This is a genomic window from Actinacidiphila sp. bgisy160, assembly GCF_057707815.1.
Map to the genome: position 1 here is coordinate 54,751 of NZ_JBYIQW010000023.1, position 52,027 is coordinate 106,777.

Below are 52,027 nucleotides of genomic sequence, written 5' to 3' on the forward strand. Positions count from 1 at the left end.
CGCCGAAGGGGAGCCGCCGCTGCACCTGTACGGCTGCTACCACGTCAGCCAGCAGAACACCTTCACCGGGCGGCTCACCCCCGCCATGCTGCGCGAGGTCCTGGCGGCGGCCGGCGAGCGGGCCGGGCTGCCCGTGACCGGCTGAGACTCAGCCGGCGGCGCGCACGATCGCGCCGGCGACCACGGGCAGCGAGGCCGGGTGGTCCATCAGGAACAGGTTGGGCTCGATGAGCTCCAGCTCCATCACGCGCGGTGTGCCGTCCTCGGCGTCGACCAGGTCCACCCGCGCGTAGAGCAGCTCCGGCCGGCCCGGCACGGCGGCCAGCGCCCGCTCCGCGGCGGCCAGTTCGGCCTCGGTCGGACTCCAGGGCCGCACGCCGGGGTGGGCGACCTTGCGCTGGTCGTAGCGGGTGTCCGGGAACAGCACGGCGTTCTTGGCGATCGCGTGCAGGAAGCGTCCGCCGAGGAAGACCAGGGCGCGCTCGCCGGTGGTGTCGATCCGCGGCATGTAGGGCTGGACCATCGCGGTGATGCCCTCGTGGTGCATCCGCGCCACGTGCGCCCGCGCCTCCTCGTGCTGCCCGGGGCGGTAGCGCGCGGCGTAGCGGGCGCCCGCGCCCGCCGCGGGCTTGACCACGAACTCGTGGCCGCCGGGCAGCCCGTCGACGCCGCCGCCCGGCGGCAGGTAGCGGGTGGCGACCGCGGGCACGCCCAGGGAGGCCAGCTCGCCCAGGTAGCGCTTGTCGGAGTTCCAGCGCACGATCGCGGGCGGGTTGAGCAGGGTGGTGGCGGCACCGCAGCGGTCGGCCCAGGCCAGGAACTCCGCGGTGCGCAAGGTGTAGTCCCAGGTCGACCGTATGAGCGCCAGGTCGAATCCGGCCCAGTCGGCCTCCGGGTCGTCCCAGTTCACGACCACGGCCTCGGCGCCCTCGGCGGCGACGGCGTCGCGCAGCAGGGGCAGGTCGCGGTCGACGGTGCCCTCCGGGAGGTGCGCGGTCGTCACCAGGGCGATCCTCGGCTGCGGCACGGGGGGCTCCTCGGGGTCGGGCGGAGATCTTGCCGTCCCGCAGGCTACCCGGGCGGAATCGCCGGTGGTCACACGGCCTCCGGGGGTGCCCGCGGCGGCCGTGCACAATGGCGGCATGCCCAAGTCCCGCCCCGGCCGCCGTTCCGCCCCGCGCCCCCACACCCGCCCCGTGCCGCACTCCCCCGGCGCGCCGTGCCCCTGCGGTCTGCCCGCCACGTACGGCGACTGCTGCGGCCGGTACCACGCCGGCCATGCCGCCGCCCCGACCGCCGAGGCCCTGATGCGCTCCCGCTACAGCGCCTACGTTGTGCACGACGCGGCATACGTGCTGCGCACCTGGCACCCGGAGACCCGGCCGGCGGAGCTGGACCTCGACCACCACGTGCGCTGGGAAGGGCTGGAGATCCTCGCCACGACCGACGGCAGCGCCTTCCACAGCGACGGCACCGTCGCCTTCCGCGCGCACTACAGCGTGCACGGCGAGCACGACGTGATGGAGGAGAACAGCCGCTTCATCCGCCACGACGGGGCCTGGGTCTACGTGGCCCCCCTGCCCTGAGCGCCGCGCCGCACCCCGCGGGGCAGGGCGGCGGGGAACGGAAGCGGCGACGACAACGTGGAGCACGAAGGCACCCGCCCCGCCCGCGCCGGGATCTGTCGCGGTGGAGCTCTTCGGACCCGTGGTGAGCACCGTGGTGAACGCGGTCGGCTTCCTGCCGTCGGCGCCCGGATCCGCACGCCGGGGGGCGGGGCCCGGCATCCATACCGAAGACGGCGGGCCGCCCCGCGTGACCGACGCGGTGGCGCTGGGCCCGGCGGCTGCTCGGTCGCTCGCGCCAACCTCACTCACAAGCCGGCCGCCGCCAAGTCTCGCGGGTTCTCCGGCACCGAGTCCGGGACCCACGGCTGCACCCTGCGGAACGAAGCGCGAGGGCATCGAGGCCCCGAACCCGCGGACCGCCGCGACCGACGGGCTCGGGGGACTTCCGGAGGGCGGCACGGCACCCGGCACGGCCTTCGCCTGCCGGTCCGCCGTCCGCTCCGCGCGGGGGTCCACCGCTGCGGGCGACCCCGCGGCACCGAACCGGCCCGACGGCGCCGGCCCGACGGCGCCGGCCCGACGGCGCCGGCCCGACGGCGCCGGCCCGTAAGCCCGCACCACGGGCAAAACCCCACCACGACCGCGTCGTAGGGGCGGCGTCACCCCTGCGGGGAGCCCCCGGCGCCGAGGCCGCCCGGCCGCACCAGGCCCGTCTCGTAGGCGAGGACGACCGCCTGTGCCCGGTCGCGCAGCGCCAGCTTCGCGAAGATGCGGGCCACGTGCGACTTCACCGTCGCCTCGCTCAGTGTCAGTTCCGCGGCCAGTTCGAGGTTGGACAGGCCGCGGCCGAGCAGCGTGAGGACCTCCAGCTCGCGCGGGGTCAGGGCGGCGAGGTCGGCGTGGACCGAAGGCCCGAGCTGTGCGGACGCCGCCCCCGAGGCGAAGCGTTCCACCAGCCTCCGCGTGATCGACGGCGCCAGCAGGGCGTCCCCGGTGTCGACCAGCCGTACCGCCGCGGCCAGGTGCTCGGGGGTGACGTCCTTGAGCAGGAAGCCGCTCGCCCCGGCCGACAGCGCCGTGTAGACGTAGCGGTCGAGGTCGAAGGTGGTCAGGATGAGCACCCGGCACTGCGGGGTCCGCTCCAGGATGCGGCGGGTGGCCTCCAGGCCGTCCATGGCCGGCATGCGGATGTCCATCAGCACGACGTCCGGCCGCAGCCGGCGTGCCTCGGCGACCGCCTCCGCGCCGTCCGCCGCCTCGCCGACCACCGTGATGCCGCGCGCGGTGAGGATGAGCCGGAAGCCGGTCCTGATGAGGGTCTGGTCGTCGGCGATGAGCACACGCGGGGCCGTCCCGTCCGCCGCCGTCACGGCCGGTCCAGCGGGATGCGCGCCCTGACCCGGTAACCCCCGCCGAGGCGGCGCCGGGCGTCCAGGTCTCCTCCGTACACCGCGACCCGTTCGCGCAGGCCCAGCAGCCCGCGCCCGGTGCCCTCGCGGCGGCGCGGCGCGGTGCGGGCCGGCGCGGGCCGCACGGTCCCGGCTCCGTTCAGCACGCTGGGGCCGGAGTTGAGCACCTCCACGCGCAGCGCGCGTTCCGCGTACCGCACCGTCACCTCCGCCTCTCCGCCGTCGCCGTGCCGGAGCGCGTTGGTCAGCGCCTCCTGGATGATGCGGTACGCCGTCACGTCGATGCCCTGCGGCAGCGGGCGCGGCTCGCCCGAGACGCGCACCTCGACCGGCAGCCCGGCGAAGGAGACCCGGTCGACGAGCGCCCCGAGCCGGTCGAGGCCGGGCTGCGGGGCCAGCGCCGCGACGCCGCCGTCACCGGCCGCGAACGGACCGCGCCCCGCTCCCGCTCCCTCGTCGTCCTCGTCGTCCACGCCGCCCGGGGACGGCGCCAGGAGTCCCAGCAGGTGCCGCAGGTCGGTCATGGCGCCGCGCCCCGCGTCCTCGACCGCCCGGAGCGCCGCCGCGGCCTCGTCCGGCATGGTGCCCAGCACCTCACGGGCCGCCCCGGCCTGGACCACCATGAGGCTGACGTTGTGACTGACGATGTCGTGCAACTCCCTTGCGATGCGGTCCCGTTCGGCGGCCACCGCAGCACGCGCGGCGCTCTCCCGCTCCCGTTCCAGCAGCCAGCCGCGCTCCCCCACGGCCGCCTGCCAGCGGCGCCGGACCCGCACCAGGGCCACCGCCAGGCACGCGGCGGCCGCGCACGCCACCCCCAGTGCCACGACCAGCACGTCCGACCCCCCATTCGCCACAGGATCACCTTCGCAGACGTCCACCCCGAGCGCATCAGCCCCTGGATGCAGGGTTCCTGCATCCCCAGGATGAGATGCCGCCCATGTGCCATCCGAGGAGGGATGTCCGGACCGCGCCGGGCCCCTAGCGTCCTGTGCATGGTCACTGAGGACAGCAGTGGGAAGGCCGTCGTTCGACTCGACGGCGTGCACAAGGAATACGGCGAGACGACGGCCCTGAACGGCGTGACGCTGGAGATCCACGCGGGGGAGGCGGTCGCGGTGATGGGCCCCTCGGGGTGCGGCAAGTCCACCCTTCTCAACATGATCGCCGGCCTGGACCGGCCGACGGCCGGCACGGTGCTGGTGCACGGGGAGGACGTGGGGCGGCTCAGCGAGAAGGGCCTCGCGCTGTACCGGCGACGCCGCATCGGCATGATCTTCCAGTTCTTCAACCTCGTCGACGACCTGTCCGCGCTGGACAACGTCGCGCTCGCCGCCCAGCTGACCGGCACCCCGGCCCGTCCGGCCCGGCGCCGCGCCATGGAGCTCTTCGAGGAACTGGGCATCGCGAACCGCGCCAACGCCTATCCGGCCGTGCTGAGCGGCGGCGAACGGCAACGCGTCGCCGTGGCCCGCGCGTTGATGAACAGGCCCGCCCTGCTGCTCGCCGACGAGCCGACCGGCGCCCTGGACAGCCGCGCGGGCGAGCAGGTGATGGACCTGCTCCTCGACCTCAACCAGATCGGCCAGACGCTCGTCCTGGTGACGCACGACGAGCACCTGGCGCGCCGCTGCGCCAGCCGCCTGGTCACCCTCGCCGACGGCCGGGTGACCGGGCAGCACACCCTGGAGCCGTCCGCATGAGGGCGGTGTGGCGGGCCGCGCGGGCGGCCGTACGGCGGCGCAGGCTCCAGACCCTGGTCATCGCGCTGGTCACGCTGACCTCGACGGGAGCGATCGTGGTCGCGCTCGGCCTGGTCGACGCGGCCTCCTCGCCGTTCGACAAGGCCTTCGGCAAGCAGCAAGGGCCCCATGTCGTTGCCGCCTTCGACCGGTCGGTGGTCTCGGACGCGCAACTGGCCGAGGCCGCACGGCAACCGGGTGTCGAGGCGGCCGCCGGACCGTACCCGCAGGCCACGGTCGACCTGCCGCGGGACACCGCGAAGTACGGGGTCTTCGGCGAGGTCACGGTCGTCGGACGCGCGGAGCCGGAAGGGGCGGTGGACCGGCTCGACCTGTGGGCGGGCCGCTGGGCGACCGCGCCCGGCGAGGTGGTCCTCAACCGGCAGTCGGACTGGACCGCCGACGACCTGGGCAAGCGGATCCCGGTCCCCTCCGGGCCCACGCTCACCATCGTGGGCTTCGCCTTCGACCTGAGCCGCACCGCGGACGCCTGGGTGGCGCCCTCCCAGATCGACGCGCTGCACCCCGCCACCACGCAGATGCTCTTTCGCTTCTCCGACGCGTCGTCGGACACCGGGCTCCGCGAGCAGCTGGGGGCGGTGACCGCGCGGCTCCCGCAGGGCGCGCTCACCGGTTCCCAGTCGTACCTCACGCTCAAGCACCGGATCGGAGGGGCGGCGCGGGCGTACGCGCCGTACCTGATGGCCTTCGGCATCCTCGGCATCGTGGTCTCCGTGCTGATCGTCGCCAACGTGGTGAGCGGTGCCGTGATCTCCGGCTTCCGGCACATCGGCATCCTCAAGGCCCTGGGGTTCACACCGGGACAGGTGCTCGCCGTGTACCTGGTGATGGTGACCGCGCCCGCGGTCGTCGGCTGCGCCGCCGGCGTCGTGGCCGGGAACCTCCTGGCGGCGCCGTTCCTGCGCTTCACGTTCACCGGGCCCGACGCGGGCGTGTTCCACGACAGCGTCGGCATCGCGCCGTGGGTGAACGTGCTCGCCCTGCTCGGTATGCCGGCCGTCTGCGTCCTCGCCGCGCTCGCGCCCTCGCTGCGCGCGCGCCGGCTCTCCGCGGCGCGGGCGATCAGCGCGGGCACCGCGCCGCGGGCCGGGCGCGCGCTGGGCGTGCAACGCCGCCTGGCCGGCAGCCGGCTGCCGCGCTCGGTGAGCCTCGGCCTGGGGCTGCCCTTCGCCCGGCCCGGCCGCAGCGTTCTCACGGTGGCCGCGGTGGTCCTGGGCGTGACCACCGTGACGTTCGCTTCCGGCCTGGCCGCGACGATGACCCGGTTCGGCGACGCGGGCCGGGACGCGTTCCAGGTCACGGTGTACGCGAGCAACGTGCGGCACGGCGAGCTCGTCGAGCCGGAACACGACGACCCGCAACTCCAGTCCCTTCTGGGCTCTTTGCCGGGCGTCGCCGGGATCACGGCCCGGGGGGACGTGGAGGTGACGGTCGCCGGCTCCACGCGCAAGGCCATGCTCGAGGGCCGCCGCGGCGACGGGCCCGAGCTGGACAGCGTCCTCACCGAGGGCCGCTGGATACGCCGGGCCGGCGAGGTCGTCGCGGGGACGGCCTGGCTCCGGCAGTCGGGCCTGAGCGTCGGTGACGACGTACGGCTGCGGAAGGGCGACCGGAGCGAGGAGGTGACCGTGGTCGGCGCGTTCATGGAGAGCAACGGCCAACTGCTCGTCGCCGACTGGCCGACGTTCACGGCGCTCGCCCCCGAGGAGGATCCCATCGCCTACCACGTCAAGCTCCGCGACGGCACCGACCCGGCCGCCTACGCCCGCGCCGCCGCGGCCGCCGACCCGGGCGTCAGCCCGGCGATCACGGGCCCGAACACCATCACCCAGACCGTGGTCGGCTCCGCCTCGGTGCTCACCGCCATGCTGGCCCTCGTCGCGTCCCTCGGCGTCTTCAACACTGTCGTCCTCAACACCCGCGACCGGCGCCGCGACCTGGGCATGCTCAAGTCCATCGGCATGACCCCGCGCCAGGTCACGGTGATGACGACGAGCTCGATGGCGGCCCTCGGCGCCCTCGGCTCCGCGCTCGGCGTCCCCCTGGGCATCTGGGGCTACCGGCAGGTCGTCCCGCGCATGGCGGACGCGGTCGACCTCACCCTGCCCCCGTACATGACGGACGTCTGGCACCCGCCGGCCCTGTCCGCCCTCGCCCTGACGGGCATCGCCATCGCGGTCCTCGGCGCCTACCTGCCCGCCCGACGCGCGGCCCGCCTGACGATCGCGCAGGTGCTCCACAACGAGTGACGGCGCGGACGGGGGACGCCGCGGGCCGCACGTCGTGAGCCCCTGCCCCGTCCGCGCGGCAGGGGCGGACACCCGGCCCGCATCACCCCGTGGAGCAGGGTGCCCCGCGCGGCTCGCCGCGGCCGAGGACGCCATGGCCGTGCACCGCCGCGCCGGCAACCGGCTGGGCGAGGCGTACGGGCTGTGCGGACTGGGCCGGGTGACCCGCGAGGAGGGGGACACGACGGGCACGCCGGCCTGCCACCGTACGGCCTTGCGCCTGTTCGAGGAGCTGGGCAACGCGCCGGGCACCGCCGACGCCCACGGGGACCTCGGTGACCTGCTCGTCCTGCTGGGCGATCACGCCGCGGCGGTCGCTGAGTTCGAGGCCGCCCTCACCGTGCTGAGCGGCCCGCGTCATCCCGTGGCAGCGGGGTTGTGCCGGCTCCGCCTGGCCGAGGCGCCGGCCCTCGCGGGTGACCGGGGGGTGCCGCGCAGGAGCAGCGTTCCGGCGAGGCGCTGCCGGCCGGAAGGGGACGGCCGGCCGACCGCAGCTCGACGGGGCACGCGCGCACCTGACCGCGCTCCGCCTCCTGGCCACCGCCGCCGGGTGAGCGGCCGTCCGGCCCCGCCTCAGCGCGTGCCGCGCAGCCGCTCGATCTCCCGCCGGTCCCGCTTCGTCGGCCGGCCCGTGCCGCGGTCGCGGACGACGGGTGCCGGCACCTCCTCCGGGGTGAGGGGCGGAGGACTGTTGTCGACGAAGCACTCGGCGGCGACGGGCGCGCCGACCCGCTTCCGCACCAGGCGCGTGACGACGACGATCCGCTCGCGCCCCGCACCGCGCAGCCGCACCTCGTCACCGGGGCGGACCGCGTGCGCGGGCTTGACGCGCTCGCCGTTGACCCGCACGTGCCCGGCGCGGCACGCGGTGGCGGCCATGGAGCGCGTCTTCGTGAGCCGTACGGACCAGATCCAGGCGTCGACCCGCACGGGGCCTTCGTCGTCAGCCATGTCACGACCCTAGCGCGCCCGGTTCCCGGAACGCGGCGTCCGGTATGCGCTCTTGACGGAAGGCCCCGCGCCCCACAGGATGCGCCCAGGCATGCACACGTCAAACATGCCTCCGCACCGCCCGCACAGTCCCGCGCAACTCCATCCCCCACACACCGGAGTGACCTGTGCCCGCATTCAAGATCGTCGCGGCCGGGGCCGCCACCGCGCTCGCGGCGGCCCTGCTCACCGCCTCCGCGACACCCGCTTCCGCGCGGCCCGCCGTCCTCGCCGCCGCCCCCGACATCCCGGTGGCGAACGTCAAGGCGCACCTGAGCCAGTTGCAGTCGATCGCCACCGCCAACGGTGGCAACCGGGCCCACGGCAGAGCCGGCTACCGGGCCTCGATCGACTACGTCAAGGCCGAGCTCGACGCCGCCGGCTACACCACCGCGCTCCAGCAGTTCACCTCGAGCGGCGCCACCGGCTGGAACCTGATCGCCGACTGGCCCGGCGGCGACACCAACCACGTGATCATGGCGGGGGCGCACCTCGACTCGGTCACCGCGGGGCCCGGCATCAACGACAACGGCTCCGGCTCCGCCGCGGTCCTGGAGACCGCCCTGGCCGTCGCGCGCGAGAACCTGCAGCCCACCAAGCATCTGCGGTTCGGCTGGTGGGGCGCCGAGGAACTGGGCATGGTCGGCTCCAAGGCGTACGTCAACGGCCTGGCCTCCACCGACCGGGCCAGGATCGACGGCTACCTGAACTTCGACATGATCGGCTCGCCGAACCCGGGCTACTTCGTCTACGACGACAACGCCGCGCTGGAGAAGGTCTTCAAGGACTTCTTCACCGCCAAGGGCATCGCGACCGAGATCGAGACCGAGGGCGACGGCCGCTCCGACCACGCGCCCTTCAAGAACGCGGGCATCCCGGTCGGCGGGCTGTTCTCCGGCGCCGACTACACCAAGACCTCGGCCCAGGCGCAGAAGTGGGGCGGCACGGCCGGGCAGGCCTTCGACCGCTGCTACCACTCCTCCTGCGACACGACGTCGAACATCAACGACACCGCCCTCGACAACAACAGCGACGCGATCGCCCACGCGATCTGGACCCTGGGCACCGCCGCCACTCCCCCGCCCGGCACGGTCTTCGAGAACACCGCGGACGTCGCCATCCCCGACAACGGCGCGGCCGTGACGTCCTCGATCACCGTCAGCGGTGTCAGTGGCAACGCGCCCGCGGCCCTCGCGGTCGGCGTGGACATCCGGCACACCTGGCGCGGCGACCTCGTCGTGGACCTGGTCGCCCCGGACGGGAGCAGCTACCGGCTGAAGAACTCCAGCGGCGGCGACTCCGCGGACAACGTGATCACCACGTACACGGTCAACGCGTCGAGCGAGGTCGCGGGCGGCACGTGGAAGCTGCGCGTGCAGGACGTGGCGTCCCAGGACACCGGATACATCAACAGCTGGAAGTTGACGTTCTAGCCGCCGCCCGAGCCGGTGGCGGCCCCCGCTCGCGCGCGGGGGCCGCCACCGGTCGTTGCGGGCGCCACCTATTGCATACGCGAGAAACCGTCGCGGTCCACTGTTCTCGTGGTACGAGCGTCACCGACCCCGCACCCGTCGCACCGGCCCAGAGGTGGTGCCCGCCCTGTCGCGGCTGCACGACAGGATCGAGGCGCACGTCGAGCGGGCGCCGCAGAGTGCGCACGGGCTGAGCGTGCGGGAGCTCTCGCTGCTCGAGGTGCTCAGCCGCCACACGCGGGCAAGGGCGGGCACCTGCGCATGACCCGGGTCGCCGACGCCGTCGTGCTGAGCCAGAGCGCCACCACCCGGCTCGTGGCGCGCCTGGAGGACCGCGGCCCGCTCACCCGGTACCTCTGCGTGACCGACCGCCGGCGGCATCCACACCGAGGTCAGCGAGGCGGGACTCGCCCTGCTCGCCGAGGCCCGCCCCACGAACGACGGCGCCCTGCACGAAACCCACCGAGGCGTCCGCGGAGCCGGAGCCGGCCCCCCTGGTCGACGCCCTCGAAGCGGAGCCCACCCCGCCTGAGCCGGTGCGGCCATACGGCGCGCCGGCCTCCTCCCCGTCCGACCCGCGGGGCGGCACCCGGGCGACCGCTGCGGGTACCCGGTCACCGTCCTACGCTGAAGAGGGGCGCGGCTTGCGGTGGCGAACGTACCGTGCCGGGCCTCCCGCGAGAGGAGAACCGCTGATGAGCAGTCACCACACCAATTCCCACGTCGACGTCCTCCTCACCGACTGCGAACGGGGGGACGCCGGAGCCGTGCTCGGCGCGCTGGAGGCCGCCTTCCCGACGCGTCCCGGCGAGTCGTTGACCGAGGCCGTGGAGCCGCGGCCCGGGTCTTCCCACCCGACCGTGTGGGCCGCCTCCGTCGACACCCGCAGCCACGGCCACGAACTGGGCCCCGTGCACCTCGACGGCGCCCTGACCGCGGACCTCTCCGGCGGGCCCCGCCATGTACGCGAGGTCAAGAAGGTGCTCGGCGACTCCTTCCGCCTCGAGGAGCAGGGATCTGTCTCCGGCGACCAGGAGGTCGAGCTCCGTCTCCGCCTCACGGAGCTCCCCGACGGCCGCTGAGCCGGACGGCGTCCCCGCGCCCGGGACGGCTCGCCCGGCGAGCCGTCCCGGGCCCTTTCCCGGCCTCCGGCACACCGGGGCACCCCGGGCACCCGGCTCAGGCCACGAAGAGCCCCGCGCCCTCGCCCTCGGAGCCGCCGCCGTCACGGACGGTCTGCGCGGCCGCCGCCAGGCGCTCGACGGCGTCGCGCGCGACGGGCCCCCCGACGGTGAAGGGCAGCCTGATGTAGCCCTCGAAGGCGCCGTCGACGCCGAACCGCGGACCGGAGGGAACGCGGACGCCGAGGCGCTCGCCCGCGACGGCGAGGCGTGAGCCGGAGACGTCGCCGGTCCGCACCCACATGGTCATGCCGCCGGACGGGACGGCGAAGTCCCACTCGGGCAGACGCTCACGGAGGGCGGTCACGAGGTCGTCGCGGTGGGCGCGGGCCCGTTCACGGCGGGCGGCGACCGCGTCGTCCCACGCCCCGGTCCGCAGCAGCCAGGCCACGGCCAGCTGGTCGACGACGGGCGAGCCGAGGTCGAGGTAGGCGCGTGCGCTGACGAGGCGGCGCACGACGTCGGGCGCGGCGCGGACCCAGCCGATACGCAGCCCCGCCCAGATGGCCTTGCTCGCGGAGCCGACGGTGATGACGCTGCCGCCGCGGTCGAAGGCGGCCATCGGGCGCGGCGCGGACGCCGTCCCGTCCAGGGGCAGCTCGGCCATGGTCTCGTCGGCGACGAGGACGGTCCCGGCGGCGCGGGCGGCCTCGACGAGGGCACGGCGCTGGTCGTCGGGGACGAGGGTGCCGGTGGGGTTGTGGAAGTCGGGCATGACGTAGGCCATGCGCGGCGCCGCGTCCCGCAGGACCCGCTTCCAGGCGTCCAGGTCCCAGCCGCCCAGGCCCTCGCGCATGGCGACGGGAACGAGCCGGGCGCCGTTCTCCCGCAGAAGTTCCAGGACGTTGGCGTAGCTCGGCGACTCGACGGCGACGCGCTCGCCGGGGGTGCCCAGGCGGCGCACGGCGGCCGCGATGGCGCCCATGGCGCCGGTGGTCACCATGATCTGCTCGGGAAGGGTGGGGATGCCGCGCTCGGTGTAGCGGGCCGCGATGACCTCGCGCAGCACCGGCAGCCCGGCGGGGAAGTCGCCATGGGTGGCCGAGTAGGAGGGCAGGTCGGCCAGGGCGCCCTCCACCGCGCGGCTCAGCCACGGCTCGGGCGCGGGCAGTGCCGCGCAGCCGAGGTCGATGACGGTTCCCGCGGCGTCCGGGGGCAGCGGCTCCAGACCACGGGTCGGAAGGGCGTGGCCGTCCGGGACGGCGGTCCACGTGCCGGCGCCGCGCCGGGACCGGGCGAAGCCCTCGGCGCGCAGCGCCTCGTACGCCGCGGCGACGGTGGTGCGGCTGACGGCGAGGGCGAGCGCCAGCTCGCGTTCCGCGGGGAGCCGCGCGGCCACGGGCACGCGTCCCTCGAGGACCGCGACCCGGATGCCGTCGGCGAGCCCCCGGTAGGCGGGGACGCGGCGGCCGGTGGCGCGCCGCGCCGGGCGGGGCTCCAGCAGGCGCGCGAGATGAGTGACCCCTACCGTTGCGGTCCACTGCGACATGGTTCCCGGTCCACCTTCCGCATATTGGCCATGGAATTCTCCCAGGACCATGCCACATAGTGTCGCGCATCGACTCGCATGGCCAGAGGGGGGTCCCATGGAGGGCCAATCCAGAACCGTACGCCGTCTGTTGCACCTGTACGCCGGACTGGCCCTCTACGGGGCGAGCGCGGCCCTGCAGGTGCGCGCCGCGCTGGGCCTCGACCCGTGGGACGTCCTCCACCAGGGCATCTCGCGGCACACCGGAGTCAGCATCGGCCTGGTCTCGGTGGCGGTGGGCGCGCTCGTACTGCTGCTGTGGTGGCCGCTGCGCCAGCGGCCGGGCCTCGGCACCGTCTCCAACGTCTTCGTCGTCGGCCTGTCGATGGACGCGACGCTGGCCCTGCTGCCCCAGCCGCACGGTCTCGGCGTGCGGATCCCGCTGCTGGTGGCGGGCGTGGTGCTGGGCGGCGTGGCGACGGGCCTCTACATCACCGCCGGCTACGGCCCGGGCCCCCGCGACGGCCTGATGACGGGCCTGCACCGGCGCACGGTCCGGTCCATCCGCCTGGTGCGCACCGCGATCGAGGTCACCGTGCTGGCGGTCGGCTTCGTGCTCGGCGGCAGCGTCGGTGTCGGCACGGTCGTCTACGCGGTGTCGATCGGGCCGCTGGCCCAGTTCTTCCTGCAGCTGTTCGAGCTGCCGAAGTCCCGGACGGAGGACGACTGCGTGGTCGTCGCCCGCGGCGGGCAACCGGTGACGGACACCGCGGAGGGGCGCGCCATACTGCGGGAGTGAGCGACATACTCCATCCGTACCTGGACAGCCCGGTTCCCATCGCCTTCGCGCACCGCGGCGGCACGGCGGACGGCCTGGAGAACACCGCCTGGGCCTTCCGGCGGGCCGTCGGCCTCGGCTACCGCTACCTGGAGACCGACGTCCACCTGACCTCGGACGGCGTGCTGGTCGCCTTCCACGACGCGTCCCTGGACCGGGTCACGGACGCCCGTGGGCGAATCGCGGACCTGCCGTGGAGCGAGGTGGGCCGGGCCCGCGTGGCGGGTCGCGAGCCGGTGCCGCTGTTCGAGGAACTGTTGGAGGAGTTCCCGGACGCCCGCTGGAACGTGGACACCAAATCGGACGCCACGGTCGAGCCGCTGGTGGAGGCGGTGCGCCGCGCCGGAGCCTGGGACCGGGTGTGCGTGGGCTCGTTCTCCGAGGCCCGGCTGGTCCGGGCCCGCGCGCTCGGCGGAGCCAGGATGGCCAGTTCCCTGGGCACCCGGGGCGTGGCGGACCTGCGGCTGCTCTCGCGGGGCGGCCGCGCCGCCGAGCGGCTGCTCCTGGCCGCGGCGCGGCGGCGCGGCGCGGTCTGCGTACAGGTGCCCGAGCGGGCGTACGGCATCCGGGTCGTCGACGCCGCGTTCCTCGCGACGGCGCACCGGCTGGGGCTGCAGGTTCACGTGTGGACGATCAACGACGAGGCCCGGATGCACGCCCTGCTGGACCTCGGCGTGGACGGGATCATGACCGACCGGCTGGAGGCCCTGCGCACGGTGTACACCGAACGCGGGGCCTGGACCACCTGACGGCCGGTCCCCGCCGCCCGCCCCGCCGGCGGCCGTCACACCTTGGCCGCCTTCGTCTTGGACATACGGGCGAAGACCACGACGTTGCCCGAGTACCCCGAGTCCTTGCTGTAGGTGCCGCCGCAGGTGATCACCCGCAGTTCGGGGTCCTTGGTGTCCCCGTAGACACGCTTGGCGGGGAACTCGGCCTTGGTGAACACCTCGATGCCGTAGATGGTGAAGATCGCGGTGGTGCCGTCGTCCCGGACCACGTCGATGGTCGAGCCCTTCTTCAGCGCCCCGAGGCTGTAGAAGACCGCGGGTCCGCTCTCGTTGTCGACGTGCCCCACGATCACGGAGGAGCCCCGGGCCCCCGGACTGACCGAGTCCTTGAACCACGCGGCCTCTCCCGCCTTCTCGAGCGGCGGCGCCGCGATCACTCCGCGGCTGTCCAGGCCCACGTTCATGATCGGCGCGTCGATGCTCACGGAGGGGATGCGGATGCGCGTCGGCTGGGCCGGCGGCAGCGGCGGGGGCGCCTTGATCGCCGCCGCGTCGGAGAGCGCCGCGGAGGCGGCGGACGGCTGGGGCGGACCGTCCATCCCGGCGAAGCCCTGGAAGGTCAGCACCACCCCGGCCACGAGGACCGAGCACACGAGCACCCCGACCGCGCCGCGGCCGCGCCGTGTGAGCTTCAACTGCCGGGGATGCCTGGTGGTACCGGCGGCGGCCGGACGACCGGGACCACGCGGGGGCTGACGCCGAGTCGGCTCCGCGGTCCCGCCCCGGGCCGGTGCGGGACCGGCTACCGGACGGGAGCCCTTGACGGCGGGCCGGGCCGGCGCCTTCGCCGGAGCAGACGCGGGCGGCTTCGCGGCAGGCGGTGCCGGGTTCCTCGCGGGGCCCTTCGCCGGAGGCTGCGCCTTCGCGGCGGGTTTGCCCTTCCCCTTCGGCTTCTCCTTCGGCTTCTCCGTGAGCGGCTCCCCCGCCTGCGGGGTGGCGGCCGGGGGAACGGGCCGGTCCCGGGCCGGGGGCCGCGGCGTGCGGCCCGGCCGGCCGGGCTCGCGTGCCGCGTCCCCCGTGTGCCCGGGCACGAACGGCTGGCCGAACCAGGGGTCGGGCTGCCCGTACCAGGCGTCGGGCTGTCCGTACCAGGGCACGGGGGTTGTGTGATCCCCGGAGTTTCGCAGCATCGCAGTCCTTCAGCTCCGACCGGCAGGTCATGAGTGACAGTCCGTCATAAATGATGTTAAACCGAAGTATGCGTCAAACGCGGATGGATCAGCGCCAACCGGGCAATGTGCTCCCCACCCGATCGAGTGGCGGCACTGCGGCAGCGGGGGCAATCCGGTGCCGCGTCGCCAGGACGGGCGCCGATGATGCCGACCACTTCCTGATGGACCCTCACCAGCCTTGCGCGCCGGGCTGCGGCGGCCTGCGCGCGCTGGCCGTCACCACAGGCAGCGTGTACCACGCGCGCGCCCGGTGCGTGCCAGGCAGTTCCCTGGACGCAGACCGCCCTGCGGCCGGGGCGTCGGGCAACTGGCGCCAACCGCACCAGCTGACACCGGCGGTGACAGGCGGCGTTCGCGGTGCACACGCCACGGCGTCCTCCGCGGCCACGGGCCCGCGGGGTACGTGGAAGCGCGGGGCGCGGGGCGCGGACCGCGGACCGCGGACCGCGGACCGGGGAGGCCAGGCGGCGCCCTGTCACGTGACCACCCGCCGTGGCTGGGGCGGGCGCGGCAAGAACGGGTCGGGCGCCGGCGTCGCGGCCCTGGGAGACCGGGTTGCCCAAACCCCGTGCCGGGTGCGTGAACATTCGTGATGAGCGGTTCCCGTGAATCCGCGTGAGGTAATGGCTCGCCAAATTCCCTTGCGGCAAGCCTCTACGCAATGGGATGGGCGCTTGTCGCAGAGTCCTGACAGGGACGTCGATTGACTGGTCGTCGTCTGATGTGCCGTCGCACCTGCTGCCGGTCACCCGTTTGACGAGCTCTTCACATTTTTCTGACGCCGCCTTGGGTATGCCTCCCCACCTGCGACAATGCTGTTCGGGCCGGAATTCTGATGCCCCGTCCGGGGGAAGGCCCGTGCCGTTTCCGAGGTGCGTGAAGATCTCCGCCCTCGTGCCATGGATCTCAAGGACGCGGTCGCAGTACGTGTCGCGGTGATCCCCAATCCCGCCTGCCCCGTCCGCAAGGAGGTTCCCCCCATGCGTGGTTCACGCATTCTCGCGGCGGCGACCCTGACGGCCGCCGCCGTGATCTACCCGGCATCCATGGCGTCCGCCTTCCCGGGTGACCAGCTCGTCATCTCGCCGCTCGCCGTCAAGACCGGCGAGACGGTGACCGTCTCCACCAACGGCAACGCCTGCGCCGTCGGCCAGACTGCCAACGGCGTCAGCGACGCCGACGGAAGTTTCGTGCTGACGACCACCGACACCAACCCGACCGCCAACTCCACGCGAACAGGCCAGTTCAAGGTCTCCGACTGGGCGACTCCCGGCATTCACACCGTCACTGTGACCTGCACTCCAAGTCAGACCTACACCGGCCGGTTCGAGGTCACCGGCAGCGGGGCTTCGCCGAGCCCGAACCCGAGCAAGGGTCACGACGACGGCGGCCGTGGTGACGGTGAAGGCCGCGGCGAGGACCACGGCGGTTACGGCGGCGGTGGTTACGGCGGCGGCCACGGCGGCGGCTACGGGCGCGGTCACGGCGGCTACGGCGGCGACGACCGGTGCGAGTCGTGGTGGGGCGGCGACGACGACGGTGGTTACGGCGGCGGCGGTTACGGCGGCGGCGGTCGTGGCGGCGACAACGGCGGCAACGACGGCGGCGGTCGCGGCGGCGACAACGGCGGCAACGGCGGCAAGGGCGGCAACGGCAATGGCAACGACGACAACGGCGGCAACGGCGGCAACGGCGGCAACGGCAACGGCGGCAACGGCAACGACGACAACGGGGGCAACGGGGGCAACAACGACAACAACGACGACAAGAACAACGGCAACAACCTGACCGCCCAGAGCTTCGGCGGTGCGTCCGACGACGGCCGCAACATGGACGACTCGTGGGGCGGCGGCCGCGGCGGCGACAACGGCGGCGGCTACGGGCGCGGCAACAAGGGCTGCAAGGGCGGCCACGGCGGCGGTGGCTACGGCGGCGGCAACGGCGGCGGCGGCAACGGCGGCGGCGGCAACGGCGGCGGCGGCAACGGCGGCGGCGGCAACGGCGGCGGCCCCGACACCGGCTTCGGCGGTTCCATCGGCATGAACACCCCGGAGACCCTGCTCGGCGCCTCGTTCCTGGTCGCCGGTGCCGGTGCCGGCGTCTACATGCTGCGTCGCCGGCGCATGAACGGCGGCCGCGCCTGATCGTTGCGGACCTCCGCGATACAGACCGACCCTGCCCCCGGGCCGCCCACGCGGCGCCCCGGGGGCAGTCCCGTGCACGGGACGGACGGACGGGAAGGCGTCCGCCGGATGAACGGTGGAATCCGGCCGATGATCCCCCTCCCCCACCCCGGCCGTGGATGGCATCATGACCGATCACATCGGCACGGCGCACGACACGGATCGGCAGGAACCACGGGTGAGCACGGGCGAGGCGCAGGACACGGCGGTGCACGACGGCACCGCCGCCCCGGCGCGCGAGCGGCGGCGCGTACAGCGCGGCTGGTACTTCTACGACTGGGCCAACTCGGTCTTCTCCACCAGCGTGATCACGGTCTTCATGGGGCCGTACCTCACCGACATCGCGGAGGCCGCCGCGGGCCCGGACGGCTATGTCCACCCGCTGGGGATACCGGTCCGCGCCGGCGCGTACTTCGCGTACGTGGTCTCCGCCTCCGTGCTGCTGTCGGTGCTGGTGATGCCGCTCGCCGGGGCCGTCGCCGACCGGACGGGCCGCAAGAAGGCGCTGCTCGGGGCGTTCGCGTACATCGGTGCCGCGGCGACGACGGCGATGTTCTTCGTCAACGGGGACCGCTACCTCCTCGGCGGCGCGCTGCTGATCGCCGCCAACGTGGCGTTCGCGGCGGCCATGGTCCTCTACAACGCCTTCCTGCCGGAGATCGCCGAACCGCACGAGCGGGACGCGGTCTCCTCGCGCGGCTGGGCGTTCGGCTACGCGGCCGGCGCGTTGATGCTCGTCGCCAACCTGGCGCTGTTCCTCGGGCATGACGCGGTCGGCGTCTCCAAGGGCATGGCGGTGCGGATCTGCCTGGCCTCGGCCGGCTTGTGGTGGGCGGCCTTCACGCTCGTCCCGCTGATGCGGCTGCGCGACGCCGCGCCGGGCGGGCCGTCCGCCGGCCGGCCCGCCAAGCCCGGGGGGTCGCTGCGCCAGGGCTGGCGTCAACTCGCCGACACCTTGCGGGACATGCGCCGCCACCCGCTCACCCTGGCCTTCCTGCTGGCGTACCTCATATACAACGACGGCATCCAGACGGTGATCTCGCAGGCCTCGCTCTACGGCTCCGAGGAGCTGGAGCTGGACGAGACGGCCCTGATCGGCGCGATCCTCCTGGTGCAGGTGCTGGCCGTCTTCGGGGCCCTCCTGCTGGGCCGGCTCGCGGCACGGTACGGGGCCCGCCGCACGGTGCTGGGCTCGCTGGTGGCGTGGACGCTGACGATCGGGGCCGGCTTCTTCCTGCCGGCCGGCGAGCCGGTGGCGTTCTACTGTCTGGCGGCGGCCATCGGGATGGTCCTGGGCGGCAGCCAGGCGCTGTCGCGCTCACTCTTCTCGCACCTCATCCCGCGCGGCAAGGAGGCCGAGTACTACTCGGTGTACGAGGTCAGCGACCGGGGCACCAGCTGGCTGGGACCGCTGCTGTTCGGCCTGACGTACCAGCTGACCGGGAGCTACCGGGACGCGATCGTGTCCCTGGTGGCGTTCTTCGTCGTCGGTTTCGTGCTGCTGGCGAGGGTACCGATGCGGCGGGCGGTGGCGGCCGCGGGCAATCCGGTCCCCGAGACGATTTAGTGCGGATGGGTGCGGCGCGGTAGTGTACGCCGTTGGCCGTCGGACGGGCCGTTACTGCGCGCTAAAGATACCAGAACGCAGGGTGACATCTCTCGTTAGATGTGACAAAACGGGCGTCGATGGGTACAAAAAGGGGCGGCACGACGGGCGACGCACCTCCCGAGAACGGGAATCTTCACCGCCGACCGGACGTTGACCGGATGACGACGACAGCGACACCTGTCCTGTGGGCGACACAGCCCGGGAGGCACGATTCATGAGTGAGCGAGCTCTCCGCGGCACGCGACTCGGGGCGACAAGCTACGAGACCGACCGCGGCATCGATCTGGCACCGCGCCAGACCGTTGAGTACGCATGCCGGAACGGACATCGATTCGAGATGCCGTTCTCGGTGGAGGCCGAGATTCCGCCGGAGTGGGAGTGCCGCGCATGCGGCCAGATCGCACTCCTGGTCGACGGAGAGGGCCCGGAGGAGAAGACGACCAAGCCCGCGCGTACGCACTGGGACATGCTCATGGAGCGGCGCACGCTCGAGGAGCTGGAGGAGGTGCTGGCCGAACGGCTGGCCGTCCTGCGCTCCGGCGCCATGAACATCGCGGTGCATCCGCGCGACAACCGCAAGACCGCCTGACAGAAGAAAATGGGCCCGTGAGGGGCGGGCCCGGCAGACGTGCGCCCCGGGCGAGCGTGGCTTCAGTGCCGCGGCCCGGGGTTTTCGTCGTCCCGCTCCGGGGCGCGGTCGACGACCTCGCCCTGGATGACCTTGCCGTCGGGACGGTGGATGCGCATCTGCTCCTCGGCAGCGCGCGCCTGGGCGAGGAGATCACCCAGCGAGCCCGTACCCGCACCCCGCTCGCGTGCCGCGGAGGCCCGGCGGTCCAGGGCCCGTGCGCCCGCCCTCGTCAGCAGGGAGCGGGTCGGCGGGAAGAGGAGGAGCAGCCCCGCCACGTCCGAGATCAGGCCGGGCACCATCAGCAGCAGGCCGCCGACCATGATCGGCGCCGCGCCACTCCCGCCGTTCCCGGCGCCGGAGGAGTTCCGCTCCGCACCGTCCCGCTCCGGCCCCCCGGGGCGCATAGCCTCGTTCAGCGCCCGCCAGGCACTGCGCCCGGCGTGCCGTACGGTCAGCGCGCCACACACGAAGCCCGCCACGAGCAGGAGGAGGACGGTCAGTCCGCCGGCGGTCCCGGCCACCAGCATGAGCAGCCAGATCTCCAGGAGCGCGTAGGCGGCCACGCCCAGAGGTATCCAGGTTCCGGCCCGCGAACGCCGCCGCGGACGCGCGTCGCCGCCCGGTTGCCGCGGACCGGCCGGCGGCGGGGAGCTGATCGTCATACGCACTATTGTGCCTGCTCCCCGCCGGAGTCCGGAGGGCCGGTCAGCCGCGGCGCCGTCCCGACGTCAGCCGCTTCACCCGGGAGGCGAGGCCCCAGGCGGTGACCCGCCACAACGCCTCCGCGACGATCTCCCGGCTCATCTTGCTGTCGCCGCGCTCTCGTTCCACGAAGGTGATGGGGACCTCGACGACGTGGAAGCCGGACTTCACCGCGCGCCAGGCGAGGTCGACCTGGAAGCAGTAACCCTGGGAGGCCACCTCGTCCATGCCCAGGCCCAGCAGCGTCTCCTTGCGGAACGCCCGGTAGCCCCCGGTGACGTCGCGCAGCGGCACGTCGAGCAGCAGCCGAGAGTAGGTGCTGCCGCCGCGGGACAGGAACTCGCGGGACTTCGGCCAGTTGACCACCCGGCCGCCGGGGATCCAGCGGGAGCCGAGCACCACGTCGGCGCCCTTGAGCGCGGTCAGCAGACGCGGCAGCTCCTCGGGCTGGTGCGAGCCGTCGGCGTCCATCTCCACGAGCACGCCGTAGTCCCGCTCGATGCCCCAGCGGAAGCCCGCCAGGTAGGCGGCGCCCAGCCCTTCCTTTCCCTTGCGGTGCAGCACGTGGACGTGGTCGTCGGCGGCGGCCAGCTCGTCGGCGAGCTTGCCGGTGCCGTCGGGGCTGTTGTCGTCGGAGACGAGCACGTGCGCCTCGGGCACGGCCGCGCGGACGCGGGCGACGATCGGCTTGACGTTGTCGGCCTCGTTGTACGTCGGGATGATCACGAGAACCGAGCCGAGCGGCCCGAAAGCCCTCCCCTGGGCTGCGCCACGGGTGACCCCACCGCCATCGCTCACTGCTGCTCCTCCGTCTCGGTACGTCCTCGCCTGCCCAGCACGATCGCCGCGGCCCAGGACAGGAGGCCCACCATAGCGAGGGACCATTCAGGAGCGGAGCCGACGCGGTCGGCGACGGTCAGATCATCGCGGAGCGGCAGCTGCGCGCTGAGCACGGCCTGCGTGAACTCCTCGGTCTGCTGCTCGATCCGGCCGTCGGGGGCGACGACGGCGGTGATGCCGCTCGTCGCGGCCGTCACCACGGCGCGGCCGTGCTCGACCGCGCGCAGCCGCGACATCGCGAGCTGCTGCTCGGGCTGGCCGGTGCGGCCGTAGGTGGCGTTGTTGGTCTGGATGACCAGGGCGCGGGCGCCCGCGGTGACGGTGTCGTGGACGATCCCGTCGTACGCCACCTCGAAGCAGATGACGTCGCCGAGCTTCGCCGGGCCGATCTGCAGGACGCCGCTGCCCTGGCCCGGGTAGAAGTCGCGCGGGACCTGGTCGAGCCGCTTGACGACCTTGGTGAGCTGCTTGCGGAAGGGCACGTACTCGCCGAAGGGCACCGGGTGCTGCTTGGTGTAGTGGTCGCCGGGGCCGCTCTCCGGGTCCCACACGATGCCCTCGTTCTGGACGTGGTCCGCGTCCGGGCCGTCGACCAGGGCGCCGACGAGAACGGGGACGCCTACGGCCCGGACCGCCTCGGTGATCAGGGCGTAGGCCTGCGGCTCGGAGAACGGGTCCATGTCGGAGGAGTTCTCCGGCCAGATCACCAGATCGGGCTTGGGCGCGCGGCCCGCCTTGACGTCCTCGGCGAGCTTGAGGGTCGCCTCGACGTGGTTGCCCAGGATCTTCAGGGGCCGGCCCAGGAAGTGCATGCCCGGTTGCTGGACGTTGCCCTGGACGATGGCCACCCGGACGGTGTCGTCGGCCCCGGTGGGCACCGGCACCGCGTACCCCGCGGCGAAAGTGCCCACGGCCAGCACCGCCGCCGTCGTGGCGGGCACGAAGCGCCGCGGGCCGAAGACGACCGGTCCCTTGCGCAGCCGCCACACGGCGACCGCCACTGCGGCCGACAGCGAGCCGCACAGCGCGACGGTGAAGGTCACCAGCGGCGCGCCGCCGAGCGCGGCGAGCGGGGTGAAGGGGGTGGCGGTGTTCGCGAAGGCCAGCCGGCCCCAAGGGAAGCCGCCGAAAGGCAGCCGGTCCCTGGCGAGTTCCTCCGCCACCCACAGGCAGGCGCCCCACAGCGGCCAGGCGCGCAGCCGCGACGTCACGGCCAGACCCGCGCCGAGCACGGCGACAAAGGCGGCCTCGATGACGGACAGGCCCACGACCGCGTCCCAGCCGATCACCCGTAGCCACACCAGGAGCCACACGAAGAACGGCAGTCCGAAGGCGAAGCCCAGCCACGCGCCCTGGCGGGCGGTCCGTCCCCGGGTCAGCAGCGCGAGACCCGCCACGGCCGCGACCGACAGCGGCCACACCCCGTACGGGGGGAACGCGGCCGCCAGGGCCAGGCCGCACAGCGCGGCGAGCCCCGACCGCCGCGCGTTCGCCCGCAGGGCACGCGCCATACGGGCCGTGCGGCCGGGTGCCGGGGCGGGGGGCGGCGGCGGTTCTACGGACGTCGCCGGCGGCGTGACGGGGGCCGGTGCGGCGTCGGAGCGCGGTCGCAAGGTTCGCGGCCTTCCTGCAGGTGGTCACTGTGTGAGAGTGACCGTACCCTGGGCGGCCCCGTCCGGGGACCCCGGGCGGGCAAAGCCTCCCGCGGCGGGCCCGGCGGCTTCGCGGACGCGCCCGGCACCCACTCCGGCACAGGCACAGGCACAGGCACAGACGGGCGGCGAACCCGGCCGCCGGCCCAGCGCGCAGAGCCGCGGGCGGCACGACGGCACGGCGGGCGCCTCCGGGCCGGAACACCGACATCGTCCGGGCCCGCCTGCCGCGTTCCTGCCGCGCGGACTGCTCGGGGCCCGGAACGCCCTTCGGGCCGACCTGGGACCCGCTGGCTGCGGATCGGCGACAAGGCCGTTGTCTACTGGGCGTCCGGGCCCCTCCCGGGTCACACCTGCCGACCGGGCGGAGCCTCTCGGTGAGGCTGACCGCGTTCCGTGCCGCGAGCGCTGGACCTGGCTCCAGTGGCGCGCGCCGTGCGGCGCGACGCCCCCGTGGCCCAGCTGCGGCCGTCGGCGCACGGAGATCCGGTCGGACGTCCTGTGGTGGACCCGGCCGAACCTACTCGCCCCCGACCGTCGGCTGTCAACAGCCGCTTGACCTGCGCGGATTGACCAAATCAGCAGGTCAACGCGAGGCCGGGGAAAGTTCCGCGCCATCCCGACGGAGAACCGTTCGGAGGCATCGGCGGTTGACCCGTCACTCGTTCGGCCGGGCGAAGACCGTGCGGCCGCCGACTACGGTGCGCAGTGCCTTCGGCAGCGCCAGCCCAGGGGTGAGGTCGGGCAGGCCGGGGGTGCCGGAGCGCGGGTCGGTCGACCAGTTGGCGACCCGCTCGTCGGGGGCCTGGACCACCAGGTCACCGGCCTGCCACAGCACGTAGTCCGCGGGCGCGCCGGGCACGAGGACGCCCGCCTCGTCGCGGCCCACGGCACGCCAGCCGCCGCGGGTGTGGGCGTTGAACGCGCCGCGGACGGAGATGCGGTGCTCGAGGGTCCGGTGGAACGCGGCGGCGCGCACCGTGCCCCAGGGGTCGAGCGGGGTGACCGGGCTGTCGGAGCCGAGGGCGAGCGGCACCCCGGCCCGGGTCATCGCGGCGAACGGGTTGAGGGTGCGGGCCCGCTCGGCGCCGAGACGCTGGGCGTACATGCCGTCCTCGCCGCCCCAGGCGGCGTCGAACGCGGGCTGTACGGAGGCGACCAGGCCCAGCTCCGCGAAGGCGGCGACGGTCTCCTCGGTCATCATCTCGGCGTGCTCCACGCGGTGCCGCAGCGCGCGCACCCGGTCCAGGCCCACCCGGCGGGCGGCCTCGCGCACCCCCTGCGCGACAGCGGCCACGGCGGCGTCGCCGATCGCGTGGAAGCCCGCCTGGACCCCGGCCTCGGTGCACAGGGCCACGTGGTCGGCGATCGCCGCCGCGTCCAGGTAGGCGGTGCCGCCGACGGCGGGGGCGTCGGTGTAAGGGGCGTGCAGGCAGGCCGTACGGGACCCGATGGAGCCGTCCACGAAGAGGTCGCCGCCCGCGCCGACGGCGCCCAGGTCCCGGATCCGCTCGAGATCCTTGGCGCCCGTCACGGCCTCGGCCCAGTAGCCGTACACGTGCGGCCCAGGCTCGGCCGCGGCGAGCCGCAACAGCGCGGTGAGGTCGTCCTCGGAGGAGATCTCCGGGCCCGCGCACTCGTGGACGGCGCCGATGCCGAGCGAAGCGGCGTGGGCGAGCGCGGCACGCTGGGCCGCGGCGCGCTGCTCGGGCGTGACGGCGGCGTACGCGGCGCGCCGGACCGCGTGGTGGGCGTCGCGGGTGAGCGGCCCGTCGGGGTGGTGGCCGGGCATGGCCTCGACACCGGGGACCCGCGCCAGCAGGGCGCTGGTGACGACCGCCGAGTGGACGTCGGCGCGGGTCAGGTACAGGGGACGGCCGCCGGTCGCCGCGTCGAGTTCCGCGCGGGTCGGCGGGCGCTGTCCGGGCCAGCGGCTCTCGTCCCAGCCGTGGCCGAGCAGCACCCGGTGGCCGGGGTTGGCCTGCGCGAACCCGGCGACCCGAGCGAGGGCGTCGGCCAGGTCGCGGGCGTCGGCCAGGTCGAGGCCGGTCAGTGCCAGACCGGTTGCGGTGGTGTGCACATGTGCGTCGGTGAAGGCGGGGGTGACCAGCGCCCCGGCAAGGTCGATCACCTCGTCGACGCCCGACGCGTAGGACTCCGCGGCGCCCTCGGAACCGACCCAGGCGACCGTGCCGCCGTCGACGACCATGGCCGTCGCGAAGGGGTCGGCAGGGCTGTAGACGTTGCCGCCGCGCAGCAGCACGGTGGTGGTCGGCTCGTTCGTGGTGTGCGGCACTGGGTTTCGCCTCGCGATGTGATGTTGGGCCCGCCCGGGCCCCGGTGGGGGCGGGACGGGATGGTGCGGTGGGTCTGCGGGCCGGGGCGCTCAGACGCGCGGTGGGCGCGCCTCGTACGGCGTGGAGAGGACGACCGTGGTCCGGGTGGACACCCCGGCCAGGGTGCGGATCTTCGCGAGCAGGTGCTCCAGCTCGATCGGGGTCGCCACCCTGACCTTGAGGATGTAGTTCTCCTCCCCCGCGACGCTGTGGCACGCCTCGATCTCGGGGACCTCGGCGAGCCGGTCGGCGATGTCGTCGGGGGCGCTCGGGTCGAAGGGCTTGACCGAGATGAACGCCGTCAGCGACAGTCCCACCGACTCCGGGTCCACGAGCGCCGCGTACCCGCGGATCACCCCGCGCTGCTCCAGGCGCCGGACGCGCTGGTGCACCGCGGACGTGGACAGGCCGGTGGCCTTGCCCAGGTCGGTGTAGCTCATGCGCCCGTCGGCCACGAGAAGTTCCACGATCTGCCGGTCCAGCTCCTCCACAGCGCAAGAACCTACAGGGTCCGTGGTCGTCGGCGGTATCCGGCCGCCCCGTCCCGGCCACACGTCGAGGAGGCGCGGGGCGCCCGGTGGGCCGCGGGCCCGCGCCACGGCCGGGCGGGCATCTCTGGCAGCGGCCTCCGGTGACCGAGTGTGGCCGGGGCAGGCGGGTCCGGCGGTGGCTCGGCCGGCACGGCTGTGCGGCCGTCGCGCGGGTTCGCCTCGCTCGGGGCGCGCGGGAAGGAAGCAGCCGACCGACCCCATCCCGCGCCCGCGCCCCACGACCCGTCCGCCACCCCAGCGGGCTCACCGGACCGAAGGAGTGCACGGCCACGGCAGCCACTCGCCGGAACCGGCACAAGTGGCGCACCGGCGTGGGCTGCGTCGACGGACCCGGGCGGGCACCAAGCGGGAAGTCGGCGCACAGCAGGCACGTGCCGTCGCGCGGGTTCACCGGGCTCGCGGCGCGCGTGCGAACGGCAGCCGACCGGCCGGAGCCCCACCCGAACCGCCCACGACCTCGCCCTGCGGGCCATCCCCACAGGCGGACGCACGGGACCGAGGGGGCGGGCACGGCCGCCTCCGAACGGAACTGGTCAGGCGCAGATGCGGACGCAGAGCAGGCACGTGTCGTCGCGCGGGTTGGCGGGGCCGAGGGCGTGGGTGAGGACGGCGGCGATCGTGGTGCAGTCCTCCGTGGCGACGCGCTCGGCGACGCGGGCGAGGTTGGCGAGGCCGGCGTCGAGGTCCTGGTCGCGTCGTTCGATGAGACCGTCGGTGAAGAGGAAGAGCCGGTCCCCTGGGGGCAGATGGGTCTCGCACAGGCCGTAGGCGCTGTCGCGGCCGGCGCCGAGGATGCGGCCCTCGGGGCGTTCCAGGTACTCGGCGTGCCCGCCGCGCAAGTGGAGCGGGGGCAGGTGCCCGGCCTGCGCCCAGGTGAGGACGCCCTCGGAGGGGCGGTACTGGGCGAGGACCATGGTGGCGGTGGCGGAGCCGGTGTTCATGAGCACCTGGTTGAGGCGTTCCAGCAGGCGGTGCGGGGGTGTGCCGCTCAGGGCCATGGCCTCGGCGCCGTAGCGGAGCCCGGCCATCGTCGCGACGGCCTCGATGCCGTGGCCTGCGACATCGCCGACCGCGAGCAGCACGGAATCGTCGGGGAGGGCCACGGCGGTGAACCAGTCGCCGCCGATCTGGATCGCGCTCTCGGCCGGCAGGTACGAGACGTCGCAGCATACGCCGCCCAGTTGGACGGGTTCCTCGGGAACGGGCAGCAGAGCACGCTGCAGCCGTCGCGCCAAAGTGTGTTCGGCGTTCAGGGTCCTCTGCTGGGAGCTGAACGCCCGATGGGCCTCGTCGAGCGCGATCTCGCGGTGGCGCAGGGCGGTCAGGTCCTGGAAGAACCCGTGCACCAGCACGGGGGTGCCCTCGGCGTCGGTGACCGCCTCGGCGACCATCCGCAGGTGGCGGGTGCCGTGGCCGGTGCGGATGCGGAAGGGCACGTCGACCGGTTCGCCCAGTTCGAGCAGCGCGTGCACCGAGGCGCCGACGACGGGGACGTCCTCGGGGAAGAGGTGCTGCGGCAGCTCGTCGAGTGGCATCGGCCCGAGTGCCGGGTTCCGGTCGAAGACCGTGTACACCTGCGGTGACCAGCTCAGGGTGTCGGTGACCAGATCCCAGTCGGCCCAGCCGAGGTTGCCCAGGTGCTGGAGCCGGCGCAGCCGCTCGACCTCGCGGTCGGCCGTGTCGTGGCGCAGCCAGGAGACGACCAGCGCGTCGCCGAGCCGCGCGACGGCCACGGAGTAGGTCGAGCTCCGCGGGACGCCGGCCGCCACCTCGTGGTACTCGAAGGGCTCGCTCTCGTACGGTTCACCGGTCGCCAGGGTGCCGAGGTACCCGTGCCACAGCGGGGTGCCGGCCACGGTCGGGTAGCACTCCAGGACCCGCCGCCCGACCAGTTCCCGGCCCGTGCGGCCGGACACGTCCACCGAGGCCGGGGCGGCCGCCTCAATGCGGAAGTCGGTCACCTCGCCCTCCACACCGCGCACGGGCACGAGCAGGACGGCCGCCTCGTACAGCGTGTCGAGGACGGCCTGGACGGTGGCCGGCCACGTGGCGGCGGGGGCGGGCGACAGGCAGGTGGCGCAGGCCCGCGCGGCGGCCGTCAGCAGGGCGCGGTCGGCGCTGCCGAAATCGTCGGGGCGTTCGCGGAGGAATCCGGCCACGCCCACGACGTCCTCGCCGCGGCGCAGCGGCACCCACGCCCGGGAGGCCCACGTGCCGGGGCGGTCGCCGACGAGGGCGCGGCCGGCGCCGTCCTTGCCGAGGCCGCAGAGCCACACCGGCCGGCCCAGGCGGACGGCCTCCACCGGTGCCAGTTCGGGCAGCGGCGGCACGTGTCCCCAGGCGCAGGCGGTACCCGCGTCGATGCCTGCGTGGGCGGCCAGGTCGAGTCCGCCGGCTGGCGCGCTGGTGTAGAGCAGGACGGCGTCGACGTTCGCGGTCCCCCTGAGTTGCTCGACGAGCAGCCGGGTGAGTTCCTCCGAAGTCCCGGCGGCGGTGAGGACGCCACTGATCCCCTGCGGGCGCGGCGGGAGGCGGTGGTGCCGGGAGGTGTACCGCGAGGAGACGAAAGGGGAGCCGGGATCGCCGTCGGGCGCGGGCGACGGGAGACCGGCCCCGCAGGCCGGCTCCGGCTGCTGCGGCGGAGTGCGCGGGACGCGGGACGTGTGGATGTCGCCGAGCAGCGCCCATGCCTCTTCCAGCATGGTGCGGCCGGCCCCGCTCGCACGCCGCTCCAGCTCCTCCTGGGCGGCGCCGGGACCGAGCCCGAGGCGACCCATGAGCACGCCCCTGGCCCGTTCTGCCGCGGCCCGGGCGGGTGCGGCAAGCCGCTCCTCGTCGAGTTCCGCGCGCAGCCGGGCGACCGTGCGAGCCAGTTGGTCGGCCGCGGACCGCTCGTGCGGCCGGCCGCCGGGCGCGGAAGCGACACCGTCGTGGCTCACTCTGCGAGCATCGCACAATCACCCCGTCGGGGAACTTCCAGGCCGGGTCGCCGGCAGGCGGTCGTCCGCGCGGACGCTGCGGCCGTCGTCGAGGACGATCCCGACGGGGCCCCCGGTGAGGATCGGAGCATCGGCGGTCAGGTCACACGGGTGGGCGCCGGGTCATGGCAGGCGTTCGGCACGGATCACCACCAGCTCTTCCTGCTCCTCGCCGGGTTCGATCAGCCCCCGTGCCGCCAGCCATGCCGCGCGGCGCCGCAGCAGCGGCCCGAAGGGGATCCGCCGGTGCCCGGTGGCGACGGGCCGGAGCCCGGCACCGCCGAGCTGCCGCAGCGTGCTCTCCACGCCGCAGAGCCCGGACTGGACGAGCAGCAGGACACCGCCGGGGCGCGGCAGGGGCGGGGTCTCGGCGCAGATCCGGTCGAGCAGCGCCCGCCCGTCGGGCCCCGCGTTGCGGGCCAGGGACAGGCCACGTCGGGCGTGGTTGGCCCGCGGGGACGGCACGTACGGGGGATTGGCGAGGATCAGGTCGAAACGGCGCCCCGCGACCGGTGCCGTGAGGTCGCCGCGCAGCACCCGTACGCGCCGGCCGTTCAGGCGCGCGTTGAGCCGGGCGGCACACACGGCCCGGGCGGAGGCGTCCACCGCGGTCACGCGGACCGCGCCCCGGGATGCGGCGGCGAGAGCGAGGGCGCCGGATCCGGTGCCGAGGTCCAGCACGTCCGCGCCGTCGGCGAGCGTCTCGCTGGGGAGGGCCTCGCCGAGCAGGGAGGTGTCGTCCTGGGGCCGGTACACACCCGGCGGGCACAAGAGCCACATTCCCCTCGGCCACCCGGGGGCGCCGCACCAGACATCGGGCAGCTCAGGTCCCGCGCCACGCCTCGCCTGTTCGCGGTCAGCCCCCGGATCGGGACGATTAGGCACATCCGGACCGGGAAGCCGACCCAGCGACGATTCCTCGAGAGGAGAATTTCCATGGGCACGATCAGTGAATCCGTCGACGTCGATGTCCCGCTGCACACCGCTTACAACCAGTGGACGCAATTCGAGGAATTCCCGAACTTCATGGAGGGCGTGGAACAGGTGACCCAGGTCGACGACCGGCACAACCACTGGGTGACGAATGTCGCAGGCTCCCGCCGGGAATTCGACACGGAGATCATCGACCAGCTGCCGGACGAGCGGGTCGCGTGGCGCACCGTCACCGGGGACATCCGGCAGCGCGGCGTCGTGACGTTCCAGGAGCTGGACGCCTCGCACACCCGGGTCAACCTCGCCATGGAGCTGCAGACCTCCGGCCTCGCGGAGAAGGCGGCCGAGGCGCTCGGCGTCGTGGACCGGCGGGCGCGGGGCGACCTGCGGCGGTTCAAGCACTTCATCGAGGAGCGGGGCAGCGAGACGGGCGCCTGGCGCGGTCGTGTCGCGCCCGGCGGATGACCCCTGCACCCCGCCCACCCCGCCGGCGCGGCGCCGGCGGGGTGGGCGGGGTGCAGGGGCGACGTGGACGACCGGGCACCGGCGGGCGCATGCCAGGGGCGTCACCGGGCAGGGGCAACGACGGACGCCCGTACGCCGAGGATGTCCCCGCACCGACCGACGGAGGACCCCATGGACGCGGTCTCCGACCTCTCGACCGATCCCCTGACCACTGAGCCCGCGCCACCCGCGGCACGGGGCCCGCTGTCCCGGGCCGTGCTCGACGCCCTCACCCAGGGCGCGCCGGGAACCGCCCTGTCGCCGTCCGCCGGGGCGGTCGAGGCCGCCGATCCGTACGGCGAGGACCTGCAACTCGCCCTTTACGTCTGCTACGAGCTCCACTACCGGGGGTTCGCCGGGGTGCACCCGGACTGGGAGTGGGATCCGGGACTGCTCGGTCTGCGGGGAGCCCTGGAGGGCGCTTTCGGGGCGGCGATCCGCGCCGGTCTGCCGGCCGTGCCGAACGGCGCCGCGGCCCGGACGGCCCTCGACCGGGAGCTGGAGGAGTTGCTGCGCGAGCCCCGCGACGCCCGCGGCGTGTCGCATTTCCTGCGCGACGAGGCCACCTGGGAGCAACTGCGGGAGTACTTCGTGCACCGGTCGGTCTACCAGCTGAAGGAAGCCGATCCCCAAGCGTGGGTCATCCCGAGGCTCACCGGTCAGGCGAAGGCCGCCCTCGTGGCGGTCGAGTACGACGAGTTCGGGAGCGGGCGCGGAGAGCGCGTCCACGCGCGGCTGTACGCCGACCTGCTCCGGGACGCCGGGCTGGACGCCTCCTACGGGCGCTACGTGGACGCCGTACCGGCCGTCACGCTCGCCACCGTGAACCTGATGTCCTGGCTGGGCCTGCACCGGGCGCTGCGCGGGGCACTCGTGGGGCACTTCGCCGCGGCCGAGATCACCACCGCGCCGTCGGCCCGCCGGACGGTGGAGGCCATCGACCGGCTCGGCGGCGGTGCCGCATGCCGGCACTTCTACGACGAGCACATCGAGGCCGACGCGGTCCACGAGCAGGTGATGCGCCACGACGTCATCGGTGACCTGCTGGCGCGTGAACCGGGCCTCACCTCCGACGTCCTCCTGGGCATCCGCGCCACCGCGCTGCTGGAGCGGCGCCTGGAGGAGCACCTGCTGGGCGCGTGGCACGCCGGGCGCAGCTCGCTGCGCGCCGCGCCCGGGCTTCCCCCGCCGATCGGTTCGTCCGGATCGTATGGGGAAAGTGCACCTCAGGAGGCCTGAGCAAGGAGGTCTAGCGATGCGCTCAGCACCCCTGGGGACCAGGGTGGGTACGGCACGCCGCGCGGCGGCCGGCGCCACCGCGCGCTGAGGCCCCCGCGATGGCAGGTGGGGCGGCCCGGTGGATCCGTCATCCGTACCGGTCGTGGCGGGACTCACGGGCGGGCCGCATGTGGCACCAGGGCGGCGAACTGGAGCTGCTGCAGCGCTCCATGGGGTTCGCCGCGCTCGGTCTGGTGACGCTGGTCCCGCTGCTGATCGTGGTCGCCGCGGCGGTGCCCTTCCACGGCTACGGCTTCGCGCAGTGGGTCGTGGACGGCATGGGGCTGTCGGCGGAACCCGCGGCGGCCGTCAAGGAGCTGTTCGCGGCGCCGCGCAAGGTGATCAGCAGCACGAGCGGGCTGAGCCTGCTGGCGCTGGCGCTGTTCGGGCTCTCCTTCGCGGCGTGCGTCGAGGTCGGCTACACACGGATCTGGCAGGTGCCGCCCACTCCGTGGCACCACGTGTGGCGGCGGGCGGTGTGGCTGGCGGCGCTGACGGCGTACCTGTTCGCGGAGGCGCAGAGCGGGGCCGTGCTGGGCGGCGGGTGGCCGGACACGGTGCTCCGCGGCGGTACGGCCGTCGTCCTGGGCTTCGTCTTCTTCTGGTGGGGGCAGCACTTCCTGCTGGCCGGGCAGGTGCCGTGGGCGGCGCTGGCGCCCGGGGCGATCGCGACGATGGCCGGCCTCATCGGGCTGCGGGTCTTCTCGTCGTTCGTGTTCTCTCCGCTGATCGTGACCAACGCCGTCTCGTACGGGGCGGTCGGCACGGTGCTGATCGTGCAGTGCTGGCTGATCGGGGTGGGCTTCGTGGTGTTCGGCGGTGCCCTGCTGGGCCGCCATGCGCAAAATCCCGGCAAATGGTTTCATCAGGGATCTTCCGGGCAGGCGGAGGGGAACGCCGATCGCCCCCTGGAAGGAGAACCCCATGGGTGCCGAGAAGAAGGCCAAGAACACCGGCCAGAAGATGAAGGGCAAAGTCGAAGAGGCCACGGGCAAGCTGACCGGTGATGAGAGCTTGCGGCTGAAGGGCAAGGCCGACCAGGCCAAGGGTGACGCCAAGCAGGTCGTCGAGAAGGGCAAGGACACTCTCGACCACTGACGCGGGCCCGTCCGCACACCGTTTGCGGCCGTGGGACCGGCGGAGCGCGCAGCGCCCGCCGGTCCCACCGGCATGCGGCGCTCGGCGGCGGTCAGAAGCGCGGGCAGAAACGGATGGTGGTGCCTTCGGCGGTGGCGCGCAGGCGCACCGGGTCGGCGATGCGGTTGACCATCAGCAGGCCCCTGCCGTAGGGCCGGTCGGGCCCAGGGCGGCACACAACCGGAAGAGCCGGGGCGGGGGCACTGCGACCGCGACCGGTTCACCGGCGGCAACCGTCCAGCAGGAACGGCACCATGGCGGCCGTGCACCCCGCACTGTTCTGGTAGAACAGTGCGGGGTGCACGAACGGCCCGGCGTCGGGGATCTCGCCGACCCGTTCAGCACGTCGCCACCTCCCACCCCCGGGGTGGGCCCTACCAACCGGTTCCCGGGGGCGGGGGCGCCGACGAGGCGTCAGCTGTCGAAGTCGACGGTCAGGTTGTCGGACTCCGGGTAGCTCTGGCAGGTCAGCACGTAGCCCGCGTCGACCTCGGACGCCTCCAGGGCGAAGTTGCGGCGCATCTCGGCCTTGCCGTCGGTGACGAGCGCCCGGCAGGTGCCGCAGACGCCGCCCTTGCAGGCGAAGGGCAGATCGGGGCGGGTGCGCTGGGCACCGTCGAGGACGCTGCGGTCACGTGGCAGCGCGGCCGTGGTGGTACGGCCGTCGAGGACGATGGTGACCTGGCTGACCGGGCCCTCGGCCACGGCGTCCTCGTGGTGCACCGGGGTCACGGGCTCGTCGTCCGCGTAGAACAGTTCCTGGTGCACCCGGTCGCCGGGCACACCGAGCCCGGCGAGGACCCGCTGGGCGTCGACGACCATGCCGTGCGGGCCGCACAGCCACCAGTGATCGGCGTTCGGGACGTCGACGAGGCCCTCGACGAGGGCGGCGAGCCGTCCGGCGTCGAGTCGGCCGGAGAGCACGTCGGCCTCGCGCGGCTCCCGTGAGAGCACGTGCGCGAGCTGGAACCGGGCGGGGTACAGGTCCTTCAGCTCGGCGAGTTCGTCGGCGAACATCACCGTGTCGGTGCGGCGGTTACCGTAGAAGAGCGTGACCCGGGAGCCGAGGCCGGCGGCGAGCACCGACTCGGCGATGGAGAGCATCGGGGTGATGCCGGAGCCCGCGGCGATGAGCACATGGTACCCGGGCGCGGTGAGGTCGGGGGTGAAGGCGCCGGTGGGCCCCATGACCTCGACGGTGTCACCCGGGCGCACCTCGTTGACCAGCCAGGACGAGAACAGACCGCCGGGCACCACGCGCACCCCGATGCGGGGGACGGCGCCGGCGGGAGAGCAGATGGAGTACGAGCGTCGCTCGTCGCGGCCGTCGACCTCGCGGCGCAGCGTGAGGGACTGCCCGGGCGCGAAGGCGAACTCCTCGGCCAGCTCCCGCGGTATGTCGAAGCTGACGGCGGCGGCGTCCTCGCAGAGCGGCTCGACCGCGGCGACCCGCAGGGCGTGGAAGGCCGGGCGGCGGCGGACCCGCGGAGCCGGCGCCTGCGGGGCGGGGGTGGTCGGGGCCATCAGATCTCCTTGACGTACTCGAACGGCTCCAGGCAGGCACGGCAGCGCCACAGGGCCTTGCAGGAGGTGGCGGCGAAGCGCGACGTCTCCTCGGTGTCCGCCGATCCGCAGCGGGGGCAGGCGACGGCGCGCCGGGTGGCGGTGAGCACCAGCGGCACCGGCCCGGTGCCGCGCCGGGGCGCGGGGCCGGGGGGTGCGATACCGTGCTCGGCGAGCTTGCGGCGGCCCTCGGGGGTGATCCAGTCGGTTGTCCACGGCGGGTCCAGGACGGTGCGGATCTCGACCCGGGGGAAGCCGGCGGCGCGCAGCCGGGCGGCCACGTCGGCGCGCATCTCGGCCATGGCGGGGCAGCCCGAGTAGGTGGGGGTGAGGGCGGCGACGACCGTGCCGTCCGGCGCGACCTCGACGTCGCGCAGGACGCCGAGGTCGGCCAGGGTCAGCATGGGCAGCTCGGGGTCGGGCACCTCTGCGGCGACGCGGGCCGCCCGGTGGGCGTCGGTGAGGGCGGTGACGGCGTTCACCAGACCGCTCCGGGGTGTGCGCGGGCGATGCCCTGCAACTCGGCCAGCAGGGGGGCGAGGTGGTCGGTGTGGTCGCCGTCGCGGCCGTGGCCGGGCAGGGGCTCGGCCTCGACCGGGGGCAGCCCCGCCGCCTCGGTGACCTGGCGCAGCGCGGCGGTCACCTCGCCCCGCACCTCGTCCGGGTCGACGCCGCTCGTGGCGCCGGCCGTGAACAGCTCCTCCAGGTAGGGGGCGACCTGCTCCAGTCCGGCCCGCATGCGGCGGTGCGACTCCTCGGTGCCGTCGCCGAGCCGGACCGTCCACTCGGCGGCGTACTGCCGGTGGTAGGTCAGCTCGTTGACGCCCTTGGCGGCGATGGCGGCGAGCACCGGGTCCTGCGCGGTGCGGGCGAGCCGCTGGAAGACGGCGAGCCGCCAGCTGGCGGTGACGAGCAGCCGGGCCATGGAGAACGCGAAGTCCCCGCAGGGCAGTTCGGCGAGGCGGACGTTGCGGAAGTCGGCGGCGTCCCGGAAGTAGGCGTAGGCGTCCTCGTCACGGCCGGTGCCGTCCACCTGGCCGGCGCGGGAGTAGAGCAGGCGGGCCTGGCCCAGCAGGTCGAGACCGATGTTGGCGAGGGCCACCTCCTCCTCCAGCTCCGGCGCGCGGGTGCACCACTCGGCCAGACGCTGGGCGCCGACCAGGGCGTCGTCGCCGAGCGCCAGGCAATGGGCGGCCAGCTCCGCGGCGTCCACGCCCGCGGGCAGGGCGGTGTCGACGCCGTGCAGCGGGTCCTCGAAGCCGGTGCCGAAGGCCCAGCGGGAGTCGCCGTCCTCGTGCCCCTCGGCCAGGGACAGGTAGACGTGCTCGTCACTCATGCCCTGCTCCTAGATGTGGGGGACGTCTTCGGGGATGTCGTAGAAGGTGGGGTGCCGGTAGACCTTGTCGGCGCTGGGCGTGAAGAAGGGGTCCTTCTCGTCCCGCGTGGACGCGGTGATGTGCTCCGAGCGCACCACCCAGATGCTCACGCCCTCGTTGCGCCGGGTGTACAGGTCGCGGGCGTGGGTGAGGGCCATGCGGTCGTCGGCGGCGTGCAAGGAGCCGACGTGGACGTGGTTCAGCCCGCGCTTGCCGCGGACGAACACCTCGTACAGGGGCCAGTCGGCCCGGGTCGTGCTGTCGCCGGTGGTGCTCATGCCACGGCTCCTTCCTCTGCCCGGGCCGCCTGCTTGGCGGCGTGGGCGGTCGCGGCCTCGCGCACCCAGGCGCCTTCCTCGTGTGCGGAGCGGCGGCGTTCCATCCGCTCGGTGTTGCACGGTCCGTCGCCGCTGATGACGCGCTGCAGTTCCGACCAGTCGGGGGTGCCGAAGTCGTGCCGGCCGTGCTCCTCGTTCCAGCGCAGCTCCGGGTCGGGCAGGGTCACGCCGAGCTTTTCGGCCTGCGGGACGGTCATGTCGACGAACCGCCGGCGCAGCTCGTCGTTGCTGTGGCGCTTGATCTTCCAGGCCATGGACGCGGCCGAGTTGGGCGAGTCGCCGTCGGGCGGGCCGAACATCATCAGCGAGGGCCACCACCAGCGGTTCACGGCGTCCTGCACCATCTCCCGCTGGGCCTCGGTGCCGCGCATCATCGTCATCAGCAGCTCGTAGCCCTGGCGCTGGTGGAAGGACTCCTCCTTGCAGATGCGCACCATGGCGCGGGCGTACGGCCCATAGGAGGAGCGGCACAGCGGCACCTGGTTGCAGATCGCCGCACCGTCGACGAACCAGCCGATGACGCCGACGTCGGCGAAGCTGAGGGTCGGGTAGTTGAAGATCGAGGAGTACTTCTGACGGCCCTCGATCAGGCGCTGCGTGAGGTCGGCGCGGTCGACGCCCAGCGTCTCGGCGGCCGAGTAGAGGTACAGCCCGTGGCCGGCCTCGTCCTGGACCTTGGCGAACAGGATGGCCTTGCGGCGCAGCGACGGGGCGCGGGTGATCCACTCGCCCTCGGGCTGCATGCCGATGATCTCCGAGTGCGCGTGCTGCGCGATCTGCCGGACCAGCGTCTTGCGGTAGCCGTCGGGCATCCAGTCCCGCGGCTCGATGCGCTGGTCCCGCGCGATCGTGTCGTCGAAGTGCTCCTGGAGCGGCGTCTGCGCGCCCTCCGCCGGCACGGCGGCGTCCGGTGTGCTCATCGATACCAGCTTCCCCTACCGACCATTCGTTCGGTTACAGTCTGACGAACTATCCCGTCCCCGGCAAGCCCTGTGGACGACACTCGCACGCGCCCGCGGCTGGTCCCGTTCACACCCGCTCCACCAGCATCGCCACACCCTGGCCCACACCGACGCAGAGGGTGGCGAGGCCACGGCGGCCGCCCTCGCGCTCCAGGCGGCCGAGGAGGGTGAGCAGGATGCGGGCGCCCGAGCAGCCCAGCGGATGGCCGAGCGCGATCGCGCCGCCGTCGGCGTTGACCCTCTCCTCGTCCAGCTTGAGGCGGCGGACGACCGCGAGGGCCTGGGCGGCGAAGGCCTCGTTGAGCTCGACGGCGTCCAGATCCCCGGTCTGCCATCCGGAGCGGGCCAGGGCCTTCTCCGTCGCCGGGACGGGGCCGAGGCCCATCAGGTGGGGCTCGACGCCGGCGGTGGCGGCGGTGACGATCCTGGCGCGCGGCGTCAGGCCGTACCGCTCGACCGCCTCACGGCCGGCCACCACGAGGGCCGCGGCGCCGTCGGACAGCGGCGAGGAGGAACCGGCGGTCACGATGCCGTCCTGGCGGAAGATGGCGCGCAGGGCCCCGAGCTTCTCCAGGGTGGTGGAGGGGCGCGGGCCCTCGTCACGGGTGACCTCGCCGCCCTTGACGGCGACCGGCACGATCTCGCGGTCGAAGCGGCCGGCCTCCTGGGCCGCGACGGCCCGCTGGTGGCTGCGCAGCGCGAAGGCGTCGGAGTCGGCGCGGGTGATCCCGTCCAGGGCGGCGACCTCCTCCGCGGTCTCCCCCATGGACAGGGTGTCCCCGGCGGTGAAGCGGGGGTTGGTGAAGCGCCAGCCCAGGGAGGTGTCGTGCACCTCGCCGGGCTTGGCCCAGGGGGTACCGGGCTTGGCCATGACCCAGGGGGCACGGGTCATGGACTCCACACCGCCGGCCACGACCATCTCGGCCTCGCCGGAGCGGATCGCCTGCGCCGCCGAGGCGACGGCGGTGAGCCCGGAGGCGCACAGGCGGTTGACGGTGTAGCCGGGCACCGTGTGCGGCAGGCCGGCCAGCAGCACGGCCATCCGGGCGATGTCGCGGTTGTCCTCGCCCGCCTGGTTGGCGGCGCCGAGGATCACCTCGTCCACGGCCTCGACCGGGATCCCGGCGCGGCTCACGGCCTCGCCGACCACCAGGGCCGCCAGGTCGTCGGGGCGAACGGCGGCCAGAGCGCCGCCGTAGCGGCCCTGCGGGGTGCGCGCGCCGTCGATCAGGAAGACCTCGTCTGCGGGTCGTGCGGGGAGGTGCTGGGACATGCGTTCCACCTCTTGACAGGCAGTTCGGATGCTGGATTACCTTGGGCGTGCCGCACGCTAACCGAATGTTCGGTCGGTTCACAAGGCTGGTGACGATCGTGAGGGATGCCATGGACGCGACGCGGGGCCCCGCGGAGAGCATGTTCGCCGCCGACAAGGCGTCGCAGAGCCTGGGCATCGAGCTGCTGGAGACCGGCGACGGGACGGCCGTACTGCGCATGACCGTCACGCCCGCGATGGTCAACGGGCACGGGATCGGCCACGGGGGCTACCTCTTCCTGTTCGCCGACACCGCCTTCGCCTGCGCCTGCAACACCCACGGCCCGGTGACGGTGGCCGCCGGCGCCGACATCACCTTCGTCGCCCCCGTCCACGAGGGCGACGAACTGGTCGCCGTCGCGCAGGAGCGCACCCGCTTCGGCCGCAGCGGCGTCTACGACGTGAGCATCCTGCGGGGCGACCAGGTGGTCGCGGAGTTCCGCGGGCGCAGCCGCAGCATCGGACGTACGAAGGAGAACGGATGAGCAGCGAGCCGACGGACCGGGCGACCGCGGGGGCGCGCCTGGGAGAGCCGCTCCCCCACGGCTTGCTGGACGCCGCCGAGCGGCTGACGCCCGCGGAGCTGCGGGAGCTGCAGCTCGGCCGGCTGCGGTCGACGCTGCGCCACGCCTACGACAACGTCGAGGCCTACCGCAAGAAGTTCAACGAGGCCGGGCTGCGGCCCCAGGACTGCGCGGGCCTGGAGGACCTGGCACGCTTCCCCTTCACCACCAAGGCCGACCTGCGCGACGACTACCCCTTCGGCATGTTCGCCGTCCCCATGGACCAGGTGCGCCGCGTGCATGCCTCCAGTGGCACGACCGGCCTGCCCACCGTCGTGGGCTACACCGACAACGACCTGTCCATGTGGTCCGACGTGGTGGCCCGCTCCATACGCGCCGCCGGCGGACGTCCCGGCCACAAGGTGCACATCTCCTACGGCTACGGCCTGTTCACCGGAGGCCTGGGCGCGCACTACGGCGCCGAGCGCGCCGGTTGCACGGTGATCCCCGCCTCGGGCGGCATGACCGCCCGTCAGGTGCAGATCATCCAGGACTTCAAGCCCGAGATCATCATGGTCACCCCCTCGTACATGCTCACCCTGCTGGACGAGTTCGAGCGACAGGGTGTCGACCCGCGCGGCACCTCGCTGCGGGTCGGCATCTTCGGCGCGGAGCCGTGGACGGAGGAGATGCGCCGGGAGATCGAGGAGCGCATGAACATCCACGCCGTCGACATCTACGGCCTGTCCGAGGTGATCGGCCCGGGCGTCGCCCAGGAGTGCGTGGAGACCAAGGACGGCCTGCACGTGTGGGAGGACCACTTCTACCCCGAGATCGTGGACCCGATCACGGGCGAGCCGGTGCCGGAGGGCGAGGAGGGCGAGCTGGTCCTCACCTCCCTCACCAAGGAGGCGCTGCCGATCATCCGTTACCGCACCCGTGACCTGACCCGGCTGCTGCCCGGCACCGCACGCCCGGCCTTCCGCCGCATCCAGAAGATCACCGGCCGCTCCGACGACATGATCATCCTGCGTGGGGTGAACGTCTTCCCCAGCCAGATCGAGGAGATCGTGCTGCGCACGCCCGGCGTGGCGCCGCACTTCCAGATCCGGCTCACCAAGCGCGGTCGCATGGACCACATGGAGGTCATCGTCGAGGCGCGCCCCGATGCCGGGGCCGCGCAACGCGAAGAGGCGGCTCACTCCATCGCGACGGGCGTCAAGGACGGCGTGGGAGTCAGCGTCGAGGTGACGGTCGTCGACCCCGACACCGTCGAGCGCTCCGTCGGGAAGATCCGCCGCGTACGGGACCTGCGGGCCGAATAGCGCCGCCGAACACCCCGGCCCCGACGCCCGGCCCCGCCGAACCGCGTTGACATGCAGCCGCCCGGTTGCCTATGGTGAATAGGCAGCCGGATGGCTGCATTTTCGGGACGGCGGGGAAAGCGAGATGGACGAGGTCTTCAAGGCGCTGGCCGACGCCAGCCGCCGGCGGCTGCTGGACAGCCTCAACGGGCGCAACGGGCAGACCCTGCGCGAGCTGTGCGCGGGCCTGGACATGGCCCGGCAGTCGGTCAGCAAGCACCTGGCCGTGCTGGAGGAGGCCGGGCTGGTCACCACGGTACGGCGGGGCCGGGAGAAGCTGCACTACCTCAACGCCGCTCCGATCAACGCCGTCGCGGAACGATGGATCGACCGGTACGACCGCGAGCGTGCGCACGCGCTCGCCGACCTGCAGAGGGCATTGGAGCAGGCACCCATGAGCGAGTCCGCATTCGTCTACACGACCTACATCCGCACCACACCCGAGCGCCTCTGGCAGGCGCTGACCGACCCGGCGTTCACCCGCCGCTACTGGGGCGTCGCCTTCGAGACCGACTGGGCGGCCGGCTCGGCCATGCTCTGGGAGGAGGGCGGCGCCCGCACCGCCGATCCCGCCCAGGTCGTGCTGGAGTCCGATCCACCGCGCCGGCTCTCCTACACCTGGCACACCTTCACACCGGAGTGGGCCGCGAACACGGGCGTGAGCGAGGAGGTGCGCGCCCGCCTGGCCGGGGACCAACGCTCCCAGGTGACGTTCGAGATCGAACCGCTCGGGGAGACGGTCAGGCTGACCGTCGTCCACGAGGCCCACGAACCGGGCAGCACGGTGCTGGGCATGGTCTCCCAGGGCTGGCCCGCCCTGGTGTCGGGTCTGAAGACGCTCCTGGAGACCGGCGAGCCGCTGCCCGAGCCGAAGGGCGGCTGACCTGCCCCGCGGGGCACGTGGTGCGGGAGGCGCCCGCACCACGTGCCGGGGCGGGCCGGGTCAGTTGATTGCCAGGGCCGCCGTGTTGTTGGTGGTGTCCGGGTCGCACGGGAACTCGCCGGACTCCGGGTGGATGCTCACGGCACCGGTCGTGCCGGGCACCACGGTGTCGATCCGCAGCGAGAAGTCGTACGAGCGCTCGGTGTTCTCCAGCACCCAGTACGGCAGGGAGCAGTCGTAACGCGGCGCCCCCGTCTCCTGCGGGTAGTAGCCGCCGGAGAGGGTGTGCGGGGCGCAGCCGGACGGGACGCCGGTGACCTTGGTGCCCGCGGGGACGATCAGCCGGACCTTGGCGACGGGGTCGCCGGAGCCGAGGTTGCCGAGCCAGGCCGGGCCGTTGTTGCGGAACGTGAGCCGGGCCGTCACCGTCTCGCCCGCCGCACCGGTGACCGCGTCGCCGGTCACCGCGAAGTCCGCGGTGTTGTCGGCGCTGACGCCGACCACCCTGTAGTTGTCACCGCTCTCGAGGTCCTCGGCGCCCCCGCCGGGCTGGACGCTGATGTCGAGACGCTCGTTCATCGCGTACGGGGCGAGCACCGCCTTGAGCGGCTTGGGCAGCTCGAAGGAGTCCCCCGGCGCCAGCACCCGGTCGAAGGTGCACGCCGCGAAGGTCATCGGCGCGTACTCGCCGTCGTTGGACGTCGTGTAGGTGCAGCGCTTGTACTTGGTCAGCTTCTGGATGCCGTGGGAGGCCATGAACTTCAGCGTGAAGCCCTGCGCGCTTTCGTTGCCGTTGTTGGTCAGCCCGAACGGGAGTCGCACGGTGGAGCCAGGGGCGGCGTGCTCGACCGGGGCGATCTCCGCGAGCGACAGGTCCGGGCCGGAGGCGACGGTGAGCATGGTGTCGGAGTCGTCCGGCGTGGTGGTGAGGGTGCCGTCGGGGCCTCCGACAGCGGTCGCCGCGTAGGTGATCCGGCCGTGTGCCCCGCCCGCCGCCCCGTCCGCCGCGCGGACCGTGAGGTGGATCTGCCTGCTGTAGTCGCCGCCGATCACGGGCACCTCGGGCACGTGGCAGACGGCGGTCGTGCCGCTGGGCGTGCAGTTCTCCGGCCAGGTCACCTCCGCGACGCCCGCGACCCCGGAGACGTCCACGGTGACCTCGCCGTCGGTGACCGTGAAGTTGCCGTTGTCGTGGTAGATGCCGATGTCAAGCGTGCGCGACTGCGGTTCACCGCCGCCCGTGCCCGAGGGCAACGACAGTTCGGACGGGGCGTTGATCCACAGCTGGTCGGTCTCGGCGGCGTGCGCGGGTACGGCGAGACCGGCCACGAACAGGCCGGCCGCCGCGACGGCAGAGGCTCCGAGGCGCAGCGAGCGCCCGACGGAGTCAGATCGCATGACTCTTCCTCAAGGGTGTGGCCACATCAGTGGTGCACCGGGGTCTCCGGTGCACCCGTACGACGATCAAGGAAGAGCGAAGGTTGTACGGCCGCCCGCCCCAACTCCAGGCGATGTGGCGGCACTTCACGTTGCCCTCACAAGCGCGCGCGGAGGAACACGAGCGCCCCCTCGTCGTCGTCGGTCGCGCCGCCCTCGTGCCCGTTCCAAGGCCAGACGGCCATCTCCTTGGGCCCCGCGTACGCGTTGTACGCGGCGAAGACCGTCGAGGGCGGCGTGATCTCGTCCATCAGGGCCGCGGAGAAGCGGGCCGGTACCCGGGCGCGGGCCGCGAAGTTGACGCCGTCGAAGTAGGACAGGGTGCGCATGGCCCGCTCGGCGTTGCCGCGGTGGACGGCGAGATAGCGGCCGATCTCGCGGTACGGGTCCGCGTCCGTGATCACCGTGGCCCGGGGGAAGTCGCACAGGAACGGGACGTGCGCCACCAGGGCGCGGACCTCGGGAGCGAGGGCGGCCACGGCGAGCGCGGTGCCGCCGCCCTGGCTCGCGCCGATGACCGCGATCCGGCCGGGATCCACCGAGGGCAGCGTGCGGACCGCGTCCACGGCGCGGACGGCGTCCGTGAACAGGCGGCGGTAGTAGTAGGTGCGGGGGTCGTCGATGCCGCGGGTCATCATCCCGGGGGCCTGTGGGCCCGTGGTGCCGGAGTCGGGTGTGTCGCCGCGGCTCCAGCCCGAGCCCTGGCCCCGGGTGTCCATGTGCAAGTGGGCGAAGCCGGCGGACGCCCACAGCAGGTTGTCCAGGGCATGGCCCCGGCCGCCGCCGTAGCCGACGTACTGGACGACCGCGGGCAGCGGTCCCTCTGCGCCGCGCGGCAGGCGGAGCCAGGCCCGTACGGGCTCGCCGCCGAAACCGGGGAGGGTGACGTCGTAGACGGCCACGGTGCGCAGCCGCGGGCCGGACGCGGGAGTGACGGTGACGGACGCGGTCCCGGCGGCGCGCGCGTCGTCGAGCGTCGTGCGCCAGAAGTCGTCGAAGTCGGCGGGCGCGGTCTGGGTGCTGCGGTGGTCCCGGAGTTCGTCCTCGGGGAGATCGGTGAACAACGTCGGCTCCGTGGTCAGGGGGCGAGCGGCCGGTAGTCGAACCAGTCGATGTCGGCGACGGTGGTGGAGGGGGCGCCGTGGGCCGTGGCGTACGGGCCCAGCCAAACGCCGAGAAAGCCGCCCGCGCGCGGCGAACTGAGGAATGCGCCGTCCACGGCGGTCAGTTCGGTCTCCGCGTCCGGGCCCGCGCCGGCGGGGGCGTGACGCAGCCCGTAGCGCTGACCCTCGGCGTGGATGCGCAGCACCACCGGGCCGGGGGCCAACGACGCCTGCGCGACGATGCGTTGCTCGCCCCCGGTACGGACCGCGGCGAGCACGCGGCGGCCGCCGCGGCCGTCACCGGCCACCGCGAACACCACGTGGTCGGTCTCGGACTGGCGGACGGCTAGCCCCGCCCACTCCCGCGGCGTCCGGGGCGCCACGTCGAGCAGCGCGGACACGCTGACGTCGCGGTGCTGCTGGCGCCGGCCGAGGAAGCAGGGGGTGCCGACATCGGCGAGCGACGCGGGCCCGAGCGGCAGCCGGAGCGAACCGGGGCGTGCGGTGAGCGACCAGAAGGGTTCCGCGGTACGCACCTGGTTCCACCGGGGGTCCAGCCGGGGGCCGTCGAAGTCGTCTCGCACCGGATCCGGCTGGGGCCCGTCCGAAGGCCCGGCGGCCGTGGGCGGCCGGAAGGGGCCGAGCGTGGTGCCGACGCCGGGTGCGAAGAGCGGCCAGCCGTCCTCCCAGCGCACCGGGACGAGGAAGGTCTCCCGCCCGAGGTTGGGGTGGTAGCCGCCGTACGGGCGGCTGCCGAGCAGCACCGCCCACCACTCCCCCTCCGCCGTCCGCACCAGGTCGGCGTGGCCGACGCCCACGACGGGGAAGTCGCGGCCCAGGTGGCGGTGGGTGAACACCGGGTTGGCCGGGTTGCCGGTGTACGGGCCGGTGACGTTCTCGGCGCGGGCGACACTGACGGCGTGCCGGTGCTCGGTGCCGCCCTCGGCCGCCAGCAGGTAGTAACGGCCGTCCACCTTGTACAGGTGGGGCCCCTCGGCCCACGCGGCGCCGTGCAGCGCGCCGCGCCACAGCAGGTGCTCGGGGCCGGTGAGGGTCAGCGTCGCGGTGTCGAACTCCCGCAGCCATACGTCGGTCTGCCCCTCCCACTCCCCCGGCTCCGCGAGCCGTGTGCCGGTGCACCAGGCGCGGCCGTCGTCGTCGAAGAAGAGGGAGGGGTCGATGCCGGGCGCGTCGTCCAGCCACACCGGTTCGCTCCACGGCCCGGCGGGGTCGGTGGCGGTCACGACGAAGGTGCCGCCCCGCCCGCTGCCGCCGACCAGGGTGGTCACGACGTAGAACCGGCCCTGGTGGTGCCGGATGGTCGCGGCGAAGATCCCCTCCGAGGACGCCACGGTGCTCAGGTCCACCTGCGAGGGCCGGTCCAGGACATGCCCGATCGGCCGCCAGTGGACCAGGTCACGGCTGTGGAACACCGGGATGCCCGGGAAGTACTCGAAGGTCGAGGTGACCAGGTAGTGGTCCGCCCCGACCCGGCAGACGCTCGGGTCGGGATGGCAGCCCGGCAGGACGGGGTTGGCGACGGTCCCCGCCGCCGACCCCGTCCCTTCGGGCAGGCTCACCTGGACTCCTCCGGCGCGCCGGTGACCAGCGCGTGCAGCCGCCGGGTGTGGTCCACCTGCCGTGCCGGGCCGGTCAGTTCGGCCCGTACGGCGAACCGGACGTCGGTGCTGGACGCGGCCAGCCGCACCTCCAGCTCCCCCGGTTCCACGACACGGCGGCCGTCCCGGCCGGTGAAGGCGGCGACGTCGGCGGGGACCGTGACGTCGATGCGCCGCGCCTCCCCCGGCTCCAGCGGCACCCGCAGGTAGCCGACGAGGCGCTGCACCGGCTGGACGACGGAGGCGATCGGGTCGTGCAGGTAGACCTGGACGACCTCGCTGCCCGCGCGGCTTCCGGTGTTGCGGACCGTGAAGGACAGCTCCACCTCTCCGTCGGTGCCCGTGACGGGTCGGCCGTCGGCGGCGCCGTGCACCTGAGGCGCGGACCACTCGAAGGCCGTGTACGTCAGCCCGTGGCCGAAGCCGAAGGCGGCGGCGGGGTCGATGTTGGAGACCTCGCTGGCCCGCGCGAGCGGCGCGGCGAGGTACGTGGAGGGCTGGACACCCGGGTGCCGGGGCACGCTCACCGGCAGCCGCCCGGAGGGGTTGATCCGTCCGCTCAGCACTCCGGCGAGCGCCGGGGTGCCCTCCTGCCCCGGGAAGAAGGTCTGGACGACGGCCGCGGCCTCGTCCACGGCCCGCCCGAGGGCGTAGGGGCGGCCGGCCAGCAGGGTGAGCACGACGGGCGTCCCCGTGTCGAGGAGCGCGTCGAGCAGTCGCTGCTGGACGCCGGGCAGCGTCAGCGACTCCGCGTCGCAGCCCTCACCGCTGGTGCCGCGGCCGAAGAGCCCGGCACGGTCGCCGAGCGCGGCGACGACCACATCGGCGTCGCGGGCCGCCCTTGCGGCCGCCGCGATGCCGGAGACGTCGTCGTCGTCGATGCCGCAGCCGGCCACGGTCACGATCTCGGAGCCGGGGAACTCCGCCACCAGGGCCTGGCGCAGTGTGGGCAGGTCGATGCCGAGCGGGGTGTCCGGATGCTGCGCCCCGACGTGCACGGGGAAGGAGTAGCAGCCCAGCACGGCGGTCGGGGTCTCCGCCTGGGGACCGACGAGCGCGATGCGGGTGGGCCGCCCCAGGGGCAGGGTGCCGTCGTTGCTCAGTAGGACGGCGGACTGCTCGGCAAGGCGCCGGGACAGGTCCCGGTGGGCCGCGGAGTTCAGTTCGACGGTGCCGCGCAGGCCCTGCGGGTCGGTCAGGTCGGCGCCGGCGAGCGCGGACGGCACCGGGCTCCACCCGGGGTCGAGCAGGCCGAGCTGCGCCTTCTGGGTCAGGACACGGCGCAGTGCGCGGTCCACGAGCTTCTCGTCGACCAGGCCCGCGGCGACGGCGTCCCGCAGCGGCTGCCCGAAGGTCTTGACGGTGGGCAGTTCCACGTCCACACCGGCGTGCAGGGCGGTGCCCGCGGCGTCCGCCCAGTCGGCGGCGACACCGTGCAGGGTCTTGAGGAAGGCGATCCCGAAGTAGTCGGCGACCACGGTCCCGTCGAAGCCCCAGGTGTCGCGGAGCAGCCCGGTCAGCAGTTCCTCGTCGGCGGCCGAGGGCACGCCGTCGGTGTCGGTGTACGCGTGCATCACCGACCGGACGCCGCTCTCCCGGACCGCCATCTCGAACGGCGGCAGGACGACGTCGGCGCGCTCGCGCGGCCCCATGCTGACCGGCGCCAGGTTGCGCCCGGCTCGGGAGGCCGAGTAGCCCGCGAAGTGCTTGAGGGTGGCCACGATGCCCGCGGACTCCAGGCCCTGGATGTAGGCGGTGGCGATGGTCCCGACGAGGTAGGGGTCCTCGCCGATGGTCTCCTCGACCCGGCCCCAGCGCGCGTCGCGGACGACGTCGAGGACGGGGGCGAGGCCCTGGTGGACGCCGACCGAGCGCATGTCGCGGCCGATGGCCGCGGCCATCACCCGGACCAGCTCGGGGTCGAAGGAGGCGCCCCAGGACAGCGGGACGGGGTAGGTGGTCGCACCCCAGGCCGCGAAACCCGCGAGGCACTCCTCGTGGGCCATGGCCGGGATGCCGAACCGGTTGGCGGCGGCGATCCGTTCCTGGGTGCGCATCAGGGACAGCGCGCCCAGGGCGGGGTCGACGGGGACGGTTCCGAAGGGCCGGGTGAGTTGCCCGAGGCCGTCCGGCAGGAGCTCGTCCAGGCTGGGCGGCTCGTCCATGTCGTGCTGGTGGGGGGCGACTTCGGCGCCTTCGCCGGAGGCGCCGACCCAGACGCCGTAGAGCTGGGCGATCTTCTCGTCCAGGGTCATCTCGCGGATGAGCGCCTCGACGCGGGAGTCGGCGGTCACGTTGTCGTTCACTTTCCTCCGACGCCCATGAGCCCCTGTACCAGGGCACGGCGGGCGAACAGGTAGACGAGCAGGACGGGAATCGTGGACAGCACCACGGCGGCCAGCAGGCCGGGGATGTTGATGCCGTACTGGGTCCGGAAGTTGTAGAGGCCCAGCGTGATCACCTTGGTCTCCTCGGACTGGGTGAGCACCAGGGGGAACAGGAAGCCGTTCCAGGCCTGCAGGGCGGAGAAGACGACGATCGTCGACAGTCCGCTGCCGGACAGCGGCAGGACGAGCTGGAAGAAGGTCCGCCGGACGGACGCGCCGTCCATGGCCATCGCCTCGAACAGCTCGGAGGTGATGTCACGCATCGTGCCGGTCAGGATCAGCGTGCAGACCGGCAGGCAGAACGCCGCCGTCGGCAGGATGACGCCGATGAGGTTGTCGTACAGGCCGACCTTGCTGATGACGTAGAACATCGGGACGATCACGGCCTGCGCGGGGATGGCCAGGCCGAGCAGGAAGAGCCGGAACACCCCGGAGGTGCCGCGGCCCCGGTTGCGGACGATGGTGAACGCCAGCGGCGGCACGAGCAGCAGCACGATGGCCACCACGCTGACCGTGACGACGACCGTGTTGAGGAAGTACTGCCCGAAGCCGTTGCTGAAGTCCTGGATGTAGTTGTCCAGCGTGAAGGAACGGGGGAAGGACAGCGGGCCGCCCGCGCTGTACTCGGCGCGCGTCTGCACGGTGGCGCCCAGCATGACGTACAGCGGCATGCCCACCAGCGCGAGCCACAGCAGGGCGCCCAGGCCCGCCAAATAGTTGGGGCGTCGTCTCATCAGACACCCTCCTTGGTGCCGGCCATCTTGTCGTAGCCGGAGACGCGGACGACGATCAGCGAGATCACCGTGGCGACGACGACGAGCATCAGCGCGACCGCGGCGCCCGCGCCGAAGTCGAAGCCCTTGAAGGCCTTGTCGTACATGTAGTAGGCGCTGATGGTGGTGTCGGTGCCGGGGCCGCCCTGGGTGAGGATCAGCACCGTGTCGAAGGTGGTGAGACCGCCGACGATCATCAGGATCATCGAGGTGATGATCGAGTTGCGCAGCTGCGGCAGCGTGATGTGGAAGAACTGCCGTACGGTGCCGGCGCCGTCGATCTGCGCCGCCTGGTAGAGCACCTGCGGGATCGCCCGGGTCGCGCCCTGGTAGATCAGGGCGTGGAACGGGGTGAACTGCCAGGTGCTGACGAAGACCAGTACGCCGATCGCGGCGGTCTGCGTGCCGAAGAGGTTGCCGTCGCCGAACAGCCAGCGCGCCTGCGAGGGCACGCCGAAGTTGGGGTCGAGCAACGCCCGCCACAGCACCGACACGGCGGTCGCGGAGAGCAGCAGCGGCACGAAGAAGATCGCCGACAGCACGGCGCGGTTGCGCTGGGGACCGGCCGCCCAGACGCCGAGCAGGATGCTCAGCGGGGTCTGGACGACGACGCCCAGCACGGTGAGCAGCACGCTCAGCCAGAGGCTCTTGATCATCACCGGGTCCTGGAAGACCCGGACCCAGTTGTCGAAGCCCGTGTACTCGGGCGAGCCCAGTCCGCTCCAGGAGGTGAAGGAGAGGACCGCCACCAGCACCAGGGGCACGACGGCGAACAGGGCGAAGAAGATCGTGGCGGGGAGCGCCCAGGCAACGCCCGGCCGGCCGATGGAACGGCCGGCCGGGCGCTGCGTCTGCCGCTTGCCCGTCACGGTGGCAGTGAGGGAGACCATGCGGGACGTCGCTCTCAGGAGGTGGGCAGGGCCTGCATGGCCTTGATGAATCCGTCCGCGTCGATCTGGCCGTTGAAGAACTGCTGCACGGCCTGGTGGATCGGCGTGATGCCCGACGGCGGGTAGGCCTGGTCCCACGACAGCTGGAACGAGGGGGCCTTGTCGACGAGGTCGAACTGGTACTTCAGGTAATCCGGGTTGGCGGCCGTGTCGAGGAACTTGGTGGTGTTCGTGGTGGTGGGCAGGTTGCCGATGGCGAGCTGCTGCTTCACGAAGTCGTCGGAGTACATGAGCTTCAGGAAGTCCGCGACCGCGTCCGAGTACTTGGTCTTCTTCAGCACCGAGTAGAAGTTGTTGGTGTTGCCGACGACGTTCGCGGCGTCACCCTTGCCGCCGGCGACGGTCGGGAAGTTGGTGTAGCCGAGGTCGTTCTTGACGAAGTCCGGGCTGGCGTCCTGCTGCGTGGAGTACTCCCAGGAGCCCATGAGCTCGAAGCCCGCCTTGCCGCTCGCGAGGAGCTGCGGCGAACCGCCGTCGGTGAACTTCACCGAGTCGAAGTTGGTGCCGAAGGCACCGGCGTCGATGAGCTCCTTGAGCATGCTCAGCGCCTTCTTGCTGTCCTCGCTCTCCCAGGCGCTCTTGTCGCCGCCGAGGGCCTTGGTGAACAGCTCCGGGCCGGCGACGCGGTCGTAGAGGTACTCGAACCACATCAGGGTCGGCCACTGGTCGCCGCCGCCGAGCGCGATCGGGGTGACGCCCTTGGCCTTGAGCTTCTTGACCCCGTCGATGAGCTCGTCCCAGGTCTGCGGGGGCTGGACGCCCGCGTCCGCGAGGACCTTCTTGTTGTTGAACAGCAGCACCGGCTGGGTGCCGCGCATCGGCACGCCGTAGGACTTCCCGTCGACGACCGCGGTGTTGAAGACCGAGGACAGGAAGTTGTCCTTCAGGCCCGGGTCCTTCTTGATGAAGTCGTCGAGCGGGAGCAGCAGACCGGCCTTCACGAACGGCTGGATGCTGCCGCCACCCCAGTTGAAGAAGACGTCGGGGGCCTGCTTGGTGTTGATGACGGTCTGCAGCTTCTGCTGGTAGTCCGCACCCGGGACCGTGTCGAGGACCGCCTTGACCTTCGAGGTCTTGTTGAACTCGGCGACGATCGCCTTCTCCACCTTGTTCGCGGAGTCGCCGTACACGAGGACGTGAATCGTCCCGGAATCGCCTCCCGCGGAGGTGCCGTCACCGCCGCAGGCGGTCAGGGTCAGGCCCAGTGCCAGTGTCGCGCCGCCGGCGACGGCACGGGGGAACCACGCACGCTTCTTCATGATCGACCTCTCGAAAGTTTCGGCTACTTTGCCGAAATTCGCCTGACGAGGGACCGTAGGCTCCCCCTTCGCCAGGGTCAACAGCGTGGAATTGACGCGACCAAACCGTTACCGAACAGCGTTGCCCTATCCTGTGCCGCATGCGTGATGATGAGACCGAGGGCCGGATCACCCTGGCTGACGTGGCTTCGAAAGCGGGCGTGTCACTTTCGACAGTTTCGAAGGTGCTCAACGGACGTCCCGATGTGGCCGCGCCGACCCGGAGCAAGGTCGAACGGCTGCTGGAGGCGAACGGTTACCAGCGTCCCTCCCCCACCCAGCCCGAGTCACGGCTGATCGAGATCGTCTTCCACGAGCTCGAGAGCGTCTGGGCTATGGAGCTCATCCGGGGCGTGGAGAACGTCGCCAAGAGCCGCAACATGAGCGTGGTGCTCACCGAGAGCGGCACGCGGCACGCCCCCGGCCCCGAGTGGATCGAGGGCGTGCTGCGGCGCCGCCCGCTCGGCGTCGTCCTGGTCTTCTCCTCGCTGCCCGACGACATCAAGCGCAAGCTGCGCTCGCGGGCCATCAATTTCGTGATCATCGACCCGGCGGGCGACCCCGAACCCGACGTCCCGTCCGTGGGCTCGGCGAACTGGGCCGGCGGGGTCGCGGCCACCCGGCATCTCATCGACCTCGGCCACCGCCGCATCGGGATCATCACCGGACCTGACGACATGCTGTGCTCCCTGGCCCGCCTCGACGGCTTCCGCTCGGCCATGGGCATGGCGGGGCTCACCGTCGACAACGACCTGATCCGCTACGGGGACTTCCACGTCCAGGGCGGGCACGACGGCGCCCTCGCCCTGCTGGAGCAGCCCGACCCGCCCACCGCCATCTTCGCCGGCAGCGACCTGCAGGCGCTCGGCGTGCTGGAGGCGGCCAGGGTCAAGGGCCTGCAGGTGCCCCGCGACCTGTCGGTGGTGGGCTACGACGACATCCCGCTCGCCCAGTGGGCGAGCCCGTCGCTCACCACCGTCAACCAGCCGCTGGTCGAGATGGCCGAGGAGGCCGCCCGGATGCTGCTCCGGCTGTCGCAGCCCGACGAGATCGGCGACAAGAGCAACACCCGTATGGAGCTTGGCGTCAGACTGGTCGTCAGGAAGAGCACGGCGGCGCCGCGGAAGTCCGGGGAGGGGCGCGGGGACTGACTCCCGGCAGGGCGCGGGGCAGGCGCACGGCATCGTCCGCGGGAGCACGGGCCACCCGCGCGGAGGACTGTGTGACGAAGGCCACACCCGATGTCAACGCTCTTCGGAGTGGCGGTGATTACCGCGGGCGCGTGGCGGGAAATGCTCGCTATGGCCGAGGACAAGAGCCCGGTCGGCCCCGCTGGTGGGCGTTCTTCTGAGGGGGAGATGCACCCATGCGCACCCACGCACGACACAGCCGCGGCGAACGCTCGCTGGCGGTGCTCGAGGAGGAGCACGAACGTCGCGAGCCGTTCGAGCTGCTGACGGCGGACGACGCCGACGACGCCTTCGACGACGAGGGCTATGAGATCCTCCGGGTGCACTGCCCCGACTGTGCCCGCCCGATCGCCCTCCTCGCCGACGAGGACGTACTGCCACAGCACGCGCTGTGCGCCTCGCCGTGGAACCCGTTCGGGCTGACGGTCTGCCCCGGCTCGGGGCGTCCCGCCCCCGAGGCCACGGAGGCCGACGACGTCGCCCGGGGCGAGGACGCGCAGTGGGGCGCGCTGCTGACGCTCCCCGCGGGGCTGGACTGGCGCACGCAGCCGTTCTCCCACGTGGGCGGACCCGGTTCGCAGCCGATCCGGGTGCCGTTCCAGCGAGCGGCCTGACCCGCGGCCCACCTCGTACGCACGGTGGGGGGGGGGGGGGGGGGGGGGGGGGGGGGGGGGGGGGGGGGGGGGGGGGGGGGG

Annotated in this window: 48 protein-coding genes and 1 pseudogene (1 of these 49 cut by a window edge); 21 read left to right on the plus strand and 28 right to left on the minus strand. The window is 73.3% G+C overall.

Going from position 1 to position 52,027, the window contains the following annotated elements:
• A protein-coding gene (locus tag AC3EUJ_RS19560; RefSeq protein ID WP_431963015.1) for a uracil-DNA glycosylase crosses the window boundary here: on the plus strand, window positions 1-145 show its 3' end. It extends 617 nt beyond the left edge of the window; only the last 145 of its 762 coding nucleotides appear in the window; its start codon lies beyond the left edge, outside the window; its stop codon occupies window positions 143-145.
• Between the two features lie 3 nt (window positions 146-148).
• Here AC3EUJ_RS19560 and AC3EUJ_RS19565 read toward each other — a convergent pair whose 3' ends face one another.
• Window positions 149-1,027, minus strand: a complete 879-nt coding sequence (locus AC3EUJ_RS19565; RefSeq protein WP_431963017.1) for an ATP-grasp domain-containing protein — start codon at window positions 1,025-1,027, stop codon at window positions 149-151.
• Window positions 1,028-1,142: 115 nt separating this feature from the next.
• On the opposite strand from AC3EUJ_RS19565, the gene AC3EUJ_RS19570 reads away from it, so the two are divergent.
• A complete protein-coding gene (locus AC3EUJ_RS19570; RefSeq protein WP_431963019.1) occupies window positions 1,143-1,586 on the plus strand; it encodes a YchJ family protein in 444 nt (147 codons plus the stop codon).
• A gap of 641 nt (window positions 1,587-2,227) precedes the next feature.
• On the opposite strand, the gene AC3EUJ_RS19575 is transcribed toward AC3EUJ_RS19570, so the two are convergent.
• Together AC3EUJ_RS19575 and AC3EUJ_RS19580 are read right to left on the minus strand one after the other, a co-directional pair.
• Complete coding sequence (locus AC3EUJ_RS19575; protein WP_431963021.1) at window positions 2,228-2,938, minus strand: response regulator; 711 nt, start codon at window positions 2,936-2,938, stop codon at window positions 2,228-2,230.
• Window positions 2,935-3,834, minus strand: coding sequence for a sensor histidine kinase (locus AC3EUJ_RS19580; protein WP_431963023.1), 900 nt, complete (start codon window positions 3,832-3,834; stop codon window positions 2,935-2,937). The genes AC3EUJ_RS19575 and AC3EUJ_RS19580 overlap by 4 nt, the downstream gene beginning before the upstream one ends.
• A 138-nt stretch (window positions 3,835-3,972) precedes the next feature.
• Between AC3EUJ_RS19580 and AC3EUJ_RS19585 the strand changes: the two genes are divergently transcribed.
• Both AC3EUJ_RS19585 and AC3EUJ_RS19590 read left to right on the plus strand, forming a co-directional pair.
• Entirely contained in the window at window positions 3,973-4,680 is a 708-nt protein-coding gene (locus AC3EUJ_RS19585; protein WP_431963025.1) for an ABC transporter ATP-binding protein, read from the plus strand.
• Window positions 4,677-6,989, plus strand: coding sequence for an ABC transporter permease (locus AC3EUJ_RS19590; protein ID WP_431963027.1), 2,313 nt, complete (start codon window positions 4,677-4,679; stop codon window positions 6,987-6,989). Before AC3EUJ_RS19585 ends, AC3EUJ_RS19590 begins: the two co-directional genes overlap by 4 nt.
• 82 nt (window positions 6,990-7,071) lie before the next feature.
• Here the strand turns inward: AC3EUJ_RS19590 and AC3EUJ_RS19595 are convergent, their stop codons facing one another.
• Both AC3EUJ_RS19595 and AC3EUJ_RS19600 read right to left on the minus strand, forming a co-directional pair.
• Complete coding sequence (locus AC3EUJ_RS19595) at window positions 7,072-7,389, minus strand: hypothetical protein (protein WP_431963029.1); 318 nt, start codon at window positions 7,387-7,389, stop codon at window positions 7,072-7,074.
• A 212-nt stretch (window positions 7,390-7,601) separates the two neighbouring features.
• On the minus strand, window positions 7,602-7,979 hold the full coding sequence (locus AC3EUJ_RS19600) for an RNA-binding S4 domain-containing protein (protein WP_431963031.1): 378 nt from the start codon (window positions 7,977-7,979) through the stop codon (window positions 7,602-7,604).
• 167 nt (window positions 7,980-8,146) lie between these two features.
• Between AC3EUJ_RS19600 and AC3EUJ_RS19605 the strand changes: the two genes are divergently transcribed.
• From AC3EUJ_RS19605 to AC3EUJ_RS19615, 3 genes and pseudogenes are all read left to right on the plus strand, one after another.
• Window positions 8,147-9,451: a M28 family metallopeptidase gene (locus AC3EUJ_RS19605; RefSeq protein WP_431963033.1), complete on the plus strand. Its 1,305-nt coding sequence runs from the start codon at window positions 8,147-8,149 to the stop codon at window positions 9,449-9,451.
• A 71-nt stretch (window positions 9,452-9,522) separates the two neighbouring features.
• Window positions 9,523-10,017, plus strand: a pseudogene (locus AC3EUJ_RS19610) (MarR family winged helix-turn-helix transcriptional regulator); the annotation flags it as partial.
• Window positions 10,018-10,185: 168 nt separating this feature from the next.
• Window positions 10,186-10,572 carry a hypothetical protein gene (locus AC3EUJ_RS19615; protein ID WP_431963111.1) on the plus strand — a complete coding sequence of 129 codons (387 nt, stop codon included), beginning with the start codon at window positions 10,186-10,188 and terminating at the stop codon, window positions 10,570-10,572.
• Between the two features lie 97 nt (window positions 10,573-10,669).
• Here AC3EUJ_RS19615 and yczR read toward each other — a convergent pair whose 3' ends face one another.
• Window positions 10,670-12,160 (minus strand): MocR-like transcription factor YczR, encoded by a 1,491-nt coding sequence (yczR, locus tag AC3EUJ_RS19620; protein WP_431963035.1) that lies wholly within the window; start codon window positions 12,158-12,160, stop codon window positions 10,670-10,672.
• Window positions 12,161-12,257: 97 nt separating this feature from the next.
• Between yczR and yczE the strand changes: the two genes are divergently transcribed.
• A complete protein-coding gene (yczE, locus tag AC3EUJ_RS19625) occupies window positions 12,258-12,938 on the plus strand; it encodes a membrane protein YczE (protein ID WP_431963037.1) in 681 nt (226 codons plus the stop codon).
• Window positions 12,935-13,726, plus strand: a complete 792-nt coding sequence (locus tag AC3EUJ_RS19630; RefSeq protein ID WP_431963039.1) for a glycerophosphodiester phosphodiesterase family protein — start codon at window positions 12,935-12,937, stop codon at window positions 13,724-13,726. The genes yczE and AC3EUJ_RS19630 overlap by 4 nt, the downstream gene beginning before the upstream one ends.
• Before the next feature lie 35 nt (window positions 13,727-13,761).
• On the opposite strand, the gene AC3EUJ_RS19635 is transcribed toward AC3EUJ_RS19630, so the two are convergent.
• Window positions 13,762-14,403, minus strand: a complete 642-nt coding sequence (locus AC3EUJ_RS19635) for a class F sortase (protein WP_431963041.1) — start codon at window positions 14,401-14,403, stop codon at window positions 13,762-13,764.
• Window positions 14,404-15,920: 1,517 nt separating this feature from the next.
• Between AC3EUJ_RS19635 and AC3EUJ_RS19640 the strand changes: the two genes are divergently transcribed.
• From AC3EUJ_RS19640 to AC3EUJ_RS19650, 3 genes are all read left to right on the plus strand, one after another.
• Entirely contained in the window at window positions 15,921-17,084 is a 1,164-nt protein-coding gene (locus AC3EUJ_RS19640; protein WP_431963043.1) for a hypothetical protein, read from the plus strand.
• Window positions 17,085-17,250: 166 nt separating this feature from the next.
• A complete protein-coding gene (locus AC3EUJ_RS19645) occupies window positions 17,251-18,690 on the plus strand; it encodes an MFS transporter (protein ID WP_431963045.1) in 1,440 nt (479 codons plus the stop codon).
• Between the two features lie 256 nt (window positions 18,691-18,946).
• Window positions 18,947-19,321 (plus strand): RNA polymerase-binding protein RbpA, encoded by a 375-nt coding sequence (locus tag AC3EUJ_RS19650; protein ID WP_431963047.1) that lies wholly within the window; start codon window positions 18,947-18,949, stop codon window positions 19,319-19,321.
• A gap of 62 nt (window positions 19,322-19,383) precedes the next feature.
• Here the strand turns inward: AC3EUJ_RS19650 and fxsA are convergent, their stop codons facing one another.
• The 7 genes from fxsA to AC3EUJ_RS19685 all read right to left on the minus strand — a co-directional run bounded on the left by fxsA (window position 19,384) and on the right by AC3EUJ_RS19685 (window position 29,202).
• A complete protein-coding gene (fxsA, locus tag AC3EUJ_RS19655; protein WP_431963049.1) occupies window positions 19,384-20,025 on the minus strand; it encodes an FxsA family membrane protein in 642 nt (213 codons plus the stop codon).
• 43 nt (window positions 20,026-20,068) lie between these two features.
• Window positions 20,069-20,863: a polyprenol monophosphomannose synthase gene (locus AC3EUJ_RS19660; RefSeq protein WP_431963051.1), complete on the minus strand. Its 795-nt coding sequence runs from the start codon at window positions 20,861-20,863 to the stop codon at window positions 20,069-20,071.
• On the minus strand, window positions 20,860-22,518 hold the full coding sequence (gene lnt, locus AC3EUJ_RS19665; RefSeq protein WP_431963053.1) for an apolipoprotein N-acyltransferase: 1,659 nt from the start codon (window positions 22,516-22,518) through the stop codon (window positions 20,860-20,862). The genes AC3EUJ_RS19660 and lnt overlap by 4 nt, the downstream gene beginning before the upstream one ends.
• 697 nt (window positions 22,519-23,215) lie before the next feature.
• Window positions 23,216-24,766 (minus strand): amidohydrolase, encoded by a 1,551-nt coding sequence (locus AC3EUJ_RS19670; RefSeq protein ID WP_431963107.1) that lies wholly within the window; start codon window positions 24,764-24,766, stop codon window positions 23,216-23,218.
• 177 nt (window positions 24,767-24,943) lie between these two features.
• Window positions 24,944-25,384, minus strand: a complete 441-nt coding sequence (locus AC3EUJ_RS19675) for an Lrp/AsnC family transcriptional regulator (RefSeq protein ID WP_431963055.1) — start codon at window positions 25,382-25,384, stop codon at window positions 24,944-24,946.
• 593 nt (window positions 25,385-25,977) lie between these two features.
• Window positions 25,978-28,383, minus strand: coding sequence for a GAF domain-containing SpoIIE family protein phosphatase (locus tag AC3EUJ_RS19680; protein ID WP_431963057.1), 2,406 nt, complete (start codon window positions 28,381-28,383; stop codon window positions 25,978-25,980).
• Window positions 28,384-28,545: 162 nt separating this feature from the next.
• Window positions 28,546-29,202: a HemK2/MTQ2 family protein methyltransferase gene (locus tag AC3EUJ_RS19685; RefSeq protein WP_431963059.1), complete on the minus strand. Its 657-nt coding sequence runs from the start codon at window positions 29,200-29,202 to the stop codon at window positions 28,546-28,548.
• A 156-nt stretch (window positions 29,203-29,358) separates the two neighbouring features.
• Between AC3EUJ_RS19685 and AC3EUJ_RS19690 the strand changes: the two genes are divergently transcribed.
• The 4 genes from AC3EUJ_RS19690 (at window position 29,359) to AC3EUJ_RS19705 (ending at window position 32,235) form a co-directional block, all read left to right on the plus strand.
• Window positions 29,359-29,820: an SRPBCC family protein gene (locus AC3EUJ_RS19690; protein WP_431963061.1), complete on the plus strand. Its 462-nt coding sequence runs from the start codon at window positions 29,359-29,361 to the stop codon at window positions 29,818-29,820.
• Window positions 29,821-29,991: 171 nt separating this feature from the next.
• Complete coding sequence (locus AC3EUJ_RS19695; protein ID WP_431963063.1) at window positions 29,992-31,098, plus strand: iron-containing redox enzyme family protein; 1,107 nt, start codon at window positions 29,992-29,994, stop codon at window positions 31,096-31,098.
• 167 nt (window positions 31,099-31,265) lie between these two features.
• Window positions 31,266-32,144 carry a YhjD/YihY/BrkB family envelope integrity protein gene (locus AC3EUJ_RS19700; RefSeq protein ID WP_431963065.1) on the plus strand — a complete coding sequence of 293 codons (879 nt, stop codon included), beginning with the start codon at window positions 31,266-31,268 and terminating at the stop codon, window positions 32,142-32,144.
• Window positions 32,101-32,235 carry a CsbD family protein gene (locus AC3EUJ_RS19705; protein ID WP_431963067.1) on the plus strand — a complete coding sequence of 45 codons (135 nt, stop codon included), beginning with the start codon at window positions 32,101-32,103 and terminating at the stop codon, window positions 32,233-32,235. The genes AC3EUJ_RS19700 and AC3EUJ_RS19705 overlap by 44 nt, the downstream gene beginning before the upstream one ends.
• 91 nt (window positions 32,236-32,326) lie before the next feature.
• Here AC3EUJ_RS19705 and AC3EUJ_RS19710 read toward each other — a convergent pair whose 3' ends face one another.
• The 7 genes from AC3EUJ_RS19710 to AC3EUJ_RS19740 form a co-directional block, all read right to left on the minus strand.
• Window positions 32,327-32,452, minus strand: coding sequence for an ATP-binding protein (locus AC3EUJ_RS19710; protein WP_431963069.1), 126 nt, complete (start codon window positions 32,450-32,452; stop codon window positions 32,327-32,329).
• A 236-nt stretch (window positions 32,453-32,688) separates the two neighbouring features.
• On the minus strand, window positions 32,689-33,798 hold the full coding sequence (gene paaE / locus AC3EUJ_RS19715) for a 1,2-phenylacetyl-CoA epoxidase subunit PaaE (RefSeq protein ID WP_431963071.1): 1,110 nt from the start codon (window positions 33,796-33,798) through the stop codon (window positions 32,689-32,691).
• The gene (gene paaD, locus AC3EUJ_RS19720; protein WP_431963073.1) at window positions 33,798-34,319 is read right to left on the minus strand and encodes a 1,2-phenylacetyl-CoA epoxidase subunit PaaD; all 522 of its coding nucleotides are present in this window, start codon (window positions 34,317-34,319) and stop codon (window positions 33,798-33,800) included. The genes paaE and paaD overlap by 1 nt, the downstream gene beginning before the upstream one ends.
• On the minus strand, window positions 34,316-35,173 hold the full coding sequence (gene paaC / locus AC3EUJ_RS19725; protein WP_431963075.1) for a 1,2-phenylacetyl-CoA epoxidase subunit PaaC: 858 nt from the start codon (window positions 35,171-35,173) through the stop codon (window positions 34,316-34,318). The genes paaD and paaC overlap by 4 nt, the downstream gene beginning before the upstream one ends.
• 9 nt (window positions 35,174-35,182) lie before the next feature.
• Window positions 35,183-35,491, minus strand: coding sequence for a 1,2-phenylacetyl-CoA epoxidase subunit PaaB (paaB, locus tag AC3EUJ_RS19730; RefSeq protein ID WP_431963077.1), 309 nt, complete (start codon window positions 35,489-35,491; stop codon window positions 35,183-35,185).
• A complete protein-coding gene (paaA, locus tag AC3EUJ_RS19735) occupies window positions 35,488-36,471 on the minus strand; it encodes a 1,2-phenylacetyl-CoA epoxidase subunit PaaA (protein WP_431963079.1) in 984 nt (327 codons plus the stop codon). Before paaA ends, paaB begins: the two co-directional genes overlap by 4 nt.
• 109 nt (window positions 36,472-36,580) lie before the next feature.
• Window positions 36,581-37,786, minus strand: coding sequence for a thiolase family protein (locus AC3EUJ_RS19740; RefSeq protein ID WP_431963081.1), 1,206 nt, complete (start codon window positions 37,784-37,786; stop codon window positions 36,581-36,583).
• Between the two features lie 110 nt (window positions 37,787-37,896).
• On the opposite strand from AC3EUJ_RS19740, the gene paaI reads away from it, so the two are divergent.
• The 3 genes from paaI to AC3EUJ_RS19755 all read left to right on the plus strand — a co-directional run bounded on the left by paaI (window position 37,897) and on the right by AC3EUJ_RS19755 (window position 40,575).
• On the plus strand, window positions 37,897-38,310 hold the full coding sequence (paaI, locus tag AC3EUJ_RS19745) for a hydroxyphenylacetyl-CoA thioesterase PaaI (RefSeq protein ID WP_431963083.1): 414 nt from the start codon (window positions 37,897-37,899) through the stop codon (window positions 38,308-38,310).
• Entirely contained in the window at window positions 38,307-39,653 is a 1,347-nt protein-coding gene (paaK, locus tag AC3EUJ_RS19750; protein WP_431963085.1) for a phenylacetate--CoA ligase PaaK, read from the plus strand. The genes paaI and paaK overlap by 4 nt, the downstream gene beginning before the upstream one ends.
• 124 nt (window positions 39,654-39,777) lie before the next feature.
• On the plus strand, window positions 39,778-40,575 hold the full coding sequence (locus tag AC3EUJ_RS19755) for an ArsR/SmtB family transcription factor (RefSeq protein ID WP_431963087.1): 798 nt from the start codon (window positions 39,778-39,780) through the stop codon (window positions 40,573-40,575).
• A gap of 60 nt (window positions 40,576-40,635) precedes the next feature.
• Here AC3EUJ_RS19755 and AC3EUJ_RS19760 read toward each other — a convergent pair whose 3' ends face one another.
• The 7 genes from AC3EUJ_RS19760 to AC3EUJ_RS19790 all read right to left on the minus strand — a co-directional run bounded on the left by AC3EUJ_RS19760 (window position 40,636) and on the right by AC3EUJ_RS19790 (window position 50,103).
• Complete coding sequence (locus AC3EUJ_RS19760) at window positions 40,636-41,973, minus strand: COG1361 family protein (protein WP_431963089.1); 1,338 nt, start codon at window positions 41,971-41,973, stop codon at window positions 40,636-40,638.
• Between the two features lie 137 nt (window positions 41,974-42,110).
• A complete protein-coding gene (locus tag AC3EUJ_RS19765) occupies window positions 42,111-43,076 on the minus strand; it encodes an acetylxylan esterase (RefSeq protein ID WP_431963091.1) in 966 nt (321 codons plus the stop codon).
• 14 nt (window positions 43,077-43,090) lie between these two features.
• Window positions 43,091-44,695 carry a glycoside hydrolase family 43 protein gene (locus tag AC3EUJ_RS19770; RefSeq protein ID WP_431963093.1) on the minus strand — a complete coding sequence of 535 codons (1,605 nt, stop codon included), beginning with the start codon at window positions 44,693-44,695 and terminating at the stop codon, window positions 43,091-43,093.
• Complete coding sequence (locus AC3EUJ_RS19775; RefSeq protein ID WP_488180965.1) at window positions 44,692-47,040, minus strand: beta-xylosidase/alpha-l-arabinosidase; 2,349 nt, start codon at window positions 47,038-47,040, stop codon at window positions 44,692-44,694. The genes AC3EUJ_RS19770 and AC3EUJ_RS19775 overlap by 4 nt, the downstream gene beginning before the upstream one ends.
• On the minus strand, window positions 47,037-47,855 hold the full coding sequence (locus AC3EUJ_RS19780) for a carbohydrate ABC transporter permease (protein WP_431963095.1): 819 nt from the start codon (window positions 47,853-47,855) through the stop codon (window positions 47,037-47,039). Before AC3EUJ_RS19780 ends, AC3EUJ_RS19775 begins: the two co-directional genes overlap by 4 nt.
• Complete coding sequence (locus tag AC3EUJ_RS19785; protein WP_431963097.1) at window positions 47,855-48,784, minus strand: carbohydrate ABC transporter permease; 930 nt, start codon at window positions 48,782-48,784, stop codon at window positions 47,855-47,857. The genes AC3EUJ_RS19780 and AC3EUJ_RS19785 overlap by 1 nt, the downstream gene beginning before the upstream one ends.
• Window positions 48,785-48,798: 14 nt before the next feature.
• Entirely contained in the window at window positions 48,799-50,103 is a 1,305-nt protein-coding gene (locus AC3EUJ_RS19790) for an ABC transporter substrate-binding protein (RefSeq protein ID WP_431963099.1), read from the minus strand.
• Window positions 50,104-50,243: 140 nt separating this feature from the next.
• Between AC3EUJ_RS19790 and AC3EUJ_RS19795 the strand changes: the two genes are divergently transcribed.
• The gene (locus tag AC3EUJ_RS19795) at window positions 50,244-51,293 is read left to right on the plus strand and encodes a LacI family DNA-binding transcriptional regulator (RefSeq protein ID WP_431963101.1); all 1,050 of its coding nucleotides are present in this window, start codon (window positions 50,244-50,246) and stop codon (window positions 51,291-51,293) included.
• A 215-nt stretch (window positions 51,294-51,508) separates the two neighbouring features.
• Window positions 51,509-51,946, plus strand: coding sequence for a hypothetical protein (locus tag AC3EUJ_RS19800; RefSeq protein ID WP_431963103.1), 438 nt, complete (start codon window positions 51,509-51,511; stop codon window positions 51,944-51,946).
• The last annotated feature ends 81 nt before the right edge of the window (window positions 51,947-52,027 follow it).

Coding starts and splice junctions, on each gene's coding strand:
- AC3EUJ_RS19570 (WP_431963019.1), top strand. CDS start 1,143: ATGCCCAAGTCCCGCCCCGGCCGCCGTTCCGCCCCGCGCCCCCACACC.
- AC3EUJ_RS19585 (WP_431963025.1), top strand. CDS start 3,973: ATGGTCACTGAGGACAGCAGTGGGAAGGCCGTCGTTCGACTCGACGGC.
- AC3EUJ_RS19590 (WP_431963027.1), top strand. CDS start 4,677: ATGAGGGCGGTGTGGCGGGCCGCGCGGGCGGCCGTACGGCGGCGCAGG.
- AC3EUJ_RS19595 (WP_431963029.1), bottom strand. CDS start 7,389: ATGACGCGGGCCGCTCAGCACGGTGAGGGCGGCCTCGAACTCAGCGAC.
- AC3EUJ_RS19600 (WP_431963031.1), bottom strand. CDS start 7,979: ATGGCTGACGACGAAGGCCCCGTGCGGGTCGACGCCTGGATCTGGTCC.
- AC3EUJ_RS19615 (WP_431963111.1), top strand. CDS start 10,186: ATGAGCAGTCACCACACCAATTCCCACGTCGACGTCCTCCTCACCGAC.
- yczR (WP_431963035.1), bottom strand. CDS start 12,160: ATGTCGCAGTGGACCGCAACGGTAGGGGTCACTCATCTCGCGCGCCTG.
- yczE (WP_431963037.1), top strand. CDS start 12,258: ATGGAGGGCCAATCCAGAACCGTACGCCGTCTGTTGCACCTGTACGCC.
- AC3EUJ_RS19640 (WP_431963043.1), top strand. CDS start 15,921: ATGCGTGGTTCACGCATTCTCGCGGCGGCGACCCTGACGGCCGCCGCC.
- AC3EUJ_RS19645 (WP_431963045.1), top strand. CDS start 17,251: ATGACCGATCACATCGGCACGGCGCACGACACGGATCGGCAGGAACCA.
- AC3EUJ_RS19650 (WP_431963047.1), top strand. CDS start 18,947: ATGAGTGAGCGAGCTCTCCGCGGCACGCGACTCGGGGCGACAAGCTAC.
- fxsA (WP_431963049.1), bottom strand. CDS start 20,025: ATGACGATCAGCTCCCCGCCGCCGGCCGGTCCGCGGCAACCGGGCGGC.
- AC3EUJ_RS19670 (WP_431963107.1), bottom strand. CDS start 24,766: ATGGTCGTCGACGGCGGCACGGTCGCCTGGGTCGGTTCCGAGGGCGCC.
- AC3EUJ_RS19685 (WP_431963059.1), bottom strand. CDS start 29,202: ATGTGGCTCTTGTGCCCGCCGGGTGTGTACCGGCCCCAGGACGACACC.
- AC3EUJ_RS19690 (WP_431963061.1), top strand. CDS start 29,359: ATGGGCACGATCAGTGAATCCGTCGACGTCGATGTCCCGCTGCACACC.
- AC3EUJ_RS19695 (WP_431963063.1), top strand. CDS start 29,992: ATGGACGCGGTCTCCGACCTCTCGACCGATCCCCTGACCACTGAGCCC.
- AC3EUJ_RS19700 (WP_431963065.1), top strand. CDS start 31,266: ATGTGGCACCAGGGCGGCGAACTGGAGCTGCTGCAGCGCTCCATGGGG.
- AC3EUJ_RS19705 (WP_431963067.1), top strand. CDS start 32,101: ATGAAGGGCAAAGTCGAAGAGGCCACGGGCAAGCTGACCGGTGATGAG.
- paaE (WP_431963071.1), bottom strand. CDS start 33,798: ATGGCCCCGACCACCCCCGCCCCGCAGGCGCCGGCTCCGCGGGTCCGC.
- paaC (WP_431963075.1), bottom strand. CDS start 35,173: ATGAGTGACGAGCACGTCTACCTGTCCCTGGCCGAGGGGCACGAGGAC.
- paaB (WP_431963077.1), bottom strand. CDS start 35,491: ATGAGCACCACCGGCGACAGCACGACCCGGGCCGACTGGCCCCTGTAC.
- paaA (WP_431963079.1), bottom strand. CDS start 36,471: ATGAGCACACCGGACGCCGCCGTGCCGGCGGAGGGCGCGCAGACGCCG.
- AC3EUJ_RS19740 (WP_431963081.1), bottom strand. CDS start 37,786: ATGTCCCAGCACCTCCCCGCACGACCCGCAGACGAGGTCTTCCTGATC.
- paaI (WP_431963083.1), top strand. CDS start 37,897: ATGGACGCGACGCGGGGCCCCGCGGAGAGCATGTTCGCCGCCGACAAG.
- paaK (WP_431963085.1), top strand. CDS start 38,307: ATGAGCAGCGAGCCGACGGACCGGGCGACCGCGGGGGCGCGCCTGGGA.
- AC3EUJ_RS19755 (WP_431963087.1), top strand. CDS start 39,778: ATGGACGAGGTCTTCAAGGCGCTGGCCGACGCCAGCCGCCGGCGGCTG.
- AC3EUJ_RS19760 (WP_431963089.1), bottom strand. CDS start 41,973: ATGCGATCTGACTCCGTCGGGCGCTCGCTGCGCCTCGGAGCCTCTGCC.
- AC3EUJ_RS19780 (WP_431963095.1), bottom strand. CDS start 47,855: ATGAGACGACGCCCCAACTATTTGGCGGGCCTGGGCGCCCTGCTGTGG.
- AC3EUJ_RS19785 (WP_431963097.1), bottom strand. CDS start 48,784: ATGGTCTCCCTCACTGCCACCGTGACGGGCAAGCGGCAGACGCAGCGC.
- AC3EUJ_RS19790 (WP_431963099.1), bottom strand. CDS start 50,103: ATGAAGAAGCGTGCGTGGTTCCCCCGTGCCGTCGCCGGCGGCGCGACA.
- AC3EUJ_RS19795 (WP_431963101.1), top strand. CDS start 50,244: ATGCGTGATGATGAGACCGAGGGCCGGATCACCCTGGCTGACGTGGCT.
- AC3EUJ_RS19800 (WP_431963103.1), top strand. CDS start 51,509: ATGCGCACCCACGCACGACACAGCCGCGGCGAACGCTCGCTGGCGGTG.